This is a genomic window from Bifidobacterium margollesii, from assembly GCF_002860355.1.
Classification (GTDB): domain Bacteria; phylum Actinomycetota; class Actinomycetes; order Actinomycetales; family Bifidobacteriaceae; genus Galliscardovia; species Galliscardovia margollesii.
The window spans coordinates 1-41,607 of record NZ_NMWU01000050.1; the positions used below are offsets into that span (position 1 = coordinate 1).

Consider the following 41,607-nt stretch of genomic DNA (forward strand, 5'->3'; position numbering starts at 1 on the left):
GAGTAGAACGGGCGCGCGGTCCATGCGCCCGTCTTCAGGCGTTTCGGCCTGTACGGACGGTAGGAGTCGTTCTCGTTGGACGCGAACCACAGGCCGCGCCTCAGCTCGCGGCTGACCGTGGACTTGTCCCGGCCGATCCTCAGGGCGATCTGGCGCACGCCGAGCCCCTCTCGGTTCCTCAGTTCGTCGATCCGGACTCGTTCCTCGGCCGACAGGTGGGAATACACTTTCGTCATGGGCGCAGCACTTTCTCTTCGGTTGTGGACTTGAACACTTCCAACCTTAGACAGGTGTTGCGCTTCTATTTAGAACCCGGGTCGTCAGGGGGAACACCGTGGGCTGGATTCGTACGCACAGATCGCTGGTCATCGGCTGGATCATCGTATTGGCGTTGTACGTGGCGCTGATCGTCTTTCAGTTCACGGCCGGAGGCAAGGCGGTGCCGTTCGGCCTGAACTTCATCTGGCCGGCGGCCTTGCTGGGCACCAACGTCGCCGTGGGACTGCGCAGGACCGACAAGCCGTACGGTGACGTGATCTATCCGATCATCAGTCTCGTGGGATCCGTTCCCTTCGTCATGCTCTGCGATCACCTGTACCGCGAGACCTGCGCGAACGGCGACTATGCGAACTGCGTTCCCGTTGATGGGCCATGGCGTTTCTCCATGCAGCCATCCGATTTCTACTCCGATGCCGGATGGCTGGCCTACTTCGCGCTCGCCTGCGCCATCGGCTTCGTCGTCGGCCGGCAGATCCGTCGTTCGAAGGACGCTTCGGCACCAGCCGGGTCCGAAGGCTGAACGTCCACGACCCCGTCCACGAATCGGACAAAGCGGCCATTGACCGGGGTATAAATCGCATCGCTGTTTGCGCTTGGTGATATCAATGGAGCTTATGACACTCCTGCAGTTGAAATACATCGTCAAGATCGTCGAATGCGGCTCCATGAACGAGGCCTCCCACGAACTGTACATCTCCCAGCCAGCCCTATCGTCGGCCGTCAAGGAGCTGGAGAAGGAGATGGGCATCGAGATCTTCACCCGCTCCTCCCAGGGCATCGCGCTGACCGTGGATGGCGCGGAATTCCTCACCTACGCCCGCCAGGTGCTCGACCAGTCCGCCCTGCTCGAGGAACGCTACAAGAACGCCAAGCCCCGCAAGCAGCTGTGCCAGGTCTCCACCCAGCACTACATGTTCGCCGTCGAGGCGTTCGTGGAACTCATCAACTCCATCAAGTCCGACGAGTACGAGTTCACGATCCGTGAGACCCGTACGCGTGACATCATCAATCAGGTCGCCAATATGCAGTCCGAGGTGGGAATCCTGTACCTTTCCGATTTCAACAAGGACGTGATCGGCAAGCTGCTGCGCGAGAAGCATCTTGAATTCCATCCGGTGTTCCGCGCCGGTCTGCATGTGTTCCTATCCCGTTCGAATCCTCTCGCCAGCAGAAAATCACTGACCATGGAGGATCTCAAGCCATACCCGTGGATCCAGTACGAGCAGGGAGAGGAAGGGTCGTTCTATTTCGCCGAGGAAGCGGTGTGGCCCGAGTACTCCCCCAAGCAGATCAACGTGACCGACCGCGCCACGATCCTTAACTTCATCGTCGGTCTCAACGGATACACCGTGTGCTCAGGCATCGACAACGAGGACCTCAATTCCGAGAAGATCGTCACCGTGCCTCTGGAGAGCGACGAGACGATGCTGGTCGGGTGGATCACCAACGAGCGCACGAAACTCAGTCAGGCAGCCGAGATCTATCTCGAAAAGCTCAGGTCCGTGATCGCCAACCACGGATACACGCTCATCGACTGACGCTACCGGCTACCGATAACATCAACCGCACGCATTCATCCATGATGACGAGGACTCCGGAACACGTCACGCACGGGTTCGGACCCGTATGGGATCATGCCTCGCGTGTGCTTGTACTCGGTTCGATGCCGAGTCCGAAATCACGCGAGGCCGACTTCTATTATTCGTTCAGGGCGAATCGCTTCTGGCCGGTGCTGGCCACGCTGTTCGACGATCCCTCCCCCGTTCCGCTCCGATTCCCCGCCGACCCCGAAGGGATGGCCCGTCTGGTTGAGAGCAGACGGGCGTTCGCGATCCGACATCGAATCGCCCTGTGGGATGTGATCGCATCCTGCGACATCATCGGAGCCAGCGATTCCAGCATTCGCAACGTCATCGTCAATGATCTCGCGCCGGTGATCCTCTCCTCGGACATTCGTCGCGTCTTCACCACCGGCGCCAAGGCCTCCCAGCTCTACCGGCGATTCTGCCTGCCTCGTCTGGCGGAGCAAGGCATCGACATGCCGTCAGTGGCGCTGCCCTCCACCAGTCCGGCCAATGCACGGATGGGCTTGCCTCAGCTGATCGAAGCATATCGGCCCATACTTGACGCCGTCAGCGATTCAGGACGATAGCAAACACGACTTGACCCGACCGCAATACGGCCAGCCGCCGCACAATCAATGTTTATCGTATACAATCTGTGCGTATACGATAGACGTCTTGCGCGGAACCGACGACGGGAAGGATGTGGGATATGGCGACAGCAGGCACGGCGATAGAACGGCCTAAACCACTGCGGGATCAGGTATACGATCGTATCATCGGACTGATCCTCGATATGAGCGTCAAGCCCGGAGATTCGCTGACCGAACCGATGCTGATCAAACGTCTCGGAGTATCCCGCACCCCCATCCGCGAGGCACTGCTGAGGCTGGAGGCCGAAGGCGTGCTGACGTCGCAGCTCGCCCGAGGATTCAGACTCAAACCACTTGACAGGACCGAAGTGGAGGAGATATTCCCGATTCTCGCATCATTGGAGATGCTGGCGATCAGGGAAATGCCCGACGAGATCCGACCTTCGACACTGAAGCGCCTTCGCACGACGGCGGCCCGGCTCGGCTCCACCGAGGATCCGATCCAGCGGTGGAGACTGGCGGACGAATTTCACCGGCTGCTGGCGGCCGAAGCAGGCAATCACCGTCTCGATGAAATGACCCGGCAGATCCGTGTGATGATCGGCCGGTACGAACTCGCGTTCATGCTGGAGGTCTCACCAAGACATAGAGACGCCGATAAGCGGCATGATCGAATCGTCGACGCCTTGGAGAGGAACGAACGTCTGCAGGCGGCCCGCCTTGATCGGGAACATTGGGATGAAGAGTCCCAGCAGATAACGCATTGGCTGCGATGAGGCGGTGTGTGCCGGTGACGGTCCTCGGATCTTCGGACCGTCACCGGCACACACCGGAACGTCAGGCGCCGTATCGTTCCAGATACGCTTCCGCAGCGTCCCTGATCCCCGCGGTCACGTACGGAGAACCGTCCGCCGCGGCAATGGACTGGCCGGCGCTGAAGATCTCACGGACATTGGCGATGGCGAACACGGGGAATCCGAACTCCTGCTCCACAGCCTTCACCGCGGAGAGATCCGAATCACGGGTCTTCTCCATGCGATCCACCGACAACACCAGACCGACCACCTGCACATCGGCCTCGGCCCTGAGCTTCGGGATGACCTCGCGTACGGCGGTTCCCGCGGTCATCACATCATCGACCAGCAGCACCTTCATACCATCCCGCAGCTGCGTGCCGACCATCATGCCGCCATCGCCGTGATCCTTCTTCTCCTTACGGTCGAAAGTGTATCCGATCTCCATGCCGTACGCCGATGTCAGTGCGATCGCCGTGGAAACCCCCAGAGGAATGCCCTTGTATGCGGGACCGAACACGGTATCGATGTCCCCGGGAAGATTCCCCGCCTTGATCTCGGCCTCGATCTTCTCAGCGTAGAACGCGCCAAGACGAGCGATCTTGCGCCCGTCGTCGAAGGCCCCGGCATTGATGAAATACGGGGATTGGCGTCCGGACTTCAACGTGAACTCACCGAACTTCAATGCCTGGGAGTCCAACAGAAACTCGGTGAAACGAACGTCGATCGGTGCGGTCATGATATCTCCTTGAAATCGCTGGAATCTTGCAAATAGTTGAGGCGCATCAACGCCATGTTCCCCCGGACGCCAAAGTCTCGGCCAGCTGGGGTCGGCTGTCGAGCAGATCCTCGAGTTCACGGGCCACGCGCAGCGGAGCCACGGGATCGAACAGCGCCGCGGCTCCCACCTCCACGGCATTCGCTCCGGCATACAGGTATTCCAATGCCTTCTCGCCGGTGTCGATGCCGCCGATGCCGATGATCGGAATCTCCGGCAGCGCGGTGCGCACCTGCCACACCCGGGCCAGCCCGATCGGCAGCACGGCCGGGCCGGACACGCCACCGGTCACATGGTCGATGATCGGCTTGCCGGTACGGGTGTTGATGCGCATACCGACGATGGTGTTGATCAGACTCAGCGCGTCCGCACCCGCTTCCACGGCGGCACGGGCCGGAACGGTGATGTCGGTGACGTTCGGTGTGAGCTTGACGATCATCGGCTTGTCGGTCAGTCGGCGCAGACGAGTGATGAGACGGCTCAACGCCACCGGATCGGCGCCAACGCTCATGCCGCCATGGCTCACGTTCGGACAGCTGACGTTGATCTCCAGCATGTCGGCCGGGGAGTCGGCGAGCTTGGCCACGACCTCGGCATAGTCGTCGTCGCTGTGGCCGGCCACGTTGGAGATCACGGTGGCGCCGATCTTCTTCAGCTTCGGCAGGTCATCCACGAGATAGTGATCGACGCCGGGGTTCTGAAGACCGACCGCATTGACGTTGCTGGCCGGCCCCTCGGCGGTTCGCACACCGGGATTGCCTTCCCACGGCACCGGCGAAACACCCTTGGTGCATACGGCGCCCAGCTGACTCACATCATAGAACCACCGCACCGCGGCATACTGGAACGTACCGGAGGCCGTGCCCACGGGGTTCTTCCAAGGCACGCCTGCCACCACGGTGGGATGCCTCCATTCATGGGGCTCATACAGGTTGATCGGATGCCTGACGTTCTCGACCATGTTCACTCCCCCCATCCCAGCTGTTCGCGCGTGAATACCGGGCCGTCCGCACATACCTTCAGGCGTCCGTCAACGGTGTCGACGGTGCACAGCACGCAGGTGCCGTATCCGCACCCCATACGCTGTTCCATGCTCAGCTGGCAGGGTAGGTCATGCTCGCCGGCCCATGCGGCGACGGCCTTCATCATCGGCAGCGGACCGCATGCGAGGATCACCGGCTTCGAACCGTTCCCGTCCACCGTCAGCAGATCGTCCCGAAAGCGATCGAGCAGCGTGATCACATTGCCTTCGGATTCGTCGATGCTTTCCGTACGGTCGGCATACCGCGAGACGAATTCGTCGGCGAAATGCTCATGACGGTATCCGAACACGGCGGTGGTGCGCACACCATCCCGCGCCGACAGGCATTGGGCCGCATAGATGAGCGGGGGAACGCCGAGCCCTCCGGCCACAAGCACATAATGCGCATCCTCCTTGGTGCGGAACGGACGTCCGAGAGGACCAAGCACGTCGATGACGTCTCCTGCAGTCAACGTGGCGAACTCGGCGGTGCCTTCGCCCACCACGGCGAAGATCACGCTCACCAGATCTCCCTCCACCTCGCTGACGCCGAAGGGACGGGGCATGAGGTGCATGGGATCGCGGGAGAACAGATTCACGAACTGCGCCGGCCTCGCATGCGCGGCGATGTACGGGTCACGGAAGGTGAGTCGCATCACTCCGGAAGCCAGTTCCCTGATTCCGGTGATCTCCACGGTGTGCCGGGGTGGAAAGAACCCAGCCTCCACGGCCTGTTCCACCACATCGACGGTGGGGTTGAATGTTGCTGACACAACGGCTCCTTTACTGAATCGTCGGGAACGGCGGGAATCGCCTGTCACGGTCACCTGTCGAGGGCCGCATTCAGATCATCCCTCATCGACAGCGCGGAGTCGCGTGCGCACTCCGCCACGACACGGAGGGCCTCGTCGTATCCGAGATCCTCCGAATAGCGATCGCTTCTCCTCCACGAGGCGATGATGCCACGCGAGGAGTTGACGATGGCTCCCGATCCGTGCCCGTCGAACATGCCGGCGACGTCCGCGGCCGTGCCTCCCTGCGCCCCGTATCCGGGGATCAGGAAGAACGTATGCGGCATGCGTGCGCGCAGGGCACGCCCCTCCCGAGGATGTGTGGCGCCGACGACTGCCCCCACACGGGAATAGCCGTGCTCTCCGATGGAGTCGACGCCCCATTCCTCCACCAGATCGGCGACGTGCTCATACACCATCGAACCATCGGCAACCGTCAGATTCTGAATCTCATCACTGGAGGGATTCGACGTCTTCACCAACGCGAACACATCGGCGTCCGCCTCCTTGGCGGCATCCACGAACGGCGTGATGCCGTCCACGCCCAGATACGGGTTGACGGTGACGGCGTCCTCCATCCACAGTTCGTGCTCACTCAGATGCTTGGCGTACGCCGCCGCGGTGGAGCCGATATCCCCTCGCTTGACGTCGCCGAGCACGTACAGACCACGGTCATGCGCCCTGCGGCAGGTGGCCGTGTACACCAGCAGCCCGTTGACGCCCAGCGCCTCGTACATGGCGATCTGAGGCTTGACCGCCGGCACGATGTCGGCGATGGCGTCGATGATCGTCAGATTGAATCTCAGGTACTCGGTGGCGAGACTGCTGGTCCATGCGAACAGCTCACTGGTGGAACCATCCGCGTCCAGAGTCTTGGCGGTGTCGGCATGAGCCCTGTCGATCAGCTGCTTCGGCAGCAGCTCCGGTTTGGGGTCGAGACCGACCACGCTGGGATTGCCGACGCTTGCGATGGCTTCGATGAGTCGATCCATGGGGTAAATCCTTTCTGGGCTTTGCGTATCCGTCGCCGCAGCATGGACGAGCCACGACGACGGGGAATCCTATCGAATGACGCGCGATGCCGGAAGACGTGAGAACACGAGCTTCGAACCAAGCAGCGTGGCAAGGGCCCTGCCGCTGACCTCCCAGCCTCCAAACGGGGTGTTCCTCGCCTTGGAGTGGAACCGCTGCGGATCCACGGTCCACCGTTCGTCCGCGGCGAGCAGCACCAGATCGGCCGTCTCCGGATGCTCCACCGCAGCGAGGTCGAGAACGCGACGCCCCCGCGAACCGGCCCGGTCGACCTCGTCCAGCATCGATGCGATGTCGGCGGGCTCGTGGCCGAGCAATTCGGCGGGACCGGTCGCCATGAGTTCGATCAGACGACGATCATCGATATGTCCGGGCTCCACCAATACCTTGCGACACACGCCGTACGCGCATTCCAGTCCGATGATGCCGTTGGGCGCATCAAGGAAGCCGAGGGCCTTCTCCTCCATCGTATGCGGGGCATGATCCGTGGCGATCATATCGACGGTGCCGTCGGCGATGGCCGCGATCGTGGCCTCGCGATCCTCGGCGGATCTCAGCGGCGGATTCATCTTCGCCAGCGTACCGTACCGAAGGAGATCCTCGTCGCACAGCGCGATGTAATGCGGAGCCGTCTCGCAGGTGATCGGCAGCCCCTCGGCCTTGGCCCGTCGAATGGCCTCGAAGGAGATGGCCGTGCTCACATGCTGGAAATGAACATGGACACCGGTGCGGCGCGCGGCTTCGATATCCCTCGCCACGATGTTCAGCTCGGTATCCTCCGGAATGCCGGGAACGCCGAGTCGTCGCGACACCGGCCCCTCGTTCACCGCGCCGACATCATGATGCTCGCAATGCTCGATGAGATACAGACCGGTCCGCTGGGCGTTGGCCAACACCTGATCGAGAATCGCCGCGGGTACCGCCGATCCGTCATCACTGATCGCGGTCACCGGATGGGCGATCTGAGATTCGTCCTTGGCCGACTCATCGACGCCTCGGCGATACCATCGCCAGTCGTCCGGATCGGTGGCCTGAGCCCCGGCGCGGCCCTTCGAGGCGCAGACGCACAGGTCATAGCGAACGGGGAGCGAGGTACCGTGGATCTCGTCGTAATGCTGCAGAAAATCGATCACGGTGTCGTATCCCGATCCCAGCACCTCGGCGGCACCGGGGTCATCCGGCGACACCTTGCAACCGTCCATCGCCGGCACGGTGTTCGGCATGATCAGCACATTGGTGTAGCCGCCGGAGGCCGCGGCCCTGCACCCGGATACCATGGATTCCTTGTAGGTTTGCCCGGGGTCACGGAAATGGACATGGGGATCCTCGAAGCCCGGAGCCACCATGATGCCCGAAGCGTCGATCTCACCTTCGTGAACGGCGTCCCCGTCGCCGAAGAACCTCCGGACGTCGACGTCGGGGACGACCAGATCAATGGCCTCGCCGGTGTTCCAGACCGTTACGTTGCGCAGCGTGATCATCAGAACTTGGCTTCCTCGTCGCAGTAGTCGCAGCGGTATTCCTGCCGTTCGGAGTGGGCGAGGTGGAATCGCTGCTTGATGCCACGCTCAATGGTGGTCACGCATCGGGGGTTCACGCAGCTGATGACGTTCGTCACCCGTTCGGGCAGGTTCGGGGTGAGCTTCTGAACGATCCTGCCCCCATGGACCACGTCGACCGTGGCCTGACGGGCAACGAGCCCGAGCACGTTGAGATCGATGTTCTGCTCGCCTTCGATCTTGATGATGTCCTTCGATCCGAACTGATGGCTGGTGGTGTTCATGATCAGTGCCAGCCGGGTCTTGGCCGGATCGATGTTGAGATAGTTCAGCACCTTCAGCGCGGTCCCCGCGGGAACATGATCGATGATGATGCCTTCCGTGATGCTGGTCACCTCCATCAGGCGGCCACCTCCTTCTTGTTCGGGTCGAAACCGGGCAGATCGTCGCCCAGCACGGAGCTCTCCAGCGCCATGCGCATGAGCATGCCGTTCTTCACCTGTTCGAAGTATGCGGCACGCGGGTCGGCGTCCACCTCCACGGAGATCTCGTTGACTCGGGGCAGCGGATGCAGCACCGCCATGTCCTTCCTGGCCAGACGGAGCTTATCCTCGTTGAGAATGTAGGTGTCGCGCAGTCGCAGGTAGTCGTCCTCGTTGAAGAAGCGCTCCTTCTGCACACGGGTCATGTACAGCACGTCGAGGTCGCCGATGACCGAAACCAGATCCTTCACCTCCACATAGGAGCAGCTGGGCGTCTCCCGGATCCGGTCGATCACGTAACGAGGGGTCTTGAGCTCATCGGGGCTGATGAGCACGAAATTCACGTTGCCGAAGCGGCACAGCGTCTCGATGAGCGAGTGCACGGTCCGCCCGAAGGTCAGATCGCCGCACAGGCCGATGGTGAGATCGTTGATGCGGCCGAAACGCGACTGCATGGTGCAAAGATCGGCCAGCGTCTGAGTGGGGTGCATGTGTCCGCCGTCTCCGGCATTGATGACGGGGATGTCCACCGCCTCGGAGGCCACGAGAGCGGCACCCTCCTTCGGATGGCGGATCGCCACCACATCGACGAAGTTGGCGACCGTCTTCAGCGTGTCCGCGATGGATTCGCCCTTGCTCACCGAAGCCAGCTGGGCTCCGGCGAAGCCGATGACCTGGCCTCCGAGACGCAGCATGGCGGTCTCGAAGCTCAGACGGGTGCGGGTGCTGGGCTCGTAGAACAACGTGGCGATGATCCTGCCGTCACAGGCGTGGGCCACCTCCCTGCGATGGGAATCGATGTACGCGGCCTTGCGCAGCAGCAGGGCGATCTGCTCCGTCGTCAGATCGTCAAGCGTGACCACGCTTCTGCCGATGAAATCGGAATCGGGGGAACTGGATGAGGAGCTGACCGAAGCAGCTGTTGATGACATGCGCACGCCTTTCATCGAAACTGGTTCATCGAAATATTCTCAGGCGGCCACAAACATTCTCGCGACCTAATCAAGGGTAAGCTGTTATGCGGACGACGCGACACTCTTACGGAAATCAGCGTTCACCGATTATTCATCTTTGCGCGCTTGACGAATCGACATCCATCGGCAACCATCCGCTTGGTAAGCTGGGGTCGGTAGTGCCCGTCAGAGAGAAAATAGGGATCATCTTTTATATGGCCTCGCTTACACTCGTCATCCAAGTCCTGATCGCCGTGCTGATCTCCAGCGCCCTGAGCAATTTCATTCCCCGCATCTCCACCCCGCTGGTACAGATTCTGCTGGGGGTGGCATGGTATTTCACACCGTTCCTGCCCAATCTGGAAATGGACTCGGAACTGTTCATGGTGCTGTTTATCGCACCGCTGCTGTTTCTTGAAGCCCGCAACGTGCCGCGGCGGGAGATCGCGGCCAATCTGGTTCCCTCCATGTCGCTTGCCGTGGGGCTGGTGCTGCTCTCGCTGGCGACCACCGGAGTCACTCTTCATGTGCTGTGGCCTGCGGTTCCGCTCGCCGCGGCGTTCGCGCTGGGTGCCGCGCTCGGACCGACCGACGCGGTGGCCGTTTCGGCATTGAGCAAGGAGGCCAAGCTCTCCGAACGTCAGCTGCACGTTCTGCGGGGCGAAAGCCTGTTCAACGACGCTGCCAGCATCGTGGGCTTCCAGTTCGCCTGCGCCGCCGCGCTTACCGGCACGTTCTCCGCACTCGACTTCACCGAAGGCATCCTGTTCAGCTTCTGCGGCGGCGTGGCCATCGGCTTCATCGTCGGTTTCCTGTTCAACAACCTGGTGCTGTGGCTGCGTCGCTACCGTATGGAGACGATGACGCTGCGCATCGGCATCGAGGTGCTCATCCCGTTCGCCGCATACGTCGCGGCCGAGCACTTCCACGTATCCGGCGTGCTCTCGGTCGTGGCCGCGGGATTGACGATCACGTTCCATCGTTATGGATTCGGCAGCGACATCGCACGAACCAATCTGGTGTCCAACTCCGTATGGCAGTTCATCGAATTCGCCCTCAACGGATCGGTGTTCGTACTGCTCGGCATCGAATTGCCGTTGGCGATGCGTGCCAGTTGGGAGAACGAATCGGTCAGCACGGGGATGCTGCTGCTGGCCATCGGCGTGATCACCGTGGTCTCGCTGGCACTCAGATTCGTCTGGATCTCCGCCATGCTCCGACTCACGCACGACAGGAGGACCGGCAAGCGTCGCAGGATGACGGCCGAACGCTGGCGATCCGCCGTAGTCATGACGTTCGGCGGCCCCAAGGGCACCATCTCCCTGGCCTTGGCGTTCACGCTGCCGTATTCCATCGACGTCTTCACCCACATCCCGCTGCGCAACGCCCTGCTGTTCATCGTATCGGGATACATCGTGGTCTCCCTAGTGCTGGCGAATGTGATGCTGCCTCTGCTGGCCCCGAAGGACGACGACTCGGCGGGAGAGGAATACGCCAAGGATTCGGTGGAGATGCTCCGTCGCACCCTGACGAAGATAGCGGAGCTCGACACGCCCGAAACCCATGCCGAAGTCCGAGCGGTGATGCATTCGTACACCGAACGCATCGATCGGGTGAAACGCGCCGTGCCTCAGGAGACGATGAAGCGTGAGAACAAGGTGCGAGTCTCCACGCTTGAATGGGAACGCAAGTGGCTCAACGACTATGTGAAGGAGCATCCGGAGCATGAGGACGCGGCGAACGCACTGCTGGATCGACTCAGCAATTCACTGAATCATCTGACCGGATCGGGCGGCCATCATATCCAGATCCGGCAGGCGAATCCTCGCCGTCAGGCGCTGATCATCGTACGTCGCGTATGGGGACTGATCGCCCGCATGACACCCGGATTGGATCCAGGCAAGGTCAATGACATGCGAGGCATCCAGATCGAGCTGTTCAAGGCCACGATCGGGCATCTCAAGCAGGAGGTGCTCACCGACGTGGACAACGCCGAGATCATCGCACGTCTGATCGGCGAGTATCGTGCGGCACTCACCACGCTGCACACGCAGACCTCGACGCTGATGCGGCCGAAGCTGCCGTCGCTGCAGGGTGTGGACGACATTCGCACGCAAACATTCCGTCTGGAGCTGGAGACGATTCGCGAGATGCTCGAAGAGGATGAGATCACGCGACCTCAGGCCAAGCTCATGCGCCAGAACGTGTATCTCATGCAGGCCGACGCCGTGCTGTGAGATGCACTACCATGGTGCACGTATCATTCGCGTCACACCTGCAAAGGAGCCCTCATGCCTTCGCTCGAAGAGTCGATGCCCTCCCCCTCCGATGGTGGTTTCTCCACGCTCGGATACTATTACGCCTTCGACGCGGACAGCGCCATCGATGACGATAATCTCGAAGCCGTGATCTGCGCGGACGAGCCGTCGAAGGCGGTGCCCGGCGTGGCGGTGAGCGTCCGGGTCAACGACGAGGTGAAGGCGTCGGCAGGGCAACGTCGGGTGCTGGCCACACTGGCCACACTCGTCAACCAGCAGCTTCCTCACCACAGGGATCCGATCGTGGTGGCGCGGTATGCCATTTCGATCTGCGAGGAACCGCCGAGCGAAGCAGTGGTGCTGTGTACGTTCACCGCCAAGCGAGAACGCCGCGGAGGCAGCATCGTCACGCAGATCCGCGCCGGACGCAATCAGGCGGCGGATGATCGTCTGCTGGCCGGAGGCAGGCGGGTGATCCACTATCTGACCGACTTCCTCGACGCACTCGAAGTGGCAGAGGTCAACAGGAGCCCGCAGCAGGAACGCCCTCAACAGGAACGATAGCTGCTCCATGGGCCGTGTCACGGCTGCCGTCGGCCTATTCCACGGTCTTCGCGTACTGGTAGTCGGTGGCCTGACGAACGGCGTCGATACGCACGGAATCCGATTCCCGCACATCCACCTGCGCGCCGTACTTCACACGCAGCTGGGATCCGACGCCGCCAGCGAACTGCACCGCGTTCTGCAGCGTGGAGGGATTGCCGATGGCCTTCACCACATACGGCGGATCAAGGTATCGGCCGTCGCAGGACACTCCGTTCTGCATGTCGAGAATCGACGTGGATGCGACCACACGAACGCCGTCGAATTCGATGACCTCCGCTCCGGCGTTGCGTAGCTCCTCGATCAGCGTGAACAGCGTGGACGCCTGAATATGCTTGTCGGTCTGGCTGATGGTGATCTCGATGCCCTTGCCTTCCGCCGCCAAACGTCCGGAAAGAATGCCGCTGCTCTCCTCGTTCTCCTTGGCGATGCGCTCCACCTCCTGCTGCTTGTTCGCCGCCTCCTGAATCGATTTGAGCTGTTCGGACAACTGCGTCTTCTGCTGCTCGAGCTTATCCATCTGCGTGCTGGTCTCGTCGAGGAGCCTCACCAGCTCATCCTCGCTCAGCGTGGCGTAGGACGACTGAGAGTTCTGCAGCTGCGTCACGTAGCCGAACCCCAGTAGAGCGCAGAGCAGGGCCACCATCGCCCATGACAGCATCTTCACGCGCATCGCGTGATCGCGAACCTTGTGTGGAGGCCTCTTCTTGACCTGCGGAAACGCTCCGGTCGACAGATCGTCGTTCCGCTCGTCGGCGATCTCCTGATGCCGCATCCTTTTGAACGGCATGGTCAGCTGCGGCTTCGTCTCCCCGCCTTCGACGTCCCCGTTCCCGACGCCTTTGGAATTCCGATCCCCGTTCATCGATCAGCCCCTGAAGATGAACCGCCGGATGGCGGAGACGTTCGAGAAGATTCGGATGCCCAGCACCACGATGACCGCGGTCGTAAGCTGGGATCCGACGCCGAGCTGATTGCCCAGAAACACCAGCAGCGTGGCGGTGATCACATTGGACAGGAAGGAGATCACGAACACACGATCGGAGAAGCTGCGCTCGAAATACGCCCGGGCCGAGCCCAGTAGCGCGTCGAGCGCCGCGACCACCATGATCGGCAGATAGGGCTGCAGCTGGATGGGAATGTCCGGCTTGAGGAAGATGCCGATGACGACGCCCACGATGATACCGATGACTGCCGGCATATCACTTCACCTCTTTTGCGTATTCCAGATCGGGCATGCCCGATGCATCCAGTGTAATCTCCCGGGTGCGGGAGACGTCCGGATAGATGCCCACCTGTGCAAGCGAATCGTATAGCGTCTGATTGTTCTGCTTGTTCACCGCCCGAACCATTGCGGACTGATCTCCGATCGCCTGGATCCTATAGGGACTCTGCACCGCCGACACGCCGACCAGAATGGATTGCCCGGCAACGCGGATGGACGACTGCGCTCCGAGGCGAACGTCGTTGATCGCGATCGCCTCCGCGCCCGAGGCCCACAACCGCGATACGAACTTCTGCAGATCCGCATCGGAGACCACACGGATGGTATGTCCCTTCTTGTCTCTGGGCAGATCGCCCTTCTGATCCTCGGCGGCGATCGGATCGGCCAGAGTGACCGTCACGCCCTCGCCATGCACCTTGACCGTGCCGTTGACGATCCCGTCGCTTACCGTGGTGGATCCGGCTTCCGAAGACTGCTGGCCCGCCGTAAGCGATTCGATCTTCGCACGCTGATCGGCCACCTCGGATTCGAGGTCTCGCTGCTGCTGCGTGCGTTCGGCGACCTGGGTCGCCAGCTCCTCGCGCACCTTCTGACGGGTGTTCTGATGCAGCTCCTGCACCACCACGCACCCTGAAATGCCGACGGCCACGCAGAAGACGAACGTAAGGATTCTCGTGACCCATTTCATCGCGGTCGACTGCTTCTGAGGCAGCAGCATGGAATCATCGAACAGGGGGTCGATCGGACGACTGGTGAGATCGTCGATCAGCCGCAGGGATTCGTCGTGTACCCTGCGACGTCGTGCGCGTCCGGGCACATGCTCGTCATCCTTCACGGCATGCCGGTTGATCAGCGCAAACGTGGATCTTGAGAAGGCCGCTCTTCTTCTGACCGGAGTGGTCTGTGGATCGACGGGATACGATACCGGCAGTTGCTCATTCGGCATGGGCCAGTTCCTCGACGATGCCGTCGCCGGAGCGTCCTTCACCGCCACGGTGAATGAGCATGTACCCCTGAAGAATGTAGATCAGTCCGGCCACCCAGTAGAGAACCGCCCCCCAGATCGCCCCGGCGACCCCAGCGCAGTGCAGTACCTCGAAGAACGGCGAGATCCTAAGATCGGCGACGATGAGCACCGGCACGGACATCAGCAGCAGCGCGGTTCCCGCCTTACCGACGAAATGCACCGGCAAAGGTCCGTAATCGTTATCGGACAGCAATAGCACTTCGACCAGCATGATGACGTCTCTACTGCCTACGGCGATCAGCAGCCACCATGGGAGGATATGAGCCCAGCCCAGAGCGAGCATCGAACAGATGATCAGCAGACGATCCGCGATCGGGTCGAGGATCTGACCGATCCGACTCACCTGATTGAACCGTCTGGCGATATAGCCGTCGATGCCGTCCGAGGCCGAGGAGATCGCCAGAACGACCAGCGACCATATCAGCCATCGGTTTGAGATCAATACGGCGATGACCGGTATGGATAGGATGCGAAGCACGCTGATGGCGTTGGGAACCGTCAGGATGACATTGCGAGGCTCCGGACTGAACGTTTCCTCGGAATGGTCCTCCTCGGGCTCGGTCGTGTCGGTATGGTTGCTCATATTCCTTTTGGAGTCACATTCTCGAAGCCTGCAGAGCGGTGACGATGATCGCCCTGGCGCCGACCTCATACAGCTGATCCATCAGCTGATTGACCTTGGCGCGAGGCACCATCACGCGCACGGCATTCCACTGCTTGTCATGCAGCGGGGAGATGGTGGGCGATTCGAAGCCGGGCGTGATGGCCACGGCCGCAGACACCTTCGAGACGGGGATGTCGAAGTCCATCAGCACATAACGCCGGGCGGTGAGCACGCCCTGCAGACGTCGGCTGAGAACGGTCAGACGCTCATCATGCTCGTCCATTCTCGGAGACCGGATCAGGCATGCTTCGGAATGCATGATCGGATCGGCGAAGATGCGCAGCCCGGCATTGCGCAGCGTAGTGCCGGTGGACACCACGTCGGCAATGAGATCGGCCACGCCCAGCTGCACGGAGGATTCCACGGCGCCGTCAAGGTGGATGATATCGGCCTGCAGGCCGTGCGCCGTCAGATAATCGTTCACCAGTTTGTCGAACGTGGTGGCGACACGCTTGCCATCGATGTCCTCAAGCCGCTGGAACGACGACTCGTTCGGGGCGGCGAAGCGGAACGTGGATGCGCCGAAGCCGAGCTTCATATGCTCCTGCGCCTCCGTGCCGGAATTGAGCAGCAGATCCTCTCCGGTGATGCCGACGTCGATGGTCCCTCGTCCGACATACACGGCGATGTCGAGCGGACGCAGGTAGAACAGCTCGATATCGTTGTCGGGATCCTCGACGACCAGCTGGCGTGAATTGCCTCGCAAACGATAGCCGGCCTCGGCCAGCATGTTCCACGCGGGTTCTGACAGCATGCCCTTGTTGGGCACGGCGACTCTCAGCATTTGGAATCAATCTCCTTCTTCGGGTTCGTTCGCCTTCACGCAGCGACGATCACAGGTGCTTGTACACGTCCTCGAGGCTGATGCCTCGATCGATCATCAGCACCTGCGCATGGTAGAGCAGCTGGCTGAGCTCCTCGGCGGTACGATCGGCGCCCTCGTATTCGGCGGCGATCCAGCTCTCCCCCGCTTCCTCCACCAGCTTCTTGCCGATGAAATGCGTGCCCTTGCCGAGCTCTTCGACGGTCAGCGAGCCTTCGGTCTTCGCTGCGGCCTTGGCGCTGAGTTCCTCGAACAAGGATTCGAAAGTCTTCATTTCAGGTACTTCCCCTTGGTTGTTTCGTTATGTTCTCGTTGCACAGTCGTACCCGGACGTCCGGATCACGCCTTCGGGCATACGACCGTTCAGTCGCGGTATGCGGCTTCGGCGTTCGCACGGATCAGATCGATCTCCGCGGCGATGTCCTCGGCCCCGTACACGGCGGAACCCGCCACCAGCACGTCGGCGCCCGCCTCGGCGACGATGTGAGCGGTGCTGCGGCTTACGCCGCCATCGACCTGAATGTGCGTGGACAGTCCGCGGCGGGTGATCTCATCGCGCAGACGGCGAGTCTTCGCCATCTGGTTGCTCAGGAACTTCTGTCCACCGAAACCAGGCTCGACGGTCATGATCAGAATCATGTCGAACTCATCGAGAATGTCGAAGATCGGCTCGACGGGTTCGGCCGGGCGGACGGCGAAACACGCCTTGCAGCCCATATCCCGCAGTTGCCGTGCAAGTCGGACCGGAGCATGGGTGGCCCCCATGTGGAAGGTGACGGACTGCGCTCCGCACTTGGCGAACTCCGGCGCCCAGCGATCGGGATCCTCGATCATCAGATGGACGTCGACCGGCAGGGGGCTGACTTCGCAGATGCGCTTGACGATGGGCTCCCCCAACGTCAGATTCGGAACGAAATGATGATCCATGACATCCACATGAACCAGATCGGCGTTGGCGATCGCGTTGAGATCACGCTCGAGGTTGCAGAAGTCGGCGGACAGAATGCTGGGTGCAATGTTAATCGTCATGATGCTCATTCTAGGAAGGCTGAACGACGAGCCGGACGAATTCACCGACACGTCGTGTTGCGTTCGCCGTCAGGAACGATTCGACGTCGAACGTCGGCATGGTTCAGCGATCCTTCCGGCGGGATTCCCGTCGCTCATGCTCGGATTCCCGCTCGACCCTGATCCGTTCGAGATCGTCGGCGGTGATCCGCATCAGCCGCTTCGTGTAGTGCTCGGAGGGCCGTCCAACCCTCTGCAGGACGACGAACAGCACAATGCCCAGCAGGCATACGATGATCGCCGTCCACACATTCGTTCGCAGACCGAGGATCTCGGTGGAATAGTTGATGCGTATCATCTCGATCCAGCTGCGCCCCAGACCATACCACATCAGGTACATGGCGAACTGCTGGCCCGCCCTGAGCCGTTTGGCGAGGCGGTGTCCAAGCCACACGATCAGCGCCGCTCCGAAGAGGTTCCACAGCATCTCATACAGGAACGTGGGATGGAACAGGGTGCCGACCGGACAAGGCTGGCCGTCGTAGCACACCTGGGTCTTCCCCATCGAATCGGCATCGTTCAGGGCCAGCCCCCAGGGCAACGTCGTGGGCTTGCCATAGAGCTCCTGGTTGAACCAGTTGCCCAGACGACCGATCGCCTGAGCGACCATCAGTCCAGGAGCCAGAGCATCGGCCAGCAACGCGAAGGGGTACCCCTTGTGCCGGCACCACAGAAACGCACCCAGGGCCCCGAACATAATGCCGCCGAAGATGGCCATGCCGCCCTCCCAAACCTTGGGTATGTTGGCCGGACTTCCCGTAGGAGGGAAATAGGCGTCGGGCGTGGTGACGACGTGATACAGGCGCGCACCGACCAGACCGCTCGGCACCGCGACAAGCGTGGTATCGAGCACCTGATCGAAGATGCCGCCATACCGCTTCCACCGCACGGTGAGAATCCACACGGCGAAGCAGATGCCGATCAGGATGCAGATCGCATACATATGGATCGTGAGCGGACCGATGTGGAATTCGGAGAACGTGGGAGAGGGTATCGACGCGAGGGTCATGGCGAACATGTCACCGTGCATGATGGATGCCATCGGCAAGCGACTCGGTCTTGGCGGCGAGGTCGCGCAGTCCCTGCGCCGGATCCTTCGGAGTCCTATCGTCGTCGGACAGCAGCGTGTGCACCAGCGCGGAACCGACGATCACGCCATCCGCATATGCGCCGACCTTCGCCCCCTGCTCCGGAGTGGAAACGCCGATGCCGACGCACACGTTCCTCGCCCCGGCGTTGCGTGTACGCTCGACCAGATATTCGGGAGAGGCGGTGATCGTGTCGCGCTCGCCGGTCACGCCCATGCGGGAAGCCGCGTAGACGAATCCTCTGGCGTTCTTCGCCACGATGCCGAGACGCTCGTCCGACGAATCGGGGGAAACAAGGAAGATCCGGTCCAGACCATGACGGTCGGAGGCCTCTATCCATTCGCCCGCTTCGTCGGGAATGAGATCAGGGGTAATGAGACCGGCGCCGCCGGCGTTCTCGAAATCACGGGCGAACCGCTCGACACCGTAATGATAGATGAGATTCCAGTAGCTCATGATCAACGGAACGCCGCCGGCCTCGGCCACGGCCTCCACCGCCTTGAACACATCGTTGATGCTTTCCCCGTTGTCCAATGCGATCTGACTGGCCGCCTGGATGACGGGACCGTCCATCACCGGGTCGGAGTATGGCAGACCGATCTCCACCGCGTCGACGCCATGCTCCACCATCGTCCGCAAAGCGGCGAGGGAGACTTCCGGGGCGGGGAATCCATACGGCAGGTATCCGATGAACGCCGGCCGGTTCTCGCCTTTGAAGCGTTCGAACATGGCCTCTGTCGGACTCGGCCGGTGGCTGATGCCGAGCGGCTGACCGGAAGGCGTGGTTGTTTCATTCGTCATGTTGCATCGTGTCCTTGTCTCGTATACGTTCCCTATGCTCACGCGACGGTATCACCGTGCGCGCCGGTGACATCCAACGCCTTGGCCTGATCGTCGGTCAGATATCCGAACCACTTGCCGGCGGTGGCCATGTCCTTGTCGCCGCGGCCGGAGATGTTGATGATCATCACCGGATTCGTGTAGCCCTTGGCTTTGAGATCCTCGGCGGCCTTGTAGGCGCCGGCCACGGCATGGGAGCTTTCGATGGCCGGGATGATGCCTTCGCTCTGGCTCAGATCCCTGAATGCATTCATGGCCTCCTCGTCGGTGGCCCATCCATAGTTCACCCGTCCGATCTCCTTGAGCCACGCATGCTCCGGACCGACGGAGGCGTAGTCGAGACCTGCGGAAATGGAATACGTGTCGAGGGTCTGGCCCTCGGCATTCTCCAGCAGATAGCTCTTGGCCCCCTGGAACATGCCCAGCTCGCCGGTTCCGGGAGCGAATCGAATCGCATGCCGTCCCGATTCGGGACCGTTGCCGCCCGCCTCGTATCCATAGAGATTCACTCGATCGTCGTCGAGGAAGGCGTTCATGATGCCGATGGCGTTGGAGCCTCCGCCCACGCAGGCGCAGATCGCATCCGGATGGTCGATGCCATACCAATCCTGCAGCTGACGCTTGGCCTCCTCACCGATGATCTTCTGGAAATCGCGGACCATCGAGGGGAACGGGTGGGGGCCGGCCACCGTGCCGAGCAGATAATGGGTGTCCTTCACATTGGTCACCCAGTCGCGCAGAGCCTCATTGATCGCGTCCTTGAGAATGCGGTCGCCAAGCGTGACCTCCACCACTTCCGCGCCGAGCATGCGCATACGCGCCACATTGAGCGCCTGACGACGCGCATCGATCTGACCCATGTAGATACGGCACTTGAGCCCCAGCATCGCGCACACCGTGGCGGTGGCCACACCGTGCTGGCCGGCGCCGGTCTCCGCGATCACGCGGGTCTTGCCCATACGCTTGACCAGCAGGGCCTGACCGAGTGCATTGTTGATCTTGTGCGCACCGGTATGGTTCAGATCCTCACGCTTGAGGAACACCCGCGGATGGATCCCCGTCCTTTCGGCGATCCTCTCGGCGAACCGCGGGGCCTCGGTCAGCGGACTCTCCCTGCCGACGTACTGCTTGTTGAGTCGCGCGAATTCACGATGAAACTGCGGATCGGCCTTCGCTTCGGCATACACCCGCTCGAGCTCGTCGAGCGCGGTGATCAGCGCCTCGGGTACGTATCGTCCTCCGAACTGGCCGAAATACGGCCCCTGATGTTCGCTCAGCGGGGTGGCTTCCGATGCTTTCACTCTTTGTCCTGCTTTCACTAGACGGTTCACCGCAAGTTCATGATCGTCTGCGGTGGCGACTCCCTCGCCCACCAGCACGGTGTCGGCGCCGGCTCGGCCGTAGTCCTCCACCTCGACGGAACCGAAGACGCCTGATTCGGCGACGCGAATCACATCGTCGGGCATGTCCTCGGCAAGCTCGACATATTTGTTCACATCGACCTTCAGATCCTTCAGATTACGGGCGTTGATGCCGATGACGTCGGCTCCGGCCGCAACCGCCCGCGCGATCTCCTCCTTCGTGTGGGTTTCAACCAAGGCGGTCATGCCCAGTTCCCGGGTCAACGCCAGAAGATGCCCCAACCGTTCGTCGTCGAGCGCGGCCACGATCAGCAGAACGAGATCGGCACGATGGGCACGCGCCTCCCAGACCTGATAATCGGTAACGATGAAGTCCTTGCGCAGCACGGGGATGTTCACCGCATCGCGCACCGCGTCGAGATCGTCAAGGGAGCCGAGGAACCTGCGGCCCTCGGTCAGCACCGAGATGGCGCTGGCGCCTCCCCTTTCGTATTGTCTGGCCAGTTCGGCCGGATCGGGAATGTCGCTCAGATGCCCCTTGGACGGCGACGCGCGCTTGATTTCGGCGATGACGGGAATCGAATCGGCCTTCCTGAGCCATCGACGCGCATCCAGCGGCTGATAGCTCGCATTCGCCACCTGCTGTTTCAACGCATCGAGCGAGGTCACCGCCTCGCGCGCCCGCTGATCCTCGATGGCTCCCGCCACCAGATCATCCAATACCGACATGATTCTCCTTTGTTGTGCGTAGGCGTGCCGGAACTCACCGACAACCAACCTGTATCACAGTTTTCCCATCATCCGATCGGCCGTCTCATTATTCAGGTCACTCAGGTCGACGACCACCCTCATTACACGGTTTTCAGCTGTGCGGCGATCTGCACGGCCTCCACACTGGCCTCGGCCTTGTTGCGGGTCTCCTGCCATTCGCTGGCGGGAACGGAGTCGAGCACGATGCCGGCACCAGCCTGAACGCTGGCCTCATGATCGCGCAGGAACGCCGTGCGGATGGCGATGGCCATGTCCATGTTGCCGGAGAAGTCGAAGTATCCCACGGTTCCGCCATATATGCCTCGGTCGGCCGGCTCCAGTTCGTCGATGATCTCGATGGCCCTCGGCTTGGGCGCGCCGGACAGCGTGCCCGCGGGAAACGCCGATTTGAACACGTCGAATGCGGTGAGCGAGGGATCCACCGTGCCGGTGACGGTGGAGCAGATATGCATGATATGACTGAACCGCTTGATGTCCATCAGCTGTACCACCTCGACGCTGCTGGGCACGCACACCTTGCTCAGATCGTTGCGGGAAAGATCGACCAGCATGATGTGCTCACTGCGTTCCTTGGGATCCGCCAGCAGCTCCCTGGCCAGACGGGCGTCCTCCTCCGGCGTTGCGCCTCGGGGACGCGAACCCGCGATCGGGAAGGTCATGGCATGCCCCTCATCCACCTTGATCAGCGTTTCGGGACTCGAACCGATGACGTTGAAGTCGCGGCCCTGGGCATCGGTGAGCGTCATGAAATACATGTACGGGCTGGGATTGAGCGTTCGCAGCACTCGATACACGTCGAACGGATCAGCCGGCGAATCCAGATCCAGACGCTGGGAGATCACGGTCTGGAACACGTCTCCGTCCACGATATGCCGTTTCGTTTCCTCGACGGCCCGCTCATACGTCTCCTTGGGGGTGCGGAACCGGAGAGCAGGACTCGGCGCACTGGCATCGAGAGCACTCACCCTGGCCTCGCCCGACACCGGAGTGGAGGCCTTTCGCTGCATTCTCTCCACACGCTCCACGGCTTCGTCATACGCGGCGTCGGCGCGGGTGGGCTTGTCGTCCACATTCACGGCGTTGGCGATCAGCCACACCGACCCGTCCACATGATCCACCACGGCGATGTCGGTGGCCAAGGCCAGAGCGAGTTCGGGCTGACCGGTCTCGTCGGGGGCCTGCGCTCGAAGGGTGGGTTCCCAATGACGGATCGCATCCCAGCCCACGGATCCGACCAGCCCGCTCGTCAGACTCGGCAACCCCTTGACTTGTGGCGCCCTCAGGACTTTCAACGTCTCATGGGCGACCTCGATCACATCACCATGCTCCGGCACGCCGACCGGTACCTCACCGAGCCAATCGGCCTGTCCTCCGTTCGATCGCAGCTGGGCGAGCGAATTCACGCCGATGAACGAATACCGGCTCCAATTGCCGCCGTATTCCGCCGATTCAAGAATGAAGGTACCGCTTCGTCCTCCCGCAAGACGTTCATAGAACCCGACCGGAGTCAACGAATCGGCCAGCAGCCGACGCACGATCGGGATCACCCGATATCCCTGATCCGCCAGCGCGTGGAATTCGCCGCGATCAGGCCATGTCTGCCCCCAACGCAGATGCTCTACACTGGGTTCGCCCTGTGAAACGGTCGCATTCGTTGCGTTGTCTGCCTCATCCTTCATCGTCATGCCTCTCACGCCTTTCCTTCATCATGCACGTCATGCATTCCGTCGTTCGGTGTCCCGTTCGCCCCATGCGGCGTTGCACAGTCCGATTCGGCATCGTCGACATCGCGATGGCCCACCGTCACCGGAAGCGATCCTCCCTCGTCGAAGCAGGATCGTCTACCGGTATGGCAGGCGGCCCCCACCTGATCGACCTGGACCAGAATCGCGTCGCCGTCGCAGTCGAGCGACAACCCCTTCACGTACTGTCGGTGCCCGGAGGTGTCGCCCTTGCGCCAGTATTCCTGTCGGGATCGAGACCAGAACGTCACCCGACCGGAGGTCAGGGTGCGGCGAAGCGCCTCATCGTTCATGTATCCCACCATCAGCACCTCATGCGTGTCGTACTGCTGGATCACCGCCGCCACCAGACCTTTGGCATCACGCTTGAGTCGGCCCGCGATGCGCGGGTCGAGAGTCGTCTCGTTATCGTATACCGTCATCGAAGTTCACTTCACCTTCTCGAAATCGTTCATGGTCATCCCTTGTTCGGGCCGGATCATATCGAGAGCCGCCGTCCAACAGGGCTCTACCGTACGACGTGCCCGGCCGCCCGCAGCGCATCCTTGACATCGCCGATCGTCATCTTGCCGTAATGGAACACGGACGCAGCCAGCACGGCGTCGGCACCGGCGTCGATGGCCGGAGGGAAGTCCGACACCTTGCCTGCACCGCCCGATGCGATGATCGGAATCCGCACCTCACGACGTACCGCGCGGATCATCTCAAGATCGAACCCCTCCTGCGTGCCGTCCGCGTCCATCGAATTGAGCAGGATCTCCCCCGCGCCCAGCTCCTCGGCGCGACGCACCCACCACAGTGCATCGATACCGGTGGATCTACGACCTCCCATCGTGGTCACCTCGAATCCTGACTGCGTGTGACGTTCCCCCCGTTCGCGTCGGGCATCCACCGAAAGCACCAGCACCTGATTGCCGAATCTCGACGACACGTCGGCGATCATCTGCGGGTTGTTGATCGCCGCGGTGTTCACGCCCACCTTGTCGGCGCCGCAGCGAAGCAGATTGTCCACGTCGTCGACCGTCCGCACTCCGCCGCCCACGGTCAGCGGGATGAACAGCTCCTCGGCCGTACGATGCACCACGTCATACATCGTCTGCCGATGCGAGCTCGAAGCGGTCACGTCCAGAAACGTCAGTTCGTCCGCACCCTGACGGTAGTATTCCGCGGCACGCTCGACCGGATCACCGGCATCACGAAGATTCTCGAAATGCACGCCCTTAACCACACGGCCGTCGTCCACGTCAAGACACGGAATCACCCTCACCGCCAGAGTCATCGCTCACCCCTTGTATTGTCTGTATTGTCCGATGTACGCACCGATTGTATCCGCATGGGTGTCGTTCCCTAGGGTAATGTCCATCAGCGACCCCGAATGTAACGAAACGCGGCGGAGCATGACGCATCCGCCGCGTTCCTCGAAGATTCAGCCCTGGTTCTTGGCCGCGAGCTGTCCGCATGCACCATCGATGTCGGAACCTCTGGTGTCGCGCAACGTGGCGGTGATGCCCGCACGGTGGAGGATATCGAGGAATTCCCGTTCGTCCTCCGGCTTGGAGGCGGTCCACTTCGAACCTTCGATGGGATTGAGCGGAATGGGATTGACATGCACCCAGTCGTCGCCGTAATGGTTCAGACGATTCGCCAGCTGACGTGCGTGGACGGGCTGATCGTTGATGCCCCTCATCAGCGCATACTCGATGCTTACGCGGCGTTTGCTGGCAAGATAGTAGTCATGGGCCGCGTCGAGCAGCTGAGTGATGTTGAACCGACGGTTCATGGGCACCAGTTCGTCTCGCAGAGCGTCATTCGGAGCGTGGAGCGACACCGCCAGACGCACCGGAATACCCTCGGCGGCGAGCTTGCGGATGCCAGGCACAACGCCGACCGTGGATACGGTGATGTTGCGAGCCGAAATGCCGAACCCCTCAGGCGGCATGGCACTGATCTGCCGCACCGCGGCAAGAACCGCACGATAGTTGCCCATCGGTTCGCCCATGCCCATGAACACCACGTTGCTCAGGCGGCCCGGGCCACCGGCCACCTTGCCATCCCTCATCGCGATGGCGGCCACACGCACCTGCTCCAGAATCTCCCCGGCGGACATATTGCGGGTCAGGCCGAGCTTGCCGGTCGCGCAGAACGGACAGCCCATGCCGCATCCGACCTGACTGGAGATGCACAGCGTGGCACGGTTCGGATACCTCATCAGCACCGATTCGATGCGGGAACCGTCGAACAGACGCCACAGGGTCTTGATCGTGGTGCCCTCGTCGGCCTTCTGCACGAGCATCGGTTCGATCAGCGTGGGGAAGAACGCTTCGGCCACCTCGCTTCGCTTGGATGCCGGGAAGTCGGTGAAGGCCTCGGCATTCGTGTCAAGGCGGCCGAAGTAATGGTTGGCGAGCTGCTTGACCCTGAATCGTGGAAGACCCAGCTCCCCTGCCCTTTCGATCCGCTGTTCGTCGGTCATGTCGGCGAAATGCAGCGGTGGTTTGCCCCGTCGCGCATGATCCTTCGACAGGATGTCCTTGAACGCACCGGACCTGCCTCCGGTGGTGATGCCGGTTTCGATGTCTTCACTCATGGCGCAGCCTCGAATATCCTTTCACGATTCGTCTTGCGAACGGGAGCATACGATCGAACGATGCCCATACGACCATGTGCCCATGGATCATGGCCCATGATAAGATCCGCATGATCATAGCCCGGTCACGAGCAGCACGATGCAGATGAACGGAGCGGACATGAGAATGGAGTCGGCACGATCGAGCACGCCACCGTGGCCTTTCAGTACATGTCCCATGTCCTTGATGCCCAGATCTCTCTTGAGCATGGATGCGCATAGATCACCGAAGGTGCCGATAACGCCGATGAGCACGCCGAGCAGCAGCGGCACCCACCATCGAGAAGCCCATGTCGCCGTATCGTAGGTGCACAGGAAGATGGTCAATGCGCCGAGGAAGCAGAACAGCATGGATCCCAGCAGACCCTCCACCGATTTCTTCGGGGAGATGCGGGGACTGAGCTTGTGACGGCCGAGCCACGCGCCGAACAGCAGACCGCCGATATCGCCCAGCGAGGGAACGAACAGCAGGAAGAAGGCATGGGCCACCGGATGCTGCGCGGCGACGGGGAGGATGATGAAGCTGGCCAGAAACGGCGCATACAATGCGGTGAACAGGGAGACGGCCACGTTCGTCAGACGGGACACCTCGAAGCCGCTGTGCGGATCGTTGAACGAGGAGTATTCGCGCATGGCCGCGTCGGCGTTCGACAACTTGGATGCCACGGCCATGGAAACCCGCTGGTTGAGCATGGTGAACCGCAGGGATCCACACAGCGCGACGCCGATCAGCGCCACCGGCATGGCAACGCCCATGAAGACGACATGGTACCCTTCGGGAGCGAAATAGGTGCCCAGCAGCATAATGGCCGACGCCGCCCACAACGCCAGCACCGGTATGCGAATGCCGACGGTGGCGAAGTCGACGCGAAGCTCCCATATCGCGACCATGACGAATGCGAGAACCAGAACAACGAAGACATCGATCTCGATCAGCAGGCTGGCCAGGATCAGCGCCACCAGAACGGCACCGGTCGCAATGGCCTGCGGCATGTTCCTGCCGGCTCGCCTGTTGATCGAGTCAATGGCCTCCTCGGCCTCTTCCCTACGCTTGGATGTGCTCATGAACGACCAATCGACTCGGCCTGAGATCCTCAGACCTCCAGAATTTCCTTTTCCTTGGTGGCGAACAGCGAATCGATCTCGTCACTGACCTTCTTGGTGACCTTTTCGAGATCGTTCTGCAGACGCTTGCCTTCATCCTCGCCCATCTCGCCGTCCTTGACCGCCTTGTCGATGGTTTCCTTGGCCTTGCGGCGAATGTTACGCACCGCAACCTTGCCGTCCTCGGCCTTGCCCTTGGCGAGCTTCACGTACTCCTTGCGACGGTCCTCGGTCAGCTCGGGCAGCGTGATGCGGATCACGTTGCCGTCACGATTCGGGTTCACGCCCAGATCGGAATCGCGCAGGGCCTTCTCCACGGCGTGTGCCTGACTGACGTCGAACGGGGTGATGGCGAGGGTCCTGGGCTCCGGCACGCCGATGGTCGCCATCTGCTTCAGCGGAGTGGGGGCACCGTAATAGTCGACGACGATGCCGTTGAGCAGTGCGGGGTTGGCGCGTCCGGTACGAATGCCGGCGAAGTTCTCCTTCGTGGACTCGACGGTCTTGTTCATCTGATCGGTGGCCTGATCAACAACTGTAGCCATGATGTTCTCCTTGAGTGAGTGCTTGTATACGTGCGTACGGCCCGCAGGCCGTTGTTCGGATTGAATGGGGGGGGGTGAATCTCCGCGGTTGCGGTCTACTTGGTCACCGACTCGTCGGAGCTCACGCGGGTGCCGATCGACTCGCCCAACAGCGCGCGGGTCACGTTTCCGGCCTCTTCAAGGCCGAACACCCGGATGACCTGATTGTTGTCGCGGGCCATGGAAAGCGCCGAAGCGTCCATCACCGCCAGATTGTCGACAAGCGCACGAGTGTAGCTCAGCTGGGTGAACATGCGCGCATCGGCATTCTTGCGAGGGTCCGCGGTGTATACGCCGTCCACTCCGTTCTTCCCCATCAGCACCTCGTCGCAGTGGATTTCCAGAGAACGCTGGATCGACACGGTATCGGTGGAGAAGTACGGCATGCCGGCGCCTGCACCGAAGATCACCACGCGTCCCTTCTCAAGATGGCGGATGGCCTTGAGCGGAATGTACGGCTCGGCGACCTGAGTCATCTGGATGGCCGACTGGACTCGCGTGGCCTGCCCCTCCTGCTCCAGAAAATCCTGAAGCGCCAGACAGTTCATGACCGTACCCAGCATGCCCATGTAGTCGCCGCGGGAACGATCGATGCCGGCCTGCTGCAGTTCGGCGCCGCGGAAGAAGTTGCCTCCACCCACGACGATCGCCACCTGAACGCCCTGCTTCACAGCGGGAACGATCTCTTCGGCGATGCGACGGATCACATGCGGATCGATGCCGACGGACCCGCCTCCAAACGCCTCACCGGAAAGTTTCAACAGTACCCTGCGGGGCTTGCCAGATGCGTCTTTGCCAGTCATACAGTGCCTTTCTTCGGTTGTTCCGCTGCGCCCTTCGGCCACGAAACCACGAAAATTACCGTCTATCAGAGTATCCGTTATCGACGACAGTCCCAAGCCAACGCGCCGAGAGATGATGCTTCAACGAAAGGAAGCCGCGCATCCGCATAGGGTGCACGGCTTCCTTTACCGACGATCAGGAACGATCGAAGAGGATCACTCCTCGCCCTTGCCGACCTCGACGCGGGCGAAGGCCAGAGCCTTGCCGTTGGCCTGCTTGAACAGGTCGTTCACGGTCTTGGACGGATCCTTGACGAACTGCTGCTCAAGCAGCACATTCTCCTTGTAGAAGGCGTTGAGACGGCCCTCGACGATGCGGGGGATGATCTTCTCGGGCTTGCCTTCGGCCTGGGACTTCTCGGTGGCCACGCGACGCTCGGATTCCACGATGTCGGCGGGAACGTCCTCGCGGGTGAGCCACTTGGCACCCATGGCGGAGATCTGCAGAGCCACCTCGTGGGCGACGGAGGCACCGGCTTCGTCGGTGGCGACCATGGCCACGATGCTCGGAGGCATCTCGGCGGACTTCTTGTGCGCGTAGATCTCAACGTGCGGACCGGCGACGCGAGCGACCTGGCCGAGCTTGACATGCTCGCCGAACAGGGCGGCGGCCTCCTCGACGGCCTCCTTGACGGTGCCCTCGGCGGAGGCGGCGGCGAGAACCTCGTCCACGTTGCCGGCCTCGGCCTTCACGGCATCGTCAAGTACGCTTTCGGCGAACTCGACGAACTTCGGGGTCTTGGCCACGAAATCGGTCTCGGAGTTGAGCTCCACGGCGTAGCCGACCTGGCCTTCACCGGACTCAACGACCTTGGAGGCGATGGTGCCTTCCTGAGCCTTGCGGCCTTCACGCTTGCCTGCGGCCTGAATGCCCTTGGCGCGGATGATCTCCTTGGCGCGAGCCACGTCGCCTTCGGCCTCGGTGAGCGCCTTCTTGACGTCCATCATGCCGGCACCGGTGTCTTCGCGCACCTGCTTGATCAAAGCAAGACTAATTGCTGCCATTGGTTTTGTCTCCTCTAATAGACTGACCCCTGATGGGAGTTCTGCAACTCCCATCATAGGGTACGATCACTCGGCCTTGGCTTCCTCGGCCGGGGCTTCGGCGGTGGCGCCGTCCTTCTTGAGCAGCTCGGTCTCCCACTCGGCCATCGGCTGATCGGCGGCCTTGCCGGCTTCGTCCTTGTCGGCGGCCTTGCCGGAACGCTCCAGCAGACCATCGGCGACGGCGTCGGCCATGAGGGTGGTCAGCAGCTCGACGGCGCGGATGGCGTCGTCGTTGGCGGGAATCGGGTAGTCGACCAGATCGGGATCGGTGTTGGTATCGACGAGGGCCACGACCGGGATGTGCAGCTTGTGGGCCTCTTCGACGGCCAGGGCTTCCTTGTTGATGTCGACCACGAACAGAGCGGAGGGGGTGCGGTTCATGTTGCGGATACCGCCAAGCTGCTTGACCAGCTTGTCCTTCTCGCGCTCAAGCAGCAGCAGCTCCTTCTTGGTCAGACCGGAAGCGTGCACATCGGAGAAGTCCATCTCCTCAAGTTCCTTCATGCGAGCGACGCGCTTGCTCACGGTCTGGAAATTGGTGAGCATGCCACCGAGCCAACGCTCGGAGACGTACGGCATGTTGACGCGGGTGGCCTGCTCGGAAACGGCTTCGGCGGCCTGCTTCTTGGTGCCGACGAACAGCACGGTGCCGTTGTGAGCCACAGTGGCCTTGACGAAGTCGTAGGCCTTGTCGATCAGATCAAGGGACTTGAACAGGTTGATGATGTGGATGCCGTTGCGCTCCATCAGGATGTACTGCTTCATCTTGGGGTTCCAACGACGGGTCTGGTGACCGAAGTGAACGCCAGCCTTGAGCATCTGGCTCATGGTGATCTGTGCCATGTTCATACCTTTCTTGTCGGTTATTGCCTGGCCATGCGAAGCTGCGTGCAACCCCGTGGGGCCGACCGACACAGCTCGTCGCCGACATGGCGCGTATTCGCGTGCCGAATAGCGGATAATGGTCGGATTCCGCCGCCTGCGACCGCAACGAAACCCATAAAAAGACACGCAAGGTAGCAGTATAGCACTACCTCGTCGTGCACCATGTCGTCCGTCGGCTCGTATTGCGTCAGCGCGTCTGCTGGCGCCTCATCATGCGCATGGCCTCACGACGTTCCTCCTTCTCAAGACGATCGAGGTAGACATGGCCGTCAAGATGGTCGCACTCATGCTGCAGCATCCGTCCCATCAGACCGCTGCCCTCCAGTGTCACCGGCTTGCCGTCAAGATCGATGCCGCTGACGCGCGCGTAGTCGGCACGACGTGTCTTGTACCACAGTCCAGGAACGGAAAGACACCCTTCGTCGCCGTACTGTTCGCCTCGGGTTTCTTCGATCACCGGGTTGAGGATGTATCCGATCCTGCCTTCGATGTTGTAGGAGAACGCTCTGAGACTCACGCCGATCTGATTCGCGGAAAGCCCGGCCCTGCCCGGATCGTTCACCGTTTCAAGAAGATCGTCGACCAGACGCCCGATGGCGGGCGTGATCTCTCGAATCGGATCGCATGGCGTACGCAGCACCGGATCGGGCACGACGCGGATCTCTCTGATGGCCAAGGTATCGCTCCTTTGAAGAATGTTTGAAGAATGATGGGGTTCGTCGGATCCGTATGGCCTCGTCAGCGTTCGGATCCGGATTGCCGTTCGACACCGTCAACACTACCCGACCGTCGGACGTCCGGCTCACCGGCGTCTCCGCGCACCGCGGCCTGCTCGCCGCGGGGCAGTCCATCCGTCGACTCGGCCTCCGCATCCGACTCGACGCCGGATTCCGAATCAGCGGCACGCAGCCTCCTGGACGCATTGGCGAGGGATCCGCTCACGCTCTTGGCCTGATCAAGCACGGGCTCCAGCCTTTCGGTCGCCTCCTTGAGCCGGGGCAGCGCGCTTTCCTGGGCCTTGTCAATCAACGGCGAAATGGATTCGGTGGCCTTTTCGAGCAGCTGCTGCGAGGACGAACCCTTCGCATTGCGAGCGCCCTGCTTCGGCGCATACAGCACCTTGTCGATCACATCGGCGTAGATGCGCAGCACTGCGGGTCGCACCACCTTCATGCTCGGGGTGAGGGTTCCGTCATCCTGCTCGAAATCGCCGTCGAGTATGCAGAACTTGCGCACGGACTCGGCACGGGAGACCGAGGAGTTCGCCTGGTCGACGTACTGCTGGATGAAGGCGCGGACCGCGTCGTTGTCGGAGACGTCGGCGGCGCTCATCGTCGCATCGAGCCCTTGGGACTCCAGCCAGGAGGACAGCATGTCGGGGTCGAGCGTCACCAGCGCCGAAATGAACGGACGACCGTCGCCGACCACCACCACATGCGAGACGATCGGACAGGTGCCGATCACGTCCTCGAGAGGCGCGGGGGAAACGTTCTTGCCTCCGGCCGTGATGATCAGATCCTTCTTGCGACCGGTGATGTACACGAAACCGTCGTCGTCGATCTGCGCGAGATCCCCGGTGAGCAGCCATCCGTCGTCGGTGAACGCTTCGGCGGTACGCTGCGGATCATCCTTGTACCCGACGAACACGTTCGGCCCTTTCACCTCCAGCTCATCATCGTCGGACAGCCGCACGGCGATATCGGCGGTGCCCGGCTTGCCCACCGAGCCGACCCGGTTCGCGGCCTCGAAGTTCACGATGCACGGGGCTGCCGTTTCGGTCATGCCGTATCCCTGGATGAAGGTGATGCCGTCGAGCCCGTTGAAGAAGTGGGCCAGATCATCATTCATCGGAGCCCCTCCGCAGGCCAGGAACCGCAGATTGGGGCCTAGCGCGGAACGAATGGAATTGCCCACCGACCGCTCATAGAAGGCGTGTTCGATCCGCTGTCGCAGACCGTGGCCCTTCCCCTCCTGTTCGTCCTTGCTCCACTGCACGAAATGCTCGAACGCGCGCAGGAACACGCGACCCTTGAATCCGGAACCGGCCTTCTGGGAGGCTGCGTTGTACACCTTTTCGAACACTCTGGGCACTCCGAGCAGATAGGTGGGTTTGAAGCTGCGCAGGTCGGCGAGCAGATGCTTGGCACCGGGCAGATATCCGATGACGCCGTGCGAACCGATGGCGACGTACTGGATGTATCGGGCGAAGCAGTGGGCCAGTGGCAGAAACAGCAGCAGACGGGTCGGATCACCGGCCAGCATGTTCGGCAGACAGTCGTATCCGCCGAGCACGATCGACGTGAAGTTACGGTTGGTGAGCATGACCCCTTTGGGTTTGCCGGTGGATCCGGAGGTGTAGACGATGGTCGACAGATCGTCCGCACGAATGTCGTCGATGGCGACGTCGAGCTGCTCGTCGGACACGTTCTCTCCGAAGTCGACGACGGCGTCGATGCCTGAGGCCTCGAAGTTGAACACGTATTTCAGCGATTCGCAGTCAGGACGAACGGCGTCGAGGATCTGCGCCCGATCAACTCCGCCGGCGAAGGCGATGACCGGACGGACTTCGGTGACGATGCCTCTCGCCTGAGCCGCGGAATCGGTGTCGTAGATCGGTACGGAAACCGCTCCGATCGCCGCGCAGGCAAAGTCCACGATTCCCCATTCATAGCTGGTGGGGGCGTAGATCACCACGGATGAGCCTTTGCGTACGCCGAGGCCCAGCAGGCCCTTCGCCACGCTGCGGACCTTATCGACCATTTGCGCTGCGGTGACCGGATTCCATGATCGTCCGGACTCGTCCTGAACCTCGACGACCACGTCATCGGGATTGCGCAGGCATCGTCGTTTGAGCAACGAGTATATGGTGTCGTCGTCGGTTGTGGGGGTAATGGCAGGACTCGAGTATTCACGCAACATACGAACTACTATAACTTCATGCCCGTCTTACGGTATGGGATCATCGGTAAAAACCGTCGAGGGGTTTTACCGACCTCCATGCGATCGCGTCACCCGAAGTCAAGCATCGTGCACAGCCAGCGGCTGCCCTTCCGTCTCAGCACCAGACTGACGTGATAGTCCTCGTAGCCGATGGACAACCCGATGCAGGCGTCGAAGCATTCGGGATTGAGCAATGTGCCGAACAGGTACTGCGGGACCACGGGAAGATGACGATGCCAGGTGTCCTGCGCATCCTTGTCGGTCTCCAGCAAAGCCGCGAGAAACATCAATCGGTCTATGCTTTTTTCGGTGAGTCGATTGTCCAGAATCTGCGGGCGCAGTCTTCCCCTGACCACGTCGGCGGCGATGCAGGCCAGATGGCACGATCTGGTGGCCAGATCGGCGCACTCCCCCGCGCTGAGATCGTGATGAGACACCCGACACACCCTCATGCGCACCACTCGGCTCTGCCCATCGGCCCCATACAGGCTAGGCATCGTGAACGTGAAGTTCACCCGTTTATCCCCGTCGTCGTTGTCGTTGTCATTCGTCATACCGACCCTCCTTGGTCTCTTCTTTGCGGCGCCCTCATTTCGAGAGCCCGCCACCAGAATGGCATGCTGAGATTCACAGTCAAGTCAGGAAACGCGGAATGTGGATAAGTGGACAATCGGCAGGGTTATCCACAATGCTCGTCTCGGGCGCGCCACGGAGGGAGATGACATGAAGTCGGCATTCGCGGACCCCACTATAGAAAACCCTATGACACCCCCTTTAGGATATCGTTACACCCCCCTCATTTAATTGCACTGGTGCCTCCGTCCGACCTATGAAAAAGCCGACGGCAACAAGCCGTCGGCAGGGTTCGAGGGCATCGACCTCCCGGTCACAACGATCACATCATCGTCGTCGATTCACAGACTCTCATACGGGGTGACCGCAACGCCGCAACGCTGGAACTCCTTGACATCCACATAACCGGTGGTCGCCATGGCTCGCCGCAGGGCACCGATGAAGTTGACCGTACCATCAGGACGATGGCTTGGACCGTACAGGATCTCCTTCATGCTGCCTACGGTCTCCACATGGTACCTGCGACCACGGGGAAGCTCGGCATGGCAGGCCTCGGCGCCCCAATGCTCGCCGTGGCCCGGAGCCTCGGCTGCGCGGGCCAACGGAGTGCCGAGCATCACCGCATCGGCGCCGAGGGCGAACGCCTTCACGAAATTACCGGACACGCCGGTGCCGCCGTCCGCGATCACATGCACGTAACGGCCGCCGGACTCATCCATGTAATCGCGCCGGGCGGCGGCCACGTCGGCGATGGCGGTGGCCATGGGCGCGTGCATGCCGATGGTGGTGCGCATGGTGGAGACGGCGCCGCCGCCGATGCCGACCAGCACGCCGGCCGCACCGGTGCGCATCAGATGCAATGCGGCGCGATATGTGGCCGCACCTCCCACGATCACAGGAACGTCGAGCTCGTAGATGAACTTCTTGAGATTCAGCGGCTCATGGGTGCTTGAAACATGTTCGGCGGACACCGCGGTGCCTCGGATCACGAACAGATCGACGCCCGCGTCGATCACCGTGGAGTAGAACTCCTGAGTACGCTGGGGGGTCAGCGACCCGGCGACGGTGACGCCGGCCTCCCGGATCTCATGAAGCCTTCGGGCGATGAGCTCGGAGCGGATGGGCGCCGCATAGATCTCCTGCATGCGAGCCGTGGCCTTCTCCTGAGGCAGCTGCGCGATTTCGGCGAGCAACGGTTCGGGATCCTCGTAACGGGTCCACAGACCCTCCAGATCGAGAACCCCGAGGCCGCCGAGCCTGCCCAGCTCGATGACGGTCTTCGGACTCATCACCGAATCCATGGGGGCGCCGATCACCGGAACATCGAACTCGTAGGCGTCGACCTGCCACGAGGTGGACACGTCCTGCGGATCTCGGGTGCGACGGGAGGGAACGATGGCAACATCGTCGAGGGAATAGCTCAGACGGCCGGACTTGCCCAGGCCGATTTCAGTCTCTTGTGTCATGCCCTCTAGGCTAATGCGCCGCCCAGACTCCACGCCCGTCGCGCGAACCCGTCAGAGCCCGCACGAGCGTCGGTGCGGACATTTCATGCGCGATGAAACATACATCGTGTATGAAGAAACATTGGTCAAGGTGACCATCACCCACATGCCCGGAAAAGGAGCGACTCATATGGCAAAAATCAAGGTGGAGGGCAAGGTCGTCGAACTCGACGGCGACGAGATGACCCGCGTCATCTGGAAGGACATCAAGGATCGCCTCATCCTGCCCTACCTCGACATCAACCTCGACTACTACGATCTGGGCATCGAGAACCGAGACGCCACCGACGATCAGGTGACGATCGATGCGGCCGAGGCCATCAAACGCGAACACGTCGGCGTCAAATGCGCCACCATCACCCCGGATGAGGCACGCGTCAAGGAATTCGGTCTGAAGAAGATGTGGAAATCCCCCAACGGCACGATCCGCAATATTCTCGGTGGCACCATCTTCCGCGAACCGATCGTGATGAGCAACGTGCCGAGGCTGGTGCCCGGCTGGACCAAGCCCATCGTCGTGGCCCGACATGCCTTCGGAGACCAGTACAAGGCCACCGATTTCAAGGTTCCGGGAGCCGGCAGGCTCACCGTCACCTTCACCCCCGAAGACGGTTCCGAACCCATCGAGCATGTGGTCTACGACTACGGCGCCGACGGCGGCGTGGCTCAGGTGCAGTACAACGTCAACGATTCGATCCGCGGATTCGCACGCGCCTGCTTCAACTACGGGCTCATGCGGCACTACCCCGTGTACCTCTCCACCAAGAACACGATTCTCAAGGCGTACGACGGACAGTTCAAGGACATCTTCGCCGAAGTGTTCGACACCGAATACAAGGACAGGTTCGAGGCGGAGGGCCTGACCTACGAGCATCGGCTTATCGACGACATGGTCGCCAGCTCCCTCAAGTGGCACGGCGGCTACATCTGGGCCTGCAAGAACTACGACGGCGACGTACAGTCCGATTCCGTGGCCCAGGGCTTCGGTTCGCTGGGTCTGATGACCTCCGTGCTCATGACCCCGGACGGTCAGACCGTGGAGGCCGAAGCGGCCCACGGCACCGTGACCCGTCATTACCGCCGTTGGCAGAAGGGCGAGAAGACCTCCACCAATCCCATCGCCTCGATCTTCGCCTGGACCGGCGGACTCAAGCATCGCGCCGATCTCGACGGGACTCCGGAAGTGCGCCATTTCGCCGAAACACTGGAAAAGGTCATCGTCAACACCGTCGAAGGCGGACAGATGACCAAGGATCTCGCCATGCTGATCGGCCCGGACCAGCCTTGGCTCGACACCGAAGGGTTCATGAACGCCCTCGACGAGAATCTCGCCAAGGCTCTCGCTCGGTAATCACAAACAGGGCGAGACGGAAGAACACCATTCCACGGGGAAGGGTCATGGACGGCGGGAATCCACAGTCCATGACCCTTCCCCGTATCCGAAGGTTTCCGATCATCCGATCCCACGCCGTCATGCTCCGTCCGTACCCGGTTCATACCGGAGGATGAGCCACGCGTCAGAGAAATGACCTACAATCCCCATAGTCGATATTTGCAGGTCGACCGGCCTGAAATGCGTGAACCGAAGGATGTGATGTTGTGCTCAACTGGCGAGAACGTGGCAGAATGATCTTCTCTGCAGCCACTTGCGTGGCCATGTTGCTCTCGCTGTCGGCCTGCGGTCAGGACGGCGACTCCCCTACCCCGAAACCCACCGGAACCAGCTCGTCGACGCCCCTATCGGAGCCCGGCACCGCATCGGTGTTCCTTCCTTCCGACGGCATTACGCTTTCCCAGAACACGCCATTGAATAAGTGGACGAAACTCGAAAAAGCCATCGTGGATGCACTCGTCGATCAGGGACTCGATAACAACGACGTCAGCACCGTAAGCTCGAAGAGCCTTGACGATCAGGCCGATGCAATCACCAAGCACCTTGAAGAGCGAACCGAACGAAACGCTCGCCGCCAGAGCGACAACGGAAAAGGCAGTACCGGCAACACCCCCCATGAAACCATGATCATAGCCCCCGTATCTTCTCCGGATGACGTGACTCGGCAGTACGGCGATTATGTATCACAAACGCTGAGCCGCGAAACAACCGGCAACGAATCCCCCTCCACATCCCCCGCATCACCCTCCGCCAACGCCGCAAACGACGATGCATCACAGAACAACGGTGTGACCCGACTTGTTTCCGCACTGGAACAGGCGAGAAAGGACGGGGTGTCGGTAATCCTCGTCGCCAACGGCATTGAGGGCTACAAGCCCGATGCCTTCGTCAGACTCTCCACGCTGAGCAGCATCGCCCGCACCCAGGCCACGCTGCTGGCCAGCAAACTCGACCTGTCGCAAACCACCAGCGAGAATCCCAAGCATGTGGAGATCATGCTGCCCGCCAATGACGACGACGCCATGACCAAGGAGGTGTTCGCCAGTATTTGGGAGGTGCTCGGTCCCTATTACCGTTCCGGGGTCGTGGTGAGCCCCTCGGGTCTGCTTGACTCGCACAGCGACGCGAACAGCTGGAACAGGGTGACGTTCAAGGCGACCGACGCACATGCCGTCGGCACGGAACTCTCGAACCGGCTCGGACTTGACGGGAAGGACGGTCTGCCAGCCATCGACGGAGTGCTCGCCATGAACGATTTCGTCGCATCCGGCGTGGTGTCCACACTGTCGTCGGCCGGATACCAAGGTTCCGCCGCCGACATCAATCCCCAGATCACCATCGGCGGAATAATGGACAACATCGTCGGCAACAAGGACCTCAAAAAGCATCAGGTACCTGACCCCCGGAAGTCATCCGCTTCCGTCTCCGGCGAGGCCACCGATGCGGACGGCGACTCGGCGACCGATGCCTGGCCCATCATCACCGGCTACGGCGCATACCTTTCGAACATCACCGACGTGGTCGACGGCGCCCAATGGAGCACGGGTCTGGAGGACAGAAACGGATACGCCAAGTCGATCGCCGAAACGGCCGTACTCCTCAATGCCGGTAAAACCCTGACCGCCAAGGACGTGGACGGCACCGCAACGATCAACGGGGATACTGTGCCGCTGATCGAAAAGACTCCGATCAGCGTCTCCGCCAACAACCTGAAGAAGGCACTGATCGATCCCGGATACATCAAGCCGGCCGATGCCGGATTGTGACGGGGTGCCGAAGCATCGGCCGAAGGAACTCAGCGGTGTTTCGGCACATAGATCACATTGTCGATGAGATCCGCGTAACGTTCCTCGATCACCGATCGCTTCGTCTTCATGCTCGGTGTAAGCATGCCGTTCTCCTCGGTGAAATCGTCGGAGAGTATCTCGAATTTCCGAATCGATTCGGCACGCGAGACCAGCGCGTTGGCCGCGTCCACGGCACGCTCCACTTCGGTGACGATAATCGGGTTGCGGCTTGCCTCCTCCAACGAGGCCACTTCCTGCCCTCCCTGGGAACGCAGCCAAGCATTCGCATCATCGAGGTCTATGGTGATCAACGCGGAGATGAACGGCCTGCGATCACCGATCACCAGGCACTGATCCACCACGGGTGAGGTCATCACCGACGCCTCCAGAACGCCGGGCGAAACGTTCTTACCACCAGCCGTGATGATGAGATCCTTCTTGCGTCCCGTGATGGAGACGAAACCGTCCGCGTCGATGTCACCCAGATCTCCGGTATGCAGCCACCCATTGACGATCTGCTGGGTGGTGATCTCCGGATGATTGTGATATCCGCGGCAAACCGCACGGCTGCGAATGCACAGTTCACCGTCATCGGCAACGCCGAAGCTCACCCCCTGCATCGGCAGACCAACAGTACCGATCCTGTATCCGGTGGTCGGATTCACACATGCCGGCGCACAGGTTTCCGTCATGCCATAGCCTTCCAGCAACGGAAGTCCCACGCCGTTGAAGAAATGGGCGATCCGCCCGTCCAGCGGGGCACCTCCGGATACGGCGTATTCCACATGCCCGCCGAACACTTCCATAATCGAGCTGTATATCAGCTTGTCGTAGAACAGGTGCTTCAGCCTCACCGACACCGGCATGCGATCATCCGACTGCTGGTATCGGGACCACAGCCGTGCGGTGGTGGCCGCATCGAAGAACAGACGCCCTTTGAATCCCGAACCCGCCTTCTGCGAGGCGGCGTTGTAGATCTTTTCGAAGATGCGGGGCACGGCCAGCACGAACGTGGGCTTGAACACCTGGAAATCCTGAATGATGGTCTTCAGGTCGCTCGACAGGCCAAGCGTCACATTGCTGGCAAAACAGAAGAACTGCATGTATCTCGCGAAGACGTGGGCCAGCGGCAGAAACAGCAGAAGACGACGATCCGGCTTCATGCAGATATCCGGCATGGAATGACACCCCGAATAGGTGATGAACACGAAATTGCCATGGGTGAGCTCAATGCCCTTCGGAGTGCCCGTGGACCCCGACGTGTATACGATGGTGGCGATGTCGTCGCCCTGCACGGCGTTCTCCCGATTCCAGAATTCGTCTTCGGCGATGGTACGCCCGAACTCGGCCAGCGTATCAAGGGCATCAAGCTCAATCACATACACATCAGCAAGGTAGGCGGCCTGATCGCGAATCGACTCCACCTTGTCACGCTGGTCGTCGTTCTCCACGAACGCCATGCGTACCTGCGCGTCGTTGAAAATGGCCTTGACCTGAGCTGCCGAATTCGTTTCGTACACGGGCACGGTCACCGCTCCGATGGACATGATGGCCATGTCCAGAGCCGTCCATTCCCATCGCGTATGCGACATGATCGCAATGGACTCGCCTTTGCGCACCCCCTTGGCGATCAGCCCCTTGGCAAGGGAGATGACCAGTTGTTCGAACTCCTCGGCACTGAACGACTGCCAAGCCCCCTCGCTGTTCTTGAACTCCACCAGAGAGTCGTCGGGAGTGCGGCCTGCACGCTCCTCAAGAATCGAAAAGATGTTCTTGTTGTCATCGATGCGCGTCGTCTCCGGTCGAGTGTATTCCTTCAGCATATAGGCTCCCGTCATTGGTCATCTACAAGGATTCTACACACGGGACTGGGCTATTCACGGTTTTGCCGTAGCGACGGAATGATTCCAAGCGGAGAATATTTGAGGGGCATGACGAACGAGCTGACCGACAGGCTGCTTTCGAACCAGAAAACGAAAAACCGCGGCGGGCGACTCCCGACCACGGTTCCTGGTGGCTCCTGCGGCTGGGCTTGAACCAGCGACCGTCCGGTACACGCGATTCGTCAGTCAGTCGGGATGTCCGGATTTCACGGTCTGGCTGCTGCTGTGGTCGATGGCCGTGACACGGTTCATTCGCCGGACGAACGATCATTCTACGTTGTACAAGGGCTGAGTCAATGATGGACGCCCAGCCCCTGAAGTACGGAGGACGCGCTCCTCCACCCCTATTTCCAAAGGAGGAAACGGGATGCAGGTATGGAACACCAGATACGACATCGACCATGTGGGCCCCAGGGACGACTGGTCCGAGCCGGTCGAGCAGTGGATGCGGTTCCTTCGCACGGCTCATCGGTCGCCGGAGACGATCCGGACGCGCTGGTATCAGATCACCCGGTTCAGTCGTCTGGTCGGCCGTCCGATCGAACTGGTGAGGCCGGTGAACGTGGTCGCGGTGCTCGCCCAGATCGACGGGCTTTCCGCGAAGAAGGGCATGAGGGCCGCGGTCAAGGGGTTCTACGAGTGGGCTCGGGACATCTCCGGTCTGGTGGACGTGGTGCCGCTGTCGGGCGTGCCGTCCTACCGGGAGGGGCAGCCGGTCAAGCCGGTGTGCCCCGAACTGAACGTGAATCTCGGCATCACGGCCGAGGATCGGGACGTGCGCATCTGCTGCATGCTGGCGGCGTGGATGGGTCTGCGCCGCGCGGAGATCAGCTGGTCTCATGCCGGCCAGTTGGAGGACACGGACGATGGCATGGTCATGCATGTGTGGGGCAAGGGCGCCAAGCCCAGGGATCTGCCGGTGCCGGACGGGCTGGCGGTGCTGCTGCGCGAGCGGCAACCCGCGGCCAGGTCGGATTGGCTGTTCCCGTCCGACAGGGTGCGTGGCGAGCATCGGGGCGTGGATTGGGTCGGCAACCGCATCAAGCTTGGTACGGGCGGCTGGCCCGCGCATTCGCTGCGTCGCCGGTTCGCGACGGTCGTCTATTACCGCAACGGGTGCGACATCTTGGCGGTGTCCCGGCTTCTGGGGCATGCGGACGTGCGGACCACGATGCGCTACATCG

Annotated in this window: 40 protein-coding genes and 1 pseudogene; 9 read left to right on the forward strand and 32 right to left on the reverse strand. The window is 61.3% G+C overall.

Annotated features, from left to right (window positions below; all coding sequences use genetic code 11):
* Positions 1 to 236: helix-turn-helix domain-containing protein (locus Uis1B_RS10915; protein WP_133124929.1), on the reverse strand; the 236-nt coding region annotated here is incomplete at its 3' end.
* A gap of 98 nt (positions 237 to 334) precedes the next feature.
* Between Uis1B_RS10915 and Uis1B_RS10920 the strand changes: the two genes are divergently transcribed.
* From Uis1B_RS10920 to Uis1B_RS10935, 4 genes are all read left to right on the forward strand, one after another.
* Entirely contained in the window at positions 335 to 799 is a 465-nt protein-coding gene (locus tag Uis1B_RS10920; RefSeq protein ID WP_101618266.1) for a hypothetical protein, read from the forward strand.
* 94 nt (positions 800 to 893) lie between these two features.
* Positions 894 to 1,817 (forward strand): LysR family transcriptional regulator, encoded by a 924-nt coding sequence (locus tag Uis1B_RS10925; RefSeq protein WP_101618268.1) that lies wholly within the window; start codon positions 894 to 896, stop codon positions 1,815 to 1,817.
* A gap of 44 nt (positions 1,818 to 1,861) precedes the next feature.
* Complete coding sequence (locus Uis1B_RS10930) at positions 1,862 to 2,431, forward strand: DNA-deoxyinosine glycosylase (RefSeq protein WP_101618308.1); 570 nt, start codon at positions 1,862 to 1,864, stop codon at positions 2,429 to 2,431.
* Positions 2,432 to 2,553: 122 nt separating this feature from the next.
* Positions 2,554 to 3,210, forward strand: a complete 657-nt coding sequence (locus Uis1B_RS10935) for a GntR family transcriptional regulator (RefSeq protein ID WP_165782869.1) — start codon at positions 2,554 to 2,556, stop codon at positions 3,208 to 3,210.
* Between the two features lie 61 nt (positions 3,211 to 3,271).
* Here Uis1B_RS10935 and pyrE read toward each other — a convergent pair whose 3' ends face one another.
* The 7 genes from pyrE to pyrB all read right to left on the reverse strand — a co-directional run bounded on the left by pyrE (position 3,272) and on the right by pyrB (position 9,763).
* Positions 3,272 to 3,967, reverse strand: coding sequence for an orotate phosphoribosyltransferase (pyrE, locus tag Uis1B_RS10940; protein ID WP_101618272.1), 696 nt, complete (start codon positions 3,965 to 3,967; stop codon positions 3,272 to 3,274).
* Positions 3,968 to 4,013: 46 nt separating this feature from the next.
* Entirely contained in the window at positions 4,014 to 4,982 is a 969-nt protein-coding gene (locus Uis1B_RS10945) for a dihydroorotate dehydrogenase (RefSeq protein ID WP_423734894.1), read from the reverse strand.
* Positions 4,970 to 5,800 (reverse strand): dihydroorotate dehydrogenase electron transfer subunit, encoded by an 831-nt coding sequence (locus Uis1B_RS10950; RefSeq protein WP_101618276.1) that lies wholly within the window; start codon positions 5,798 to 5,800, stop codon positions 4,970 to 4,972. The genes Uis1B_RS10945 and Uis1B_RS10950 overlap by 13 nt, the downstream gene beginning before the upstream one ends.
* Positions 5,801 to 5,850: 50 nt before the next feature.
* Positions 5,851 to 6,810 (reverse strand): orotidine-5'-phosphate decarboxylase, encoded by a 960-nt coding sequence (gene pyrF, locus Uis1B_RS10955; protein ID WP_101618277.1) that lies wholly within the window; start codon positions 6,808 to 6,810, stop codon positions 5,851 to 5,853.
* 69 nt (positions 6,811 to 6,879) lie between these two features.
* Entirely contained in the window at positions 6,880 to 8,334 is a 1,455-nt protein-coding gene (locus Uis1B_RS10960; RefSeq protein ID WP_101618279.1) for a dihydroorotase, read from the reverse strand.
* Entirely contained in the window at positions 8,331 to 8,750 is a 420-nt protein-coding gene (locus Uis1B_RS10965) for an aspartate carbamoyltransferase regulatory subunit (RefSeq protein WP_101618281.1), read from the reverse strand. Before Uis1B_RS10965 ends, Uis1B_RS10960 begins: the two co-directional genes overlap by 4 nt.
* Positions 8,750 to 9,763 carry an aspartate carbamoyltransferase gene (gene pyrB, locus Uis1B_RS10970; protein WP_101618309.1) on the reverse strand — a complete coding sequence of 338 codons (1,014 nt, stop codon included), beginning with the start codon at positions 9,761 to 9,763 and terminating at the stop codon, positions 8,750 to 8,752. The genes Uis1B_RS10965 and pyrB overlap by 1 nt, the downstream gene beginning before the upstream one ends.
* 236 nt (positions 9,764 to 9,999) lie before the next feature.
* Here pyrB and Uis1B_RS10975 point away from each other — a divergent pair, with 236 nt between their 5' ends.
* Both Uis1B_RS10975 and Uis1B_RS10980 read left to right on the forward strand, forming a co-directional pair.
* Positions 10,000 to 12,021, forward strand: coding sequence for a Na+/H+ antiporter (locus Uis1B_RS10975; protein ID WP_165782870.1), 2,022 nt, complete (start codon positions 10,000 to 10,002; stop codon positions 12,019 to 12,021).
* 54 nt (positions 12,022 to 12,075) lie between these two features.
* Positions 12,076 to 12,606 (forward strand): hypothetical protein, encoded by a 531-nt coding sequence (locus Uis1B_RS10980; RefSeq protein WP_101618284.1) that lies wholly within the window; start codon positions 12,076 to 12,078, stop codon positions 12,604 to 12,606.
* A 34-nt stretch (positions 12,607 to 12,640) separates the two neighbouring features.
* Here the strand turns inward: Uis1B_RS10980 and Uis1B_RS10985 are convergent, their stop codons facing one another.
* The 23 genes and pseudogenes from Uis1B_RS10985 to Uis1B_RS11095 form a co-directional block, all read right to left on the reverse strand.
* Entirely contained in the window at positions 12,641 to 13,435 is a 795-nt protein-coding gene (locus Uis1B_RS10985) for a DUF881 domain-containing protein (RefSeq protein WP_101618310.1), read from the reverse strand.
* Positions 13,436 to 13,513: 78 nt separating this feature from the next.
* Complete coding sequence (locus Uis1B_RS10990) at positions 13,514 to 13,846, reverse strand: small basic family protein (RefSeq protein WP_101618285.1); 333 nt, start codon at positions 13,844 to 13,846, stop codon at positions 13,514 to 13,516.
* 1 nt (position 13,847) lies between these two features.
* Positions 13,848 to 14,816, reverse strand: a complete 969-nt coding sequence (locus Uis1B_RS10995; RefSeq protein WP_101618286.1) for a DUF881 domain-containing protein — start codon at positions 14,814 to 14,816, stop codon at positions 13,848 to 13,850.
* Positions 14,806 to 15,480, reverse strand: coding sequence for a CDP-alcohol phosphatidyltransferase family protein (locus tag Uis1B_RS11000; protein ID WP_101618287.1), 675 nt, complete (start codon positions 15,478 to 15,480; stop codon positions 14,806 to 14,808). The genes Uis1B_RS10995 and Uis1B_RS11000 overlap by 11 nt, the downstream gene beginning before the upstream one ends.
* Positions 15,481 to 15,493: 13 nt before the next feature.
* Positions 15,494 to 16,345, reverse strand: coding sequence for an ATP phosphoribosyltransferase (hisG, locus tag Uis1B_RS11005; protein ID WP_101618288.1), 852 nt, complete (start codon positions 16,343 to 16,345; stop codon positions 15,494 to 15,496).
* A gap of 49 nt (positions 16,346 to 16,394) precedes the next feature.
* The gene (locus tag Uis1B_RS11010; protein WP_101618289.1) at positions 16,395 to 16,658 is read right to left on the reverse strand and encodes a phosphoribosyl-ATP diphosphatase; all 264 of its coding nucleotides are present in this window, start codon (positions 16,656 to 16,658) and stop codon (positions 16,395 to 16,397) included.
* A gap of 89 nt (positions 16,659 to 16,747) precedes the next feature.
* The gene (gene rpe, locus Uis1B_RS11015; protein ID WP_101618290.1) at positions 16,748 to 17,413 is read right to left on the reverse strand and encodes a ribulose-phosphate 3-epimerase; all 666 of its coding nucleotides are present in this window, start codon (positions 17,411 to 17,413) and stop codon (positions 16,748 to 16,750) included.
* Between the two features lie 103 nt (positions 17,414 to 17,516).
* Entirely contained in the window at positions 17,517 to 18,461 is a 945-nt protein-coding gene (lgt, locus tag Uis1B_RS11020) for a prolipoprotein diacylglyceryl transferase (protein WP_101618311.1), read from the reverse strand.
* Between the two features lie 10 nt (positions 18,462 to 18,471).
* Positions 18,472 to 19,341, reverse strand: a complete 870-nt coding sequence (trpA, locus tag Uis1B_RS11025; RefSeq protein WP_101618291.1) for a tryptophan synthase subunit alpha — start codon at positions 19,339 to 19,341, stop codon at positions 18,472 to 18,474.
* A gap of 38 nt (positions 19,342 to 19,379) precedes the next feature.
* Positions 19,380 to 21,470: a bifunctional indole-3-glycerol phosphate synthase/tryptophan synthase subunit beta gene (locus Uis1B_RS11030; protein ID WP_101618292.1), complete on the reverse strand. Its 2,091-nt coding sequence runs from the start codon at positions 21,468 to 21,470 to the stop codon at positions 19,380 to 19,382.
* Between the two features lie 122 nt (positions 21,471 to 21,592).
* On the reverse strand, positions 21,593 to 23,191 hold the full coding sequence (trpE, locus tag Uis1B_RS11035) for an anthranilate synthase component I (RefSeq protein ID WP_101618312.1): 1,599 nt from the start codon (positions 23,189 to 23,191) through the stop codon (positions 21,593 to 21,595).
* A gap of 101 nt (positions 23,192 to 23,292) precedes the next feature.
* Positions 23,293 to 23,676: pseudogene (gene hisI / locus Uis1B_RS11040) on the reverse strand (phosphoribosyl-AMP cyclohydrolase); the annotation flags it as partial.
* An 86-nt stretch (positions 23,677 to 23,762) separates the two neighbouring features.
* Positions 23,763 to 24,533 (reverse strand): imidazole glycerol phosphate synthase subunit HisF, encoded by a 771-nt coding sequence (gene hisF, locus Uis1B_RS11045; protein WP_101618293.1) that lies wholly within the window; start codon positions 24,531 to 24,533, stop codon positions 23,763 to 23,765.
* 147 nt (positions 24,534 to 24,680) lie between these two features.
* Positions 24,681 to 25,841, reverse strand: a complete 1,161-nt coding sequence (gene rlmN / locus Uis1B_RS11050) for a dual-specificity RNA methyltransferase RlmN (protein WP_101618294.1) — start codon at positions 25,839 to 25,841, stop codon at positions 24,681 to 24,683.
* Positions 25,842 to 25,955: 114 nt separating this feature from the next.
* Positions 25,956 to 26,945: a phosphatidate cytidylyltransferase gene (locus tag Uis1B_RS11055; RefSeq protein WP_101618295.1), complete on the reverse strand. Its 990-nt coding sequence runs from the start codon at positions 26,943 to 26,945 to the stop codon at positions 25,956 to 25,958.
* A gap of 29 nt (positions 26,946 to 26,974) precedes the next feature.
* Positions 26,975 to 27,529: a ribosome recycling factor gene (gene frr, locus Uis1B_RS11060; protein ID WP_101618296.1), complete on the reverse strand. Its 555-nt coding sequence runs from the start codon at positions 27,527 to 27,529 to the stop codon at positions 26,975 to 26,977.
* Positions 27,530 to 27,624: 95 nt separating this feature from the next.
* Positions 27,625 to 28,371: a UMP kinase gene (gene pyrH / locus Uis1B_RS11065; protein WP_101618297.1), complete on the reverse strand. Its 747-nt coding sequence runs from the start codon at positions 28,369 to 28,371 to the stop codon at positions 27,625 to 27,627.
* Between the two features lie 195 nt (positions 28,372 to 28,566).
* On the reverse strand, positions 28,567 to 29,415 hold the full coding sequence (gene tsf / locus Uis1B_RS11070) for a translation elongation factor Ts (protein WP_101618298.1): 849 nt from the start codon (positions 29,413 to 29,415) through the stop codon (positions 28,567 to 28,569).
* 66 nt (positions 29,416 to 29,481) lie between these two features.
* On the reverse strand, positions 29,482 to 30,300 hold the full coding sequence (gene rpsB / locus Uis1B_RS11075; protein ID WP_101618299.1) for a 30S ribosomal protein S2: 819 nt from the start codon (positions 30,298 to 30,300) through the stop codon (positions 29,482 to 29,484).
* A 229-nt stretch (positions 30,301 to 30,529) separates the two neighbouring features.
* A complete protein-coding gene (def, locus tag Uis1B_RS11080) occupies positions 30,530 to 31,018 on the reverse strand; it encodes a peptide deformylase (RefSeq protein WP_101618300.1) in 489 nt (162 codons plus the stop codon).
* A gap of 62 nt (positions 31,019 to 31,080) precedes the next feature.
* Entirely contained in the window at positions 31,081 to 33,261 is a 2,181-nt protein-coding gene (locus Uis1B_RS11085) for an AMP-dependent synthetase/ligase (RefSeq protein WP_101618301.1), read from the reverse strand.
* Between the two features lie 89 nt (positions 33,262 to 33,350).
* Positions 33,351 to 33,836 (reverse strand): hypothetical protein, encoded by a 486-nt coding sequence (locus Uis1B_RS11090; RefSeq protein WP_101618302.1) that lies wholly within the window; start codon positions 33,834 to 33,836, stop codon positions 33,351 to 33,353.
* Between the two features lie 360 nt (positions 33,837 to 34,196).
* Positions 34,197 to 35,321, reverse strand: a complete 1,125-nt coding sequence (locus tag Uis1B_RS11095; protein WP_101618303.1) for a GuaB3 family IMP dehydrogenase-related protein — start codon at positions 35,319 to 35,321, stop codon at positions 34,197 to 34,199.
* 169 nt (positions 35,322 to 35,490) lie between these two features.
* On the opposite strand from Uis1B_RS11095, the gene Uis1B_RS11100 reads away from it, so the two are divergent.
* The gene (locus Uis1B_RS11100) at positions 35,491 to 36,711 is read left to right on the forward strand and encodes an NADP-dependent isocitrate dehydrogenase (protein ID WP_101618304.1); all 1,221 of its coding nucleotides are present in this window, start codon (positions 35,491 to 35,493) and stop codon (positions 36,709 to 36,711) included.
* A 275-nt stretch (positions 36,712 to 36,986) separates the two neighbouring features.
* Positions 36,987 to 38,519, forward strand: a complete 1,533-nt coding sequence (locus tag Uis1B_RS11105) for a substrate-binding domain-containing protein (RefSeq protein WP_133124930.1) — start codon at positions 36,987 to 36,989, stop codon at positions 38,517 to 38,519.
* A gap of 29 nt (positions 38,520 to 38,548) precedes the next feature.
* Here Uis1B_RS11105 and Uis1B_RS11110 read toward each other — a convergent pair whose 3' ends face one another.
* A complete protein-coding gene (locus Uis1B_RS11110; protein WP_101618306.1) occupies positions 38,549 to 40,363 on the reverse strand; it encodes an AMP-dependent synthetase/ligase in 1,815 nt (604 codons plus the stop codon).
* Positions 40,364 to 40,790: 427 nt separating this feature from the next.
* Between Uis1B_RS11110 and Uis1B_RS11115 the strand changes: the two genes are divergently transcribed.
* Positions 40,791 to 41,607 (forward strand): tyrosine-type recombinase/integrase (locus Uis1B_RS11115; protein ID WP_101618307.1); only part of this gene is annotated, 817 nt, incomplete at its 3' end.

Coding starts and splice junctions, on each gene's coding strand:
- Uis1B_RS10925 (WP_101618268.1), top strand. CDS start 894: ATGACACTCCTGCAGTTGAAATACATCGTCAAGATCGTCGAATGCGGC.
- Uis1B_RS10930 (WP_101618308.1), top strand. CDS start 1,862: ATGACGAGGACTCCGGAACACGTCACGCACGGGTTCGGACCCGTATGG.
- Uis1B_RS10935 (WP_165782869.1), top strand. CDS start 2,554: ATGGCGACAGCAGGCACGGCGATAGAACGGCCTAAACCACTGCGGGAT.
- pyrE (WP_101618272.1), bottom strand. CDS start 3,967: ATGACCGCACCGATCGACGTTCGTTTCACCGAGTTTCTGTTGGACTCC.
- Uis1B_RS10945 (WP_423734894.1), bottom strand. CDS start 4,982: ATGGGGGGAGTGAACATGGTCGAGAACGTCAGGCATCCGATCAACCTG.
- pyrF (WP_101618277.1), bottom strand. CDS start 6,810: ATGGATCGACTCATCGAAGCCATCGCAAGCGTCGGCAATCCCAGCGTG.
- Uis1B_RS10965 (WP_101618281.1), bottom strand. CDS start 8,750: ATGGAGGTGACCAGCATCACGGAAGGCATCATCATCGATCATGTTCCC.
- pyrB (WP_101618309.1), bottom strand. CDS start 9,763: ATGTCATCAACAGCTGCTTCGGTCAGCTCCTCATCCAGTTCCCCCGAT.
- Uis1B_RS10975 (WP_165782870.1), top strand. CDS start 10,000: ATGGCCTCGCTTACACTCGTCATCCAAGTCCTGATCGCCGTGCTGATC.
- Uis1B_RS10980 (WP_101618284.1), top strand. CDS start 12,076: ATGCCTTCGCTCGAAGAGTCGATGCCCTCCCCCTCCGATGGTGGTTTC.
- Uis1B_RS10985 (WP_101618310.1), bottom strand. CDS start 13,435: ATGCCGTTCAAAAGGATGCGGCATCAGGAGATCGCCGACGAGCGGAAC.
- Uis1B_RS10990 (WP_101618285.1), bottom strand. CDS start 13,846: ATGCCGGCAGTCATCGGTATCATCGTGGGCGTCGTCATCGGCATCTTC.
- Uis1B_RS10995 (WP_101618286.1), bottom strand. CDS start 14,816: ATGCCGAATGAGCAACTGCCGGTATCGTATCCCGTCGATCCACAGACC.
- Uis1B_RS11000 (WP_101618287.1), bottom strand. CDS start 15,480: ATGAGCAACCATACCGACACGACCGAGCCCGAGGAGGACCATTCCGAG.
- hisG (WP_101618288.1), bottom strand. CDS start 16,345: ATGCTGAGAGTCGCCGTGCCCAACAAGGGCATGCTGTCAGAACCCGCG.
- Uis1B_RS11010 (WP_101618289.1), bottom strand. CDS start 16,658: ATGAAGACTTTCGAATCCTTGTTCGAGGAACTCAGCGCCAAGGCCGCA.
- rpe (WP_101618290.1), bottom strand. CDS start 17,413: ATGACGATTAACATTGCACCCAGCATTCTGTCCGCCGACTTCTGCAAC.
- lgt (WP_101618311.1), bottom strand. CDS start 18,461: ATGACCCTCGCGTCGATACCCTCTCCCACGTTCTCCGAATTCCACATC.
- trpA (WP_101618291.1), bottom strand. CDS start 19,341: ATGACGAATGAAACAACCACGCCTTCCGGTCAGCCGCTCGGCATCAGC.
- Uis1B_RS11030 (WP_101618292.1), bottom strand. CDS start 21,470: ATGTCGGTATTGGATGATCTGGTGGCGGGAGCCATCGAGGATCAGCGG.
- trpE (WP_101618312.1), bottom strand. CDS start 23,191: ATGAAGGATGAGGCAGACAACGCAACGAATGCGACCGTTTCACAGGGC.
- hisF (WP_101618293.1), bottom strand. CDS start 24,533: ATGACTCTGGCGGTGAGGGTGATTCCGTGTCTTGACGTGGACGACGGC.
- rlmN (WP_101618294.1), bottom strand. CDS start 25,841: ATGAGTGAAGACATCGAAACCGGCATCACCACCGGAGGCAGGTCCGGT.
- Uis1B_RS11055 (WP_101618295.1), bottom strand. CDS start 26,945: ATGAGCACATCCAAGCGTAGGGAAGAGGCCGAGGAGGCCATTGACTCG.
- frr (WP_101618296.1), bottom strand. CDS start 27,529: ATGGCTACAGTTGTTGATCAGGCCACCGATCAGATGAACAAGACCGTC.
- pyrH (WP_101618297.1), bottom strand. CDS start 28,371: ATGACTGGCAAAGACGCATCTGGCAAGCCCCGCAGGGTACTGTTGAAA.
- tsf (WP_101618298.1), bottom strand. CDS start 29,415: ATGGCAGCAATTAGTCTTGCTTTGATCAAGCAGGTGCGCGAAGACACC.
- rpsB (WP_101618299.1), bottom strand. CDS start 30,300: ATGGCACAGATCACCATGAGCCAGATGCTCAAGGCTGGCGTTCACTTC.
- Uis1B_RS11085 (WP_101618301.1), bottom strand. CDS start 33,261: ATGTTGCGTGAATACTCGAGTCCTGCCATTACCCCCACAACCGACGAC.
- Uis1B_RS11090 (WP_101618302.1), bottom strand. CDS start 33,836: ATGACGAATGACAACGACAACGACGACGGGGATAAACGGGTGAACTTC.
- Uis1B_RS11095 (WP_101618303.1), bottom strand. CDS start 35,321: ATGACACAAGAGACTGAAATCGGCCTGGGCAAGTCCGGCCGTCTGAGC.
- Uis1B_RS11100 (WP_101618304.1), top strand. CDS start 35,491: ATGGCAAAAATCAAGGTGGAGGGCAAGGTCGTCGAACTCGACGGCGAC.
- Uis1B_RS11105 (WP_133124930.1), top strand. CDS start 36,987: ATGATCTTCTCTGCAGCCACTTGCGTGGCCATGTTGCTCTCGCTGTCG.
- Uis1B_RS11110 (WP_101618306.1), bottom strand. CDS start 40,363: ATGCTGAAGGAATACACTCGACCGGAGACGACGCGCATCGATGACAAC.